We start from the raw sequence: 57,035 nt of genomic DNA, 5'->3' as shown, positions 1-57,035 counted from the left end.
GTGTCCGACGGCGCCGCCTACTTCGACCAGGTGATCGCGCGGCTCGCCGACGACCTCGGGTTCGCCGCCACGTTCTGACCCGGTCCTGCGGTCGCCCCGAGCCGTTGTCCACGACTCGCACTCGGGGCCTGACAGAGTGCTGGTCACTGCGGTAGACAGGTCCCTACGCCGAGGTCGTGCCCGACGACCGGAGCGGACGGCCGGCACGGTGCCCCCTGGGCAGCGGCCGGACGGCACCACACCCGGGCGTGCGCTGCGGCCGGGGCTCGCGCGGATCAGGAGGCACCCTTGCGACGCAGCTCGGCCGGCGACCCCGCAGACGGAGTGACCGGGTGACGGCGCTCGACGTCAGCCGCCAGGACCGCCGCCGGCTCACCACCGGCACGGCTCGCCGACGACTCGTCACGGTGCGCACGGTCGCACTCCTGGCGTCGATCGCCGGTGTGAACTACGTCGTCTGGCGCTGGGCCGCCTCGGTGAACTGGCACTCCTGGTGGATCGCCGTGCCGCTCATCCTGGCCGAGACCTACAGCGTCATCGACTCGCTCCTGTTCGCGTTCGGGGCGTGGCGGTTGCGCGAGCGTGGCGAGCCCCCGACGAAGCCGTCCTCCGACGTCACGGTCGACGTCTTCATCACCACCTACAACGAGCCCGTCGAGATGGTCGTGCGCACGGCCCGTGCGGCGCAGGCGATCACGCACCCGCACACGACGTGGATCCTCGACGACGGCAACCGCCCCGAGATGCGTGCGGCCGCCGAATCGCTCGGCATCGGTGTCATCACCCGCGGTGCCGACTGGATCGATCGTCCCCGGCACGCCAAGGCCGGCAACCTCAACAACGCCCTGCTCGCGACCCAGGGCGAGTTCCTGCTCATCCTCGACGCCGACCAGGTACCAGAGCCCGGCATCCTCGACCGCACGCTCGGCTACTTCAAGGACTCGCGGATGGCGCTCGTGCAGACGCCGCAGTGGTTCGAGAACGTTCCGGAGGCGGACCTGCTCGGCAGTCAGGCGCCGCTGTTCTACGGGCCGATCCAGCAGTCGAAGGACGGCTGGAACGCCGCCTTCTTCTGCGGGTCGAACGCGATCCTGCGGCGCGAGGCACTGATGCAGCTCGGCATCTCCCGCTACGTGGTCGAGGTCGAGGCCTCGGTGCAGCGCACGATCACGACGTCGCGGAAGCTGCTGGCCCGTGCCCGTGAGACCGAGACGGACCCGCGGGTGCTCGGCGCCCTGGACGAGGCCGAAGCCGTCGTCGACCGCGCCCGCGACCAGGCCCGGGCCGGCGAACCGCTCGGCGACGTCACCTACGCGTTCCAGCGGGGGATCGACACGATCGCCTTCCGGTTCGCCGCCGCCGACCTCGAGTCGGTGCGGAACGACCTGCAGGAACTCGCCGCGATGTCGACCGACGCGAACACCTTCGCCGGGCTCGACGACGCCGCGCTCGACGTGCTCGGGCGGCGCGACGCATCGCCCGTGGCGGCCATCGAGTCGATCGCGGTCCTCGCACGGGCACTCGACGTCAACCGCGACGACGAGGCGCAGCCGATCATGCCGCTGGCGACGATCTCGGTGACCGAGGACATGGCGACCGCCATGCGGCTGCACGGGCTCGGCTGGAAGTCGGCGTACCACGACGAGATCCTGGCGAAGGGCCTGGCGCCGGAGGACCTGCCGACCATGCTCGTGCAGCGGCTCCGCTGGGCGCAGGGCACCATGCAGGTGTTCTTCCGCGAGAACCCGCTGGTGCAGAAGGGCCTGTCCTGGGGCCAGCGCCTGATGTACTTCTCGACGATGTGGAGCTACCTGTCCGGGTTCGCCGCGATCGTCTACATCGCGGCCCCGGTGCTCTGCCTGTCGTTCGGCGTCGTCCCGGTGCAGGCCTACAGCGTCGACTTCTTCGCCCGGCTGATCCCGTTCCTCGTGCTCAACCAGCTGCTGTTCTGGGTGGTGGCCGCCGGCAGACCCACGTGGCGCGGGCAGCAGTACTCGCTCGCGCTGTTCCCGGTGTGGATCGAGGCGGTGACGAGTGCGTTCGAGAACGTGTTCCGCGGCAAGCCGCTCGGGTTCCGGGTCACGCCGAAGGTGCGCGACGAGACCGAGCAGAAGCCCCGGTGGGACCTCGTCAAGCCGCAGCTCATCGCGATGGGGGCGCTGGTCGCGGCACTGCTCCTGATCGGCATCCGCTACCTGACCGGGCAGGCGTCGGGCATCGCGCCGCTCGTCAACACCGCGTGGGTCGTCTTCGACCTGTTCATCTTCAGCATCGTGATCCGGGCCGTGCTCTACCGCGGCCCGGGCACGGGAGTCCAGTCAGAGCACGAGTCGAGCACCGCCGGAGGACCACTGTGAGCGCCGAGACCACCTTCGACGTCGCCGCGACGCCCGTGTCGCTCGACGAGGTCCAGGATCGCTTCGGCGCCTGGTGGGACGGGCTCGGCATCGACGATGCCCGGCTCCGCTTCGCGCTGGAGACCGCGCTGGCCGAGGTCGCCGCGAACATCGTCGAGCACACCGCGCGTTCCGACCAGGAGGCCGGTCGGCGCTACACCGTGCGACTCGAGTCGACCGACCGGGCGCTCACCGCGGAGCTCACCGACAACGGTCTGCCCGTGGACATCGACCTGAGCGCCGTCACGATGGCCGATGTCGAGCAGGAGAGCGGACGCGGCCTGGCGCTCGCGATCGCCGCCCTCGACCGGCTGGAGCACCGGCACGAGCACGGACACAACGTCTGGACGCTGGTGTGCGACCGGTGAGGCTGCTGGCGGCCCGCGTGGTCGCCGTCCTCGTCACGATCGCGACACTCCTGCTCGGCGGTGCACTGCCGGCGTCCGCGGTGACGGTGCACACGGCCGCGGCGACGGAGCCGGCGAGCGGGACGACCTGGTTCGGCCCGGACCTCGACTGGGGCGACGACTCCCCGGCGGGGTACGAGGGACGGCTCGGTGCGACGCCGTCGATGTACGGGGTGGAGGTCGACTACCCGCTCGACCGCTCGGCCCGGCGGGAGCTCCTCCGTGCGACGCGTGCCGCGGCGACGCAGGGCGCGGTCCTCGTCGTGAGCCTCGAGCCCGGGCTGTCGCTCCGGTCACTGGACGAGGCGGACGCCCGCGCCGGGAACACCGTGTTCCAGGAGATCCACGACCAGTACGACACCCAGGTGCTCGTGCGGTTCGCGCCGCAGATGAACGGCACGTGGGTGCGCTGGGGGCAGCAGCCGACCCAGTTCGTGCAGGCGTTCCGGACGCTCGCGACCGCGGTGCACGGCGGCGACTCCGACGCGCGCATGGTGTGGTCGCCGTCGTACGGCGCCGGGTACCCGTTCGGCGGGTCCGCGGGACGTCTGGCGGACCTCTCCGCGACCGACGTCGCGAAGCTCGACACCAACGGCGACGGCGAGCTGACCGCGGCCGACGACCCCTACGAGCCGTACTGGCCAGGCGACGCCTCGGTGGACTGGGTCGGCTTGTCGATGTACTACTTCGGCAAGGGCAAGTCGACCGAAGCCGCCGGTCGTGACGTCCCCCTCACCCGCAACGACGTGCCGGAGCGCGGCGAGGTCGAGTCCCGGTTCGACGAGACGTGGGGCTACGAGCAGCAGCAGGCGGACAGCTTCTACGACCGCTTCGCCGTCGACGGTGACCGGTCGATGCTGCTCGACACCGGTGCGCTGTACGACCACACCCGCCGGGGCGATGCGGAGCTCCCGGTCAAACAGGGCTGGTGGCGGCAGGTGATCACCTCGGTCCAGGACCGCCCGTTGATCCGGGGCGTGACCTTCCTCGAGACGAACCGCCGCGAGCCCGAGGCCGGCAACCGTGTCGCCGACTGGCGCGACACCGCGGTGCCGGGGATCGCCGGTTCGTTCCGCACCGACCTCGAGCGCGGCGACCACTTCGCCTTCGGGCCCGTCACCGACCGCATCACCACGCAGCAGGGCAACGCCGCGACCGACCAGCAGTACGACACCGGCGGCGACCAGATGGCGTGGATCGTCTGGGTCGCCGTGGGCCTGGCGGTGGTGTTCCTGCTGAGCGGGCTGTTCGGGCGGTTGCTGCCGAGCTGGCGCTATCCCGACGACGGGAAACCCGGGCGCGACCTGCGGCTCGACCTGTTCCGCGGGTTCATCATCCTGGCGGTGGTGATCACCCACATCGAGATCGGCGGGCCGTACTCGTACCTCACGCTGCACGCGGTCGGTGCGATCACCGGCGCCGAGATGTTCGTGTTCCTGTCCGGCATGGTCCTCGGCATGACGTACCCGTTCGCCATCAAGAAGTTCGGCGAGTGGGCGGCCGCGATCGGGGCGTGGAAGCGTGCCCGCAAGCAGTACCTCGTCACGCTCGTGGTGATCGCGGTCGTCTTCGCGCTGAGCTTCGTCCCGTTCCTGAACACCGACGCGATCACGACGTTCACCGACCGGGGGACCGGAACCGGGGGCGTCGGTGCCGAGGGCCGGGTGTACGACCTGTACCCGAACGCGATGCAGCTGCTCGGTTACCCGCCGCCGTGGTACGCCATCCGACAGTTCCTGCTGCTCGAGATGGGCCCGTGGCCGTTCAACATCATGGGTCTGTTCGTGGTGCTGAGCCTGTTCATCCCACCGCTGCTCTGGCTGATCCGCCGCGGCTTCTGGTGGGTGGTGTTGGTCGTGAGCTGGGTGCTGTACGTGTTCCAGGCCCTCAACCCGGAGTTCCGCCCGCTGAACTCGCAGTTCGAGGCGGTGTTCCCGCTGCTCACCTGGCAGGTCGTGTTCACCCACGGCCTCGTGCTCGGGTACTACCGACGGCAGATCATCGGCGCGCTCACCGGGCGGCTCGGCAAGATCCTGGTCGGCATCGGTGTCGGCGGCTACGCGGCGTTCCTGGTGTACGTCTGGGCGGCGAACCACGCCGGCTTCACACCGGTGCCGTTCCCGGCGTCGATGTACGAGGACCTGTACAACACGGCGTACCAGCGGGTGGACCTGCAGTGGGGCCGACTGGTCGACATCGCGTTCTTCGCGATCGTGTCGTACGCGATCCTGACGGTGTTCTGGAAGCCGATCTCGGCGGCGATCGGGTGGCTCTGGATCCCGATCGGGCAGGCGAGTCTCTACGTCTTCGTGTGGCAGGTCTTCTTCGCGCTGGCGATCGCGTCGATCCCGGGCGTCCCGTGGGGCGACTTCTGGATCGGCTTCGTGGTGCACTCGGCGTTGATCCTGCTGGCCTGGTACATGGTCCGCAAGAAGTTCCTGTTCTCGGTCATCCCGCGCTGACGCGACCGCGGGACGGACGGGAGGCCCGTGGCGGCGTCGCCACGGGCCTCCTGTCCCGCTCCGGGTCGCGTCAGCGGACCGCGACCACCAGCGGCGTCGGGTCCACCGGGTCCGGCGGCACCGGCAGGGAGCCACGGATCTGGTTCTGCGCCTGGCACTGGCTCGTGCAGTTGGTGGCACCCTGCGACAGCTCGACGGCGTCCTCGCCGAGCACGCCTCCGAGCCGACCACCGGGCTGGACGGTCCACGTGGTGGTCGTCGCGGTCTGCGACGTCTTCGTGGCGACCTGCGGGCTGTCCTTGCCGAGGAGCATCTGGTGCGAACCACTGCCGGACGCCACGGCCGCGACGCCGTCGCCGAAGTTGATCTTGCCCGTGTACGGGTTCGTGAAGTAGACGAGTCCCGCACCGAGCGTGTGCGTGAACGTCACCGGGCCGGCGAACTCGGTCTCCATCTGGAAAACGCCGCCCTGGGCGCCGTCCTTCGCCTGGACCTTGAGCTTGCCGGCGGCGGTGGCGAAGATCGCGACGAGGGTGTCGTCCTTGACGTCGAGCGAGGACAGCTTGGTGCTGGCGAGCTGCGCGGCGGTGAGCGAGGGGACCTTCGACGCGAACACGACGGTGGGCTTCGTCACCATCCGCTGCGTGTCGGGCGCGCCGGTGAGCGTGTAGTCGTACACACCGAGGTCGGCGATGCGGATGTCGAAGCCGTTGTGCTTGCCACGGACCTTGATCGAGCCCGAGACGGCGACGTCCTTGACCTTGAAGTCCTTGCCCACTGCGGGGTTCGTCGTGGTCCCGTTCACCGTGACGGCGTAGTCGCCACCGGTCGAGGTCTTGCCGGACGCGTTCGCGGGGGAGACCCCGACGAGGGCGGCTGCGGCCACGGCGCCGAGGGAGACCGCGGCGGCGATGCCGGTGAGTCGGCGGCGGGAACGCCGGGTGGTGGGGGATGCCGTGTGCATGGGTGCCTCCTGGGGAGGGGCCGGGGTGGCCCGTACACGTCGATCGTCGCCGGACCCGGTCGTCGGCACCATCGGACCTTGGTACTAGTACCCGGTCACCAGCCGTGGTCGCGGGCCCAGAGCGCGGCGCTCGTCCGGTCGGCGACCCCGATCCGCCGGAACAACGAACCGACGTGCACCTTCACCGTCCGTTCGGCGATCCCGAGCTCCGTGGCGATCTGCCGGTTCGACAGCCCGCGAGCGAGCCGCACCAGGACGTCACGCTCGCGTGGGGGCAGGTCCGGTCCTGGGTCGACGTGCACGGCCCCGGGCAGGAGCGCACGGGCCACCCGCGGGTCGATGGGCGTCTCGTCCCGGGCAGCGGCGCGGACCGCGGCGACGACCTCGTCGGGGGAGGCGTCCTTGAGCAGGTAGCCGGTCGCTCCCGCGGCGAGCGCGGCTCGGACGCGGTGGTCGTCGGAGAACGTCGTGAGGACGAGCACCCGGACAGCGGGCAGCAGGGCGCGCACCTGCCGGGTTGCCTCGACCCCGCCGGCGCCCGGCATCGACAGGTCCATCACCACGACGTCGGGTCGGAGCCCGGGGGCGAGCGCCACCGCGTCCTCGCCCGTCGACGCTTCGCCGACGACCGCGCAGTCGTCGGTCGTCGCGAGGACGGCGCGCAGGCCGCCCCGGACGAGGGCGTGGTCGTCGACCAGGAGCACCCTCACCGCAGGTCCTCGGTGTCCGCGGGGACCTCGAGCTCCCAGGTGGTGCCGGTGCCGGACCCGGTGCGGAGGCTCAGGGACCCGCCGGTGTCCTCGGCGACCTCGCGCAGCAGCGTCGTCCCGAGGTGCCCGGCGCGGATCGAGCCGACGACGACCGCCGGGTCGAACCCGGTGCCGTCGTCGGCCACGACCACCCGCACGACGGCTCCGGACCGGTCCACCGTGACCTCGACGCGGTTCGCTCCGGCGTGCTTGACGGCGTTCCAGACGGCCTCGCGGACGAAGCGCACGACCGCGAGGAGCGCCGCCGGCGAGGCGTCGACGACGTCGGGCGAGCGGACGACCGTGGTCAGTCCGGCGGCGCGGGCCCGTGCGCAGGCGTCCTCGAGCGCGGGACCGAGTCCGTCGGGCGTCGGGGCCGCTGGACGGATCGTCGACATCGACGTCCGGAGCGAGGACACCGCCGACCGGAGCACGACCGCGGCGTCGCGCGTGGCGGGGTCGGCGCCCAGGGACAGGGCGAGGCCGGCGACGTCCTGCACCGGGCCGTCGTGCAGTTCCGCGGCCATCCGGCGACGTTCGGCGGCCTCGGCGTCGAGCGCGCGGCCGAGCAGCCGTTCGCGCAGCCGCTGGCCGGAACGGATGCGGACGAGCAGCCAGAGCAGCAACGGGACGAGCAGTGCGAGCACGACGGCGACGACGCCGAACGCCAGGGCGGCGAACGACCCGCGCAGGTCCGCAGCTCGGGCGAGCACGTCGTCGTAGGGCTGGTACGCCTCGAACAGCAGCGCTTCCCCCGAGGGTGTGTGCACCGCCTGGTACGCCTCGAGCAGCGGCCCGTGTCCGCGTTCGTAGCGGTTCTCGGGCTCGTCGAGGTCGGACACCTCGGCGTCCGACCGGTCGGACGCCAGCGCCTCGAGGTCCTCGGCGGACAGCGGGAACCGCTCGCCGACCAGCCGCCGTTCATCGGACCACAGGACGGTCCCGTCCGCCGCCCAGAGCTTCATGCGCACGGCCGATCCGGCCCGGAGCTCGCCGGCGACCGCGTCGTCGAGTCGCGTTCGGGCGGCGGCGTGATCGGCGTCCGTCGCGGCCGGGTCGGCGATCACGTCGAGCAGCGCCGGCTCGACCACGACCCGTGCCAACGCCGCGGTGTCGGTGGTCGCGTCGCGGACGGCGAACGACTCGGCGATGCGCTGGGAGACGAGTGCCCCGGCGGTCGCGACGGCGGCGCCGCCGACCACTGCGGCGAGCACGACCCCGACGAGGACACGGCCCCACGGAGTCCGCCCCGTCCGTCGCCGCGGGTCGGCGGCCACCACCACGACCGGCTGCGCGGTCGTGCCACTGTCCGACGACCGTTGTCCGTGCACAGGGACACCGTAACCGGCGCGCCCTGGTCGTGGGGGAAGGCGGACGGGAGGCCCGTGGCGGCGTCGCCACGGGCCTCCCGTCCGTCCTCGGTCACGTTCACCGCACGCGTCGCGCCCGACGGGAGCGGTCGCGGTCCCGCGACTCGCCGCTCACGTCCGCCGAGGTTCCGATCGGGGGCCTGACGGACGCCGACATGCCGAGATCTCGGAACCTCGGGGGAACACGCGCGGGCGTGCCGGGCGGGTGTGCCGGCGCGCTACGGCGCGGGCACGGACGCACTCAGCGCTTCGCGCACCGAGCCCCACGCGGCCAGGCGGTCGCGGACCGCGTCGTGCCGCTCGGCGGCGAGTGCCTCGGCGTGTGCGCGCTCGAGCACCGCGTCGATGACGATGCGCTGCCCGGTGCGGGTCGAGGCGATCGCCGCCTCGACCATCGCGAGGCTCATGACGTTGCCGTGCACCTCGCCGTCCGGGGTCTCGCCGGAGCGCACGGCGTGCACGAAGGACGTCAGCGCCCCGGCGATCTCGTGTCCCACGCTGGCAGCGGGCGACGGCGCACCGGCGGTGCCGTCGAGGTCGCTGGAGGGGTCGTGGTCGCCGTCCCACAGCGCGGTGCCGGCAGCACCCGAGGCCCGCCAGTCGCCGTTCCACGAGGTCTCGGCGCCCGGCGCGCACCACGAGCCGTCGTACACGTACCGGACGTCGTCCTCGAAGGCGAAGACCGCTGCCGCCGCCGCGTCGCCGCGGTACCAGGACCACGACGGGTTCCACGACTCGCAGTACACCGACACCGGATCCCGTTCGAGCACGTAGCGGGCGGAGTCGAACGCGTGGATCGCCATGTCGAGCAGCAGGACGTCGTCCATCTGCTCGCGGAAGCCACCGAAGTGCGGGGCCTTGGCGAACCGGGTGCCCAGGCCGCCGATCGCGCCCAGGCCGCGCACGTGCTGGCGGAACGCGACGAGCTGGTCGTTGTAGCGCCGCGACTGCGACACCATGAACAGCTTGCCGGTGGCCTCGGCTGCCGCGGCGAGCGACAGTGCTTCGGCGACGGTCTGCGCTGCGGGCTTCTCGCCGAGCACGGGGAGCCCGGCGTGCAGGGCCTGCAGCGTGACGGGGTGGTGCGCGACCGGGACGGTGATGTCGAGCACCGCCTGTGCACCGGCCTCGGCGGCGAGCACGGTCAGGTCGGTGCCGACGGGGATGCTCGGATCGCCGGCGTGTTCGGCACCGGCCCGCGCGACGTCGAGGTCGAGGTCGACGATGCCGACCAGCTCGACGTCGGGGTCGGCGGCGACGGTGCTGAGCCAGGCCCGACCCATGCCGCCGGCGCCGACCTGCAGGACGCGGAGCGCGGTCACGCCTGCGCTCCGGCGTGGTCGTCGACGGGCGCGTCGTCGACAGAGGCGTCGTCGACGGGCGCGTCGTCGAACGGGCCGCGGTAGTGCTGGCCCTCGAAGTACTCGCCCAGGTCGTAGCGGCGGAGCGTCGGGATCTCACGCTCGCGCTCCGGCCGCGCCCACTCGGTCGCGTTCGCGATCACACGGCGCACGTCCTTGTGGTGGTACACGGGGAAGTCCTGGTCGCCGGGCGAGAAGTAGAAGATCTTCCCCAGGCCGCGGCGGTACGTCATGCCGCTCCGGAACACCTCGCCGCCGGTGAAGCCCGAGATGAAGACGAGCTCGTCGGGGGTCGGCACGTCGAAGTACTCGCCGTACATCTCCTGCTCGGGGATGACGATCGGGTTCGGGACGCCGCGGGTGATCGGGTGCTGCGGGTTGACGGTCCAGACGAGTTCCTGGTCGTGCTCGCTCCGCCAGCGCAGGGTGCACGTGGTGCCCATCAGCTTGCCGAAGATCTTCGACCAGTGGCCGGAGTGCAGCACGACCAGCCCCATGCCGGACAGGACGTGCTTGTGCACCCGGTCGACCACGGCGTCGTCGACGTCCTGGTGCGCGGCGTGCCCCCACCACGTCAGGACGTCCGTCGCGGCCAGGACCTCGTCGGTCAGGCCGTGCTCGGGTTCCTGCATGGTGGCGGTCCGGACGACGGCCTCGGGCAGGTTCTCGCGGATGCCGTCGGCGATCGCGCCGTGCATGCCGTCGGGGTACCGCTCGGCGACGTGCTGCTCGACCTGCTCGTGGACGTTCTCGCCCCAGACGGTGATGCGCAGCGGGGAGGTGGTCATGGTGTGCCTTTCTGGCTGGGTTGCGTGGTGGCGTCGGTCCGGGGCCGTCACTTGACGGCTCCGCCGAGGGCACCAGCGGAGATGTACTTCTGCGCGAAGATCAGCAGGACGGCAGCGGGCAGAGACGCCAGCACCGAGGTCGCCATGACGGGCCCCCAGTCGGTGACGTTCGTCCCGATGTAGTTGTAGATGCCGAGCGTGATCGGTCGGACCGCGGTCGTCGACGTCAGGGTCAGTGCGATGAGGAAGTCACCCCACGCGCCGAGGAACGTGAAGAGCGCCGCGGTGACGATGGCGTTCCGGCTGATCGGCACGACGATCGACACGAAGGCGCGGAAGTCGCTGGCGCCGTCGACCAGTGCGGCCTCGACCAGGCTCGGCGGGATCGACTCCATGAACGCCCGCATGAGCAGGATGGCGAACGGCACCTGGACCGCGCTGTCGGCCAGGATCAGCCCGACGTAGCTGTTGAGCAGCCCGATGTTGTTGAACAGCGTGTACAGCGCGTTCGCGATGACGATCGCCGGGATCATCTGGGTGATCAGCAGCACGAGCAGGAACACCCGGCCGCCGCGCATCCGGAACCGGGCCAGCCCGTAGGCGGCGGGCGTCGCGATGGCCAGTGTCAGCAGGACGGTACCGAGCCCGATGATCATGCTCGACAGGAAGTTCTGCCCCTGCTGGGCGAACGCGGCCTGGTACCCGGCGAAGGTGGGGGAGAACGGGAACCACGTCGCCGTGGCGGCCCCGGACGTCGCCTGCAGGCTGGTGTTCACCATCCAGTAGACGGGGAACACCATGATCGCGAGGAACACGCACCCGAGGATCGTGAACGGGATGCCCTTGGCGGAACCGCGCGGGCGGGGTGCCCGGGTGGTCCGCTTCGTCGTGATCGCGCGGGTGGCGGTGACGGTCTGGTTCGCGAGTCCGACGCTCATTCGTCGACCGCCTTCCGGGAGATCGCGATGTAGACCATCGCGAAGACGAACGAGACGACGATGAGCACGTTGCTCACCGCGGCTCCGATGCCGAACTGGAAGTTGATGAACGACTGGTGGTACGCGTTCGTGGCGAGGGTCTGGGTCGAGTTCGCCGGCCCGCCGCCGGTCAGGCCGAGGATGATGTCCACGACCTTCAACGTGTAGACGACCCCGAGCACGACCACGACGCTGACCACCGACCGGATGCTCGGCCACGTGATGTACCAGAACGCCTTGAACCCGGTGGCGCCGTCGAGCGACCCGGCCTCGTACAGCTCCGGCGGCACGGACTGCAGACCGCTGTACAGGATCGTCGTGTTGAACGGGATGCCGAGCCAGACGTTGACGCCGATCACGGCGATGAGCGCGAGGCTCGGGCTGACCAGCCACGGCACGGGGGCGATGCCCACCACACCGAGGAGCTGGTTGAGTGCGCCGCTGTCCTGGTCGAGCAGCCACTTCCACACCGCGCTCGAGGCGATGAGCGGCAGGAGCCACGGCAGGAGCAGGAGCCCCCGCAGGAAGCCGGACAGCGGGAAGTGCCGACGGAAGAACAGCGCGAGGCTCAGCCCGATGACGAACTGCAGGATGATCGAGCCGGCCGTGAACAGGGCGGTGTTCACGAGGCTCGTCGTGAAGACCGAGCTCTGGAACACCGAGATGTAGTTGCCGAGTCCCACCCAGGGGGCTTCGCCGGTGAAGAAGGTCGCCGTCGTGTAGTCCTGGAAGGACATGATGATGTTCTTCACCACGGGGTAGCCGAAGAAGACGGCCACGAAGACCGCCGCTGGCACCACGAAGAGCCATCGGGTCACGCCGGATCGGAACCGGGCTCGTCGCTGCCCGGGTCGGGGGGTCACCACGGGCGGGATCGTCCGTGGTCGTGTCTGTGTCGAGGCGCTCACGCCGGGGTCCTTTCCTGCACGCCGGAGGGAGCCGACCGGTCGGCCGGCTCCCCGTGGACTACTGCTCTTGCGACTGCGCCTGCTTGAGCGCTGCCTCGGGGCTGGCCTTGCCGGTGAGGGCGAGCTGGACGGCGGTGTAGATCTTCGTGGCGGCCTTGGGCCAGTCGGGTCCGAGTTCACCGGTGCGCGCGCGGGCGGTCTGCACCGTGGTGACGAAGGACGCGACCTGCGGGTGGTCCTTCGCCCAGGCGGCGCCGGCCTCGAGGTTGGTCGGCACGTTGCCGCTCACCTCGGACAGGGTCTTCTGCGTCTTCTGCGAGTGGAGGCAGCCGACGAACTTGCCGGCGAGCTGCATCTTGTCCTTGTCGCCGGTCTGCGGGACGGTGAACGCCTCGCCGCCGAGCGGTGCGACCGTGGCGTCGCCGGTGCGCGTCGGGATCGGGACGCTGTCGAACTCGAGGCTCTTCTTCTCGTTGAGCGCCGGCAGCTGCCAGGGGCCGTTGATCATCATCGCGGCCTTGCCGGCCAGGAACTGGTTGTTGACGTCCGCCTGGGCCCAGTTGATCGAGCTCTTCGACATCGAGCCGTCGTCCTGCAGGTCCTCGACGAGCTGCAGCGCCTGGGTGGCGTCCGCGGTGGCGATGTCCTTCTCGTCACCGCCGTTCGACCAGAAGAACGGCAGGAACTGCCAGGTGCCCTCGTACGTGTTGATGTTGCTCATCGCGAAGCCGTAGGTCGAGCCCTTGGTGAGCTTCTTCGCCGCGGCCTTGAGCTCGTCCCACGTCTTGGGCGGCTGGACGCCGGCGTCCGCCAGGAGCTTCTTGTTGTAGTAGAGCGCGATGGAGTTCGTGTTCGACTGCAGGCCGTAGAGCTTGCCCTTGTAGGTGCTCGCCGCCTTCACGCCGGGGACGTCGCCGTCGGCGTCCAGACCGTAGTCCGACAGGTCGGACAGGGCGCCGGACGAGGCGATCTGCTGGACGTCGGGGTTGTCGAGCATGAGGACGTCGGGCAGCGTCTTCGACGATGCCTGCTGCAGCACCTTCGCGATCAGACCGGCGCCGGCGACGTGGTTGATCGTGACCGTCGCGCCGACCTCCTTCGCGCACTGCTTGTAGACCGGGTTGTAGTTCGCGTCGTAGTAGTCCTCGATCGTCAGGGCCTTGCTGCCGCCGGATGAGGCCGATCCGGAGCCGGAGCACCCGGACAGGACCAGGGGGATCGTGGCGACGACGGCGACTGCGCCGACGAGGGCGCGCGTCCGGCGGGACATGGAGGGGAATCTTTGCTTCATTGCAGAGCTCTTCTCTTGACGGATGCTGGGGCAGGCACGCATCGACGAGGCCGCTGACGTCATCGTCGCTGTGCTCCTGGGGCGAGAAGCTAACAGATAAGCGCTTCACCTGTAAAGCGCTTTTCTGACTTCCCGCGCGCTAGGATCAGCGCCATGGCCACGATGCAGCAGGTCGCCGATCGGGCGGGGGTCTCGATCGCCACCGTGTCCTTCGTGGTGAACGGGACGAAGTACGTGACCCCCGGCACCACCGCGCGGGTGAAGACCGCGATGCGCGAGCTGAAGTTCCGCGGCAACGTCGTCGCCCGGGCCCTGGCGAGTCGGCGGACCCGCATCATCGCGCTGCTGTTCCCGACCACCGGCAACCGCTTCAGCCCGACCACCTCGCAGTTCTTCATGAGTGCGGCGGAACGGGCGTCCGAGCGGGGCTACCACCTGGTGCTCTGGCCGGTGGACCCCGCTGGAGACGACCTCGACGACCTCGTGTCGGGTGGGCTCGTGGACGGCGTGATCCTGATGGAGGTGCGGATGGACGACCCCCGCGTCGCCGTCCTCACCGACCTCGGCGTGCCGTTCACCCTGATCGGCCGGACCCGCGACAGCAGCGGCCTGCCCTTCGTCGACATCGACTTCGAGACGACCATCGAGGACAGCCTCGACCACCTCGAGACGCTCGGACACCGCCGGTTCGGACTCGTGCTCGAGGACCTCGAGGGCACCCCGATGGCCGGCTACGCGCCGCACCTGCGGGTCGAGGCGACCTTCCGGCGCGCGATCGCCGAGCGCGGGCTGGCCGGGACGGTCGTCACCGCCGGGCCGGGCAGCGACGGCGGACGGCAGGCCACGAGCGACCTGCTCGCGGCGGACCCCGACGTGACGGCGCTGCTCGTGATGAAGGACGACTCGTCCGCCGGTGTCCTGGTCGGCCTCTACACCGCCGGGCGGCGGGTCCCCGAGGACGTCTCCGTGCTCAGCATCGCGTCGTCCGAGGCCAACGCTGACCAGCACTACCCGCGGCTGTCGACCATGGTCGCGCCGGGTCAGGAGCTCGGGATCCGGGCCGCCGACGCCCTCATCGAGCAGCTCGACGGCACGTCCGACGACCTGCCGCACTTCCTGCTGCCGTGCACGCTCCGCACCGCGGAGTCCACGGCCCCCGCCCCCGCCTGACCACCTGCCGGACGGGAGGCGCGGTCCGGCGCCGCCACGGGCCTCCCGTCCGCCCGTTCCCACGTTTCGGGCTGAGCGACAGTTCGCGGGGCCGCGAACCCGTGAACTGTCGCCCAGCGCGAAAGCTCGGCACCGCGTCCCGCCCGCGCCCGCGCCCCGCCCGCGCCCGCCGCGCCGCCCGCGCCCGCCGCGCGCGCCCACCGGGCGCTCAGGGTCCGTTGGTTGTGTGGACGCACAGGTTCGCAGCACCACACGTCGAGGAGGACGGATGGCCATCGACCGCAGGATGTTCCTGCTCGGGGGAGCGGGGGTGCTGCTCCTCGCGGGTTGCTCCACGCGCCCCGAGCGCACGCTGGTCCAGGACTGGCCCACCGACCCGCCAGAGGGCGAGGCGACGATCAGCTGGTGGGCGGGCCAGGTCGCCTCGAAGGACGGCGGTGACCTGCGGCGCCGGCTCATCGCCGAGTTCCAGAAGGAGCACCCGAACATCCGGGTGCGGATCGTGAGCGCCCCGAGCGACACGGACACGAACCGGACGAGCCTGACGACGCAGATCGCGGCCGGCAGCAGCACGCCGGACGTCTACCTCGGCGACGTCGCGTGGCCCGGGCAGTTCGCGAAGAACAAGCTCGCCACCCCGGTGAACCAGCTCGTGGGCGAGGACTTCTTCGACCAGTTCCCCGAGGGCCTGCGGCAGGCGGCGAGCGTCGACGGGACGTACTACATGTTCCCGCTCTACATCGACGAGTCGTTCTTCCTGTACCGGAAGGACCTGCTCGCGAAGCACTCCCTGCAGGTACCGGGGTCGTGGGAGGAAGTGCGCGAGACGGCCGCGAAGCTCGTCGACACCGGTGACGTCAGCTACGGGTTCGCGTTCCAGGGCGACGTGTACGAGGGCCTCACCTGCAACGTCACCGAGTTCGTCGCGGACGCCGGCGGCTCGCTGCTCAACGACGACCTGACGAAGCCCGAGACGACGAGCTCGGAGACGAAGCGCGCCTTCGAGTTCATGCGGTCCCTGATCACGGACGGCGCGAGCCCCCGGGCCACCCTGACGTACCAGGAGCAGGACACGAACGACGCCTTCTCGGGCGGCCGGGCGGCGTTCCTGCGCAACTGGTCGTACGCGTGGGGCATCGCGAACGGGCCGGACAGCCAGGTCGCGGGCAAGGTCGGGCTCGCCGCCCGTCCCACGTTCGACGGGCAGGACGAGCACCACTCGACCATCGGTGGGTGGGGGAACTACATCAACCCGCACACGCAGCAGCCCGCGGCGGCACTGACGTTCGCACGCTGGATGTCGAGCGAGACGGCGCAGCAGTTCCTGACCCGCGAGGGCGGCGTGCTGCCGGCCCGCAGCGCGTCGCTCGTCAGCGAGGACGCGAAGCGGCAGAAGCGCCCGACGTACGACACCGCGGCCGGCATCACGCTCGTGCCCCGTCCGACGTCGACGGCGTACTACCCGAAGGTCTCGCAGGGCGTGTACCAGAACGGCAACAGCATCCTCGGCGGACAGGCGTCCGTCGACGGCGGCACGAGCACGATGGCCTCGGCCATCGCGCTCGCCCTGCAGGGGGAAGCGCTGTGAGCGCCGGCACGGCCACACGGTCGGGCACCAGGCCGGGAGGCACAGATCGCCAAGACCCGCCGCCCCGCCTGAGCGGACGGTCGCGTCTCGACCGCATCCGCGCGCGGGGCGCGTGGGGCTTCGCGGCCCCGGCGCTCCTGGTCGTCGCGGCGGTGACGATCTTCCCGGTGGTCTACTCGATCGTCCTGAGCTTCGCGGACGTCGAGGTCGGCTACGAGGGGTTCACGATCCAGTCGTTCGGACTCGGCAACTACGCGGCCCTGCTGCAGAGCGCGGACTGGTACCGAGCCCTCGGGTTCACAGTGCTGTACACGGTCGTGACCGTCTCGGTGGAGCTCGTGCTCGGCATGCTCGTCGCCCTCGTGCTCGAGCGGCTCGGGGCCACGCGCGGCTGGATGCTCGCGCTCATGCTCATCCCGTGGTCGCTCGTCACCATCGTCAACGCGCAGCTGTGGAAGTACATCTACGACAGCACCTACGGCGTCGCGACGTGGTTCTTCGGCCTGTTCGGGGACGCCCCGGTGATCCTCGGTGAACCGGTGCCCGCGATCACGGGCCTGATGGTCGCGGACATCTGGAAGACGACGCCGTTCGTGGCGATCATCCTGCTCGCCGGGCTCGTGCAGATCTCCGAGGACCACTACGAGGCCGCTGAGCTCGACGGCGCCAGCACCTGGCAGACGTTCTGGCGGGTGGTACTGCCGCAGCTCACCCCGACGCTGACGATCGCGGTGCTGTTCCGCATCCTGCAGGCGTTCGGCGTCTTCGACCTGCCGTTCGTGCTGACGAACGGCGGACCGGGCACCGCCACCCAGTCGCTCGCGATCATGGGCTACAAGGTCCTGTTCCAGGACATCAACATCGGCCCGGGCGCGGCGATCGCGACGTCCACCGCGATCATCGTCGCGGCCGGGTGTCTGCTGTTCCTCCGGGCGTTCCGGAACCAGGCGAAGGGAGGGGATGCCTGATGCCCCGTCAACGTGTGCGCAAGGGCTGGCGCAGGTGGGTCAACACCGTCAACGTCAGCGGCGTCGTCATCGCGGTGCTCACGGCGCTGCCGCTGTACTGGCTGGTGTCGACGTCGCTCAAGCCGGCGTCCGAGATCGGGCAGTCGCCGCCCACCGCGTTCCCCCAGTCGTTCACCCTCGACAACTTCGTGGTGGCCTTCCGCGACAACGCCCTCGGGCAGTACATGGTGAACAGCGTCATCGTGTCGGTGTCGACGACGGTGATCGTGCTCGCGCTGGCGTTCCTGGCGGGCTACGCGCTCGCCGGCCGGTGGATCAAGGGCCGCACGGCGATCATGACGTCGCTGCTCATGCTCTCGGTGTTCCCGGCGATCGCGGTGCTCACGCCGCTGTACCTGCTCGAGCGCAACCTCGGGCTGCTCAACTCGTACCCGGGCCTGATCGTGCCGTACGTCGCGTTCAACCTGCCGTTCGCCATCTGGATCATGCGGAACTACCTCGTCGGGATCCCCTCGACGATCGAGGAAGCGTCCGAGATCGACGGGGCGGGGGCGTGGCGCACCGTGCTCAGCGTGATCCTGCCGATGGCGAAGCCGGGCCTGTTCACGGTCGGCGTCTTCACGTTCACGGCGTCGTGGAGCGAGTTCCTGATGGCGCTGACGTTCAACAGCGAGAACTCGTTCCGGACGATCCCGGTCGGCATCGCGCTGTTCGGCACGCAGTTCACGGTGCCCTTCGCGCAGATCTTCGCGGCGAGCGTCGCGGCGACGGTGCCGATCGTGATCCTGGTGCTCGTGTTCCGCCGCTCGATCGTGTCGGGGCTCACCTCCGGTGCCGTCAAGGGGTGACGCGTCCATTGATTCCTGAGGGATAGTCCGCCAGGATCGGAGCAGACGTCGACGGCGACGGCCAGGACCAACCACCCCGGCCGTCGCCGCCACCGATCGGCGTCACGGATCAGGAGACACGTCATGGCTGACAGCACTGCGCCCCCGCGCGCCCGGAACCGCGGCCGTCGCGCCGCGGACGACACCGCCCGCCGCTCCCGGCGTCGCAACCGGGTGTTCGCGCTCGCTGCCGGCGGGGTCCTCGTCATCGGTGGCGCGGGCTACACGCTCGCGTCGTGGACGGACACCGAGTGGGTGTTCGGCGGCAACGGCTCGGGTGGGCCGGGCGTGGGGACGTCCGGGTTCGAGGTCGAGCAGAACGTCACGGCGCCGTTCGCCGCGGCGGGCTTCACCTCGGACGAGACGAACCCGGGCCAGGCGCTCCGGTTCACCGTCGACGCGCTCGCCCTGTCGCCGGGCAGCGCGACCTACGCCCCCGTCGCGCTCCGGACCACCGCCGACTCGATCGCCGGCGACCTGGTGCTCCGGGCAGCGGTCCCGGCGTCCGGTGTCACGGTCTCCGACGCCGACGACCTGCTGTGGAACGCCCTGCAGGTCCGGGTCGCCGCGATCACGGACACCACCGCAGTGTGCGACGCCACCGCGTTCGACGTGCCGTGGACGAGCGTCGCGTCCGGGCCGCTCGGCACGGCTGCCGCGACGATCGCGCGGCCCCTCGCCGCGGCCAGCGGGTCGACGCAGGTGTACTGCTTCGAGGTCTCGCTGCCCGCGTCGCCGACCCTGCCCGCCGGCACGTCGGTCGACGCGCTCCAGGGGCGGACGGCCGCGCCCGCGTGGCAGTTCGCCGCCGAGTCCGACTGAGCGCGGCCGTGCGCGGCTCCACCGCGCCGACGTCCTCCGACGAGGGCGCGGCGCCGCCCCGTCGTCCCGCCGACCGCGTCCGCTCCGTCGTCCTGACGGTCGCCGGCGCGATCGGACTCACGTGCCTGCTCGCCTGGGCCGCCGTGGCGTTCACCGGACTGTCGTTCGTCGTCGTCACCACCGGGTCGATGGCCCCGACGATCCCTGCGGGTGGGCTCGCCATCACGCACCGCGTCCCCGCGGCCGAGATCGCCGACGGGGACGTCGTCACGGTCCCGCGCGCTGGGTCGACCCTGCCCGTCACCCACCGGGTGGTCGCGGTGGACCGGGTCCCGGGGGACACCGCGGCGCGGTCGCTGACCCTGCGGGGCGACGACAACGCCTCCGACGACCGCGACCCGTACGTCGTCCGGCACGCCGGACTCGTGCTGGCGCACGCCCTCGGCCTGGGCTCGGTGCTCGTCGTGGTCACGAGTGCCCCGGCCCGTGGGCTGGCGGTCGCGCTCGTCGGCGTGCTCGTCGCGTGGGCGTTCTGGCCGGCCCGGCGGGAGGACTCGTGACCCGCGTCCTCGCCACCTCCGCGGCGGTCGCCGCGGTGCTCGTCGGTGCGACCGGGATCGGCACGACGGCGGTGGCGGTCGCCTCGACGGACTGGAGGCCCGTGGCCGAGACCGGCACGCCCGGCCGGCTGGTACTGCACACCGGTCCGGAGCCCCTCGTGCTGCCCGGGGCGGGGAACGACGCGGACGTCACGTGGCAGGTGCGGACGAGCGTCGACGAGCCCGGCCCGGTCACCCTCGACCTGCAGCTCACGGGGCGGGGCGGCCTGCCGGGCGGGACCGACGGCGTGCTCGTGACGGTCGCGACGTGCGACCAGCCGTGGGAGGACCCGTCGGGAGCCCCCACGTGCGGCGGACAGACCGCCGCCCTCGTCGACGCCGTCCCCCTCGTCGACTGGGCGACGACCGCGCCGTCGGTCCGTGTGCCCGACCCGGACGGCGACGGGTCGGCGTACCTGCTCGTCCGGTTGTCCCTCGGTGACGCCGCGACCACGGTGCCCCGGACCGCCGAGGTCGGCGTCGGCGTGACCGCGCGCGGCGGGGACCCCGTCGTGCCCGGACGCCCGACGCACGGCGACGGCGACGGCGACGGCAGTGGCGACGGCGGGGGCGACGACGTCGGTCCGGTCGTCCTCGCGATGACGGGTGGCGGGTTCGCGGGGCCGGTGCTCGTCGCGGTCGCGGCCGTCCTCGCCGGCGTCGCTCTCCGACTCCGGCGCCCCAGGAGCCGGTCGTGAGCCGGCGTCCGCTGCACCTGCGCCGTGGCCGGATCGCGGTCGTCACCGGCATCGTCGTCGCAGCAGCCCTGGTCACGCCCACCGCCGTCCCGAGCACCGCGTCGTGGTCGGACCGCGAGTGGGCGCACGGAGCCGTGGGGACGTCGTCGTTCGACTGCGGCACCGACGCGGACTACACGTCGACGGCCTCGAGCCGGTTCCTGGGCGGGAGCATCGCCGGCATCGACCTCGACGACGTCGCGACGGTGCGCGGGGTCGACGTCGCGAAGACCGGAGCCGCACCGGCATCGGTCGAGCCGGCCACCGCGCCCGAGCTCGGCACCGGCGGCCGCCCGTTCACGCAGGCGTTCGGCAACCCGCTCGACGTCGGGCTGCTCGGCGACGTGGCGGGCATCGACCTCACCGGTCTCGGCCTCGGACTGCCGGCCGGTTCGGCGGGCGCGGTGAACCAGGTCGCGACGGCGTCGGGCACCGGTGACGCGGTGGCGGCATCCGGGCTCGTCGCGGACTCCGGTGGCGTGCTCGTCACGCCGACGACCCCGTCCGGGGACCTGCCCGACCCGGCGTCGATCACGCTCGGCCGCGCACTGCCGGGCATCGCGGACGTCACCGACGTGGGGCTCGACGTCGGTGCCGTCGGTGCGAGTGCGCAGCTCGCCGGGTGCGACGCGATCAGCGACGACGTGTGGGGCGGGGTCGTCCAGCGCACGCTCGCGACGAACCTGCGGGCCGCGGTGCAGCAGGTGGCAGCCGACAGCGGGCCCGCCGGGCTCGAGCGCGACTACGGGATCGCGAGCCTCGACCTCCGTGTGGACAGCCCGCTCGTCGGTGCGCTCGTCACGGCCGTGAACGACACCGTGGTGCAGCTCGACGCCACGGTCGACGCACTCGGTGGCACGGACGGGGTGCTCGCACGGACGATCAACCAGGGCGTGCTCGGGGTACTCGGCGGGCTCACCGGCAGCCTCGGGCTCGGCACCATCGGGGGCACCGTCGAGATCACCGGACCGGACCTGGCGGGCGCGGTCGCGCCGCTGCTCGCCGAACCCGTGCAGGACGCCGGCGGAACGTTGTCGCTCGACCTGTCGGCCGGATCCGTCCGGGTCGACCTCGCGCACCTGCTCGGCGACGACGAGCACGGGCTCAACGACCTGCCGCCGAACCACGAGGTGGTGCTCGACGCCGTCACCCTCGGTGCGCTGGCCGACCGGTTCGGGCAGGTGGTGGACGCCTGGGCGGGGAAGATCACGACCGCCCTGACGACCGCGCTCGGGTCCCTGCACGTCCGGATCGCGCTCGCCGCCGACCTCAGCGCGCCCCTGGTCCTCGGCATCCGCGTGAAGATCGCCACGCTGTCGATCAACGTCGACACCGGGGTCGCGGCGCTCATGGCGGGGCAGACGAAGCTGTCGGTCGGGGTCGCGCTGCTCGGACTCGACCTGGGTGGCCTGCTCGGCATCGTGACCGGCCTCGCCACGTCGCTCGTGAACCCGTTGACCCAGGCGGTGGTGGGGACGCTCACGACCCGGTTGTTCGCACTCGTCGGGACGCTCGGCACGACGCTGACGACGACGATCGGCGGCCCGGTCGTCCGCGCGCTCGGGACGGTCCTCGCGCGGCTGCCCGGGGTGCTCTCGCTCCGGGTGAACGTGCAGCAGGACCGCACGGCCGCCCCGACCCCGGCCGGCCGTGCGACGACCGGGCAGTACACGCAGACCGCACTCCGCCTGTCGATCGCGGACGCCCTGGTGCCCGGGGGACTGGCCCGCGTCGACCTGGCCAGCGCCGTGGTGGGGCCGAACTCGGTGTCGCTCGTCGGAACGGCCCGGCCCCGAGATAGGTAGCATCGTTACCTAGCTGCGCATGGTGGACAATCACCGGAGCCGCATGCTGACCGCCCGTACCCTGCCGTCAGGGGCTCGGGGCGCCGAGGTCGACGGCCGCGATGATGCGGTCGACGATCCGGACGAACCGGACCCTGTCCCGTTCCGAGAAGGAGGCCAAGAGCTCGTGCAGGTGCTTGTTCGTGCCGTCCATGGCGATCGAGTAGTCGCGTCTGGCGGTCTCGGTCAGCTCGATGTGGCGACTCCGTCCGTCGGCCGGGTTCGGCACACGGCTGAGGTGTCCGCTCTGCTCGAGTCGGTCCACCATGCCGGTCACCGCCGGTCCGGTCAGGCCGAGGTGCTTCGCGAGGTCCTTCACGCGGACGGTCCGGTCGGCCGCTTCGGCGCGGGACACGAACTGCAGCACGGTCAGGTCGCTGCCCGAGACGTCGAGCTGGTCGCGCAGCCGCGCCCGCAGCGCGGACACTGCTGCTTCGAGTCGGGTCAGCGCCGCCACGAGGTCGAGATCGCTCACGAGCGCGCCCCCTTCGGACCGATCGGATCCGCGCCACCGTACGCCGTGCTCACCGGGTCAGCGTATCCACATAACGAGTCGCACGGTCAGGTTCGGGTGTCCGGCACGGGGGCGATGCACCGTGACTGACACGTACGAGGCCCCACCTGCCGGCGGACGCGCGAGCGAGTCGGTGCGCTTCGAGGTGTCCGGCACCGATCCGGAGTCGGCGGCGCGTGACCTGGCCACGGTGCACGGCGCCGACCAGTGGTCCGCCCAGCAGACCGGCAGCGAGTTCCTCTACCGCTACACCGCGGTCGGCGACACCGAGATCAGCATCCGTCGGTCCCAGATGCGCGGCGTCCTGCGCGGTGCGATGCCGATCAGCACCGACTACATCGTCGCGTGGATGACGAGCGGCAGCGCCCACCTCGACGTCGGCGGGCAGCGGGTGGACCTGCACCGGAACGTGCCGACGCTGCTGCCCTGCGACACCGCGTTCGTCTTCGCGGCCGAGGACCACGACCAGCGTCTGGTGCACCTCGACCGGGAGCTCGTGCACCGGGTCGCCGGCGAACAGCTCGACCTGGGCGACCGCCCGCTGCGCTTCGACCACACGCGCGAACCGGACAACGCGATGTACGGTCGGTGGCAGGGTGCCCTCGCCGCGCTGTCCCGCGCGCTCCGTGTCGGCGGTCCGGACTCCGACACCTGGGTCGCGGCGAAGTCGCTCGCGATCGCCGCGTTCCTCGAGACCTTCCCGCCGCAGCTCGACGACCTGCCGGCGGAACTGGCCCTGCCGCGGAACGCCCGCTTGCGCGCCGCTGTCGAGTACATCCACGCGCACGCGTCCGAGACCGTGACCATCGCCGACCTCGCCGCGGTGGCCGGCCTGAGCGTGCGGTCGGTGCAGGAGTCGTTCCGTCGGGTGTTCGACGTGTCGCCGCTCACCTACCTGCGGGACGTCCGTCTGGACCGCGTGCGCAGCGAACTCCTCGCACTCGACCCGCAGGTCGGAGCGATCGGCGACGTCGCCCGACGCTGGGGGTTCGCGCACCTCGGCCGGTTCTCGGCGTCGTACGCAGCCAGGTTCGGCGAGTACCCGAAGCAGACCCTGCGCCGCTAGCCGGGGGTCAGGCCCGCGGTGCGGGGCCGGTGCTGGAACGCACCCGCAGCGTGGTCGACAGACGGACGTGGTCCGACGCGGCCTCGCCACGGAGCATCGTCAGCAGCATCTCGACCGCACGGGACCCGAGTTCGGCCAGCGGCTGCGACACGGTGGTGAGCGGCGGGGTGGTGATCGACGCCTGGGGGACGTCGTCGAACCCGACGACGGACAGGTCCTCCGGCACCCGCAGGCCGAGCTCCGCCGCGGCTCGCAGCACACCGACGGCCGACGAGTCGTTCGCGGCGAACACCGCGGTCGGTCGCTCGTCCATCGTGAGCAGGTCGCGCGCGACAGCCGCGGACTGCTCCTCTTGGTAGTCGCCGTCGCGGACGAGCCGCTCGTCGATCGGGAGTCCGGCGGCGGTCAGTGCGGAGCGGTACCCGGCCTCGCGCAGCTGGGCGGACGCCAGATCGACGCGGCCGCGCAGGTGCGCGATCCGGGTGTGCCCGAGCGCGAGCAGGTGCTCGACGGCCTGGACCGCCCCGCCCTCGTTGTCGGCGTCGACCGTCGCGTGGCCCTCGGGCCCGGTGTGCGGGTCGATCGCGACGACCGGGATCGACGAGCTCGACAGGGCCGTGGTCGGGGTGACGACGATGGCGCCGTCGATGAGGGTGCCGGACAGGCGGGACAGCGACCGGCGTTCCCAGCCCGGGCGGTCGGCGCCGGTCATCAGGCCGGCGTAGGCGAGCAGCTCGTAGCCGGTGCCGGTCGTCGCGCTCGAGATGCCGCGCAGGAGCTCGGTCGAGAAGGGCTCGAACTCGGGCACCAGGATCCCGACGACCCCGGTGCGGGAGCTCCGCAGACTGCGGGCGACCAGGGACGTCTCGTAGCCGAGGTCGGCGACGACCTGCTGCACGCGGATCATCGTGGCCGCGGCGACGCCGTCGCGCTGGTTGATGACCTTCGACACGGTGGGGATCGAGACCCCCGCGACCCGTGCGACGTCGCCGATCGTCACCCGGCCGGCACCGGGACGCGCGCCGAGTGCCGAGTCCATGTGCTCACCGTACCGCTGATGGCATGTCGAAACGGCGTAGAAAACGTTATCGATATCGATTGACAAGCGGCAGGAGCAGCTGGCACGCTCTCCGCAGCGGCAGTGGATGTCGCTGCATGTCAACGACGACACGAGGAGTTCCACGATGACGAGGAAGATCCGTGCCGCGGCAGCCATCGCGCTGATCGGGGCGACAGCACTGGTGGCCACGGGCTGCTCGGCAGGCGGCAACGCGGCCGACGACGGCAACGGGAAGGTCACGATGACCTTCTGGCACAACTCCACCACCGGACCGGGCAAGGCCTACTGGGCCTCGACGGTCAAGGCGTTCGAGGCGAAGTACCCGAACGTCACCATCAAGACCCAGGCGATCCAGAACGAGGACCTGGACGGCAAGCTGCAGACCGCGCTCAACTCGGGCGACGGACCGGACGTCTTCCTGCAGCGCGGCGGCGGCAAGATGGACGCGATGATCGCCGCCGGGCAGCTCATGGACATCTCCGACTCCATCAGCGCCGACGCGAAGAAGTCGATCAGCGCCGGGACGTTCGCGGGCTACGAGAAGGACGGTGCCACCTACGCCATGCCCGGCGCGGTGCTCCCCGAGGGCATCTGGTACTCGAAGGACCTGTTCCAGAAGGCCGGCATCGACCGTACCCCGACGACGATGGACGAGCTGAACGACGACATCGCGAAGCTCAAGGCCGCCGACATCGACCCCGTCGCCGTCGGTGCGAAGGACGCCTGGCCCGCCGCCCACTGGTACTACAACTTCGCGCTGCGCGAGTGCAGCCAGAAGACGCTCGAGGGCGCGGCGAAGTCGCTGAAGTTCGACAACGCCTGCTGGACGAAGGCCGGCGAGCAGCTCGAGGACTTCAACGCCACCGAGCCGTTCAACAACGGCTTCCTGACCACCGCTGCCCAGCAGGGTGCCGGCAGCTCCGCCGGTCTCCTGGCGAACCACAAGGCCGCCATGGAGCTCATGGGGGCCTGGGACCCGGGCGTGATCAGCTCGCTCACCCCGGACGGCAAGCCGCTGGCCGACCTCGGCTGGTTCCCGTTCCCGACCATCGACGGTGGCAAGGGTGACCCGAAGTCGATGATGGGCGGCGTCGACGGCAACTCCTGCTCGGCGAAGGCCCCGAAGAAGGCCTGCACCGACTTCCTGAACTTCATCGTGCAGAAGGACAACCAGGAGGCGTACTACACGGCGTTCCAGGCCATCCCGGTCAACCAGGAGGCCCAGTCGGTCGTCGACGCGGACTACCTGAAGTCGGCGCTCGCCGCCTACCAGGACGCGCCGTTCGTCTCGCAGTACCTGGACACCCTGTACGGCCAGAACGTCGGCAACGCGCTGAACACCAGCGTCGTCGACCTGCTCGCCGGCAAGGGCAGCGCGAAGGACATCGTGGACACCACCAACCAGGCTGCGGCCAAGGGCTGACCATGACCCTCGACACCTCGCTCGGCACGACCCCGGCCATCGGGTCGGACACGGCCGCGGGGACGTCCCCGGCGGGGAGCGGTACGCCGCTCCCCGCCGGACGGCGGTCCACGCGCCGCATCGCGGACTGGCGGAAGCGCGTCGAGATCGCGGTGCTCGCCGGCCCCGCGGTCATCGTCTTCGTCACCTTCGTGATCCTGCCCGTGGTGCTCGCCGCCTACTACGGGTTCTTCAAGTGGCAGGGCTACGGCCCGCCCACCGACTTCGTGGGGCTGCAGAACTACCTGATCATCTTCCAGGACAAGGCGTTCCACGCGGTCCTGATGCACAACGGCTTCATCGTCGTGCTGTCCCTCGTGCTGCAGGGGCCGATCGCCATCGTGCTCGCGCTCCTGCTCAACCAGAAGATGCACGGCCGCGGGCTCGTCCGCGTGCTCGTGTTCGTGCCGTACGTCATCTCCGAGGTGATCGTCGGCACCGGCTGGAGCCTGATGCTCCAGTCGAACGGCGCGGTGAACGACCTGCTCCAGGGCATGGGCCTCGGCGGGCTGCGGGCCGACTGGCTGTCCAACCCGGACATCGCGATCTGGACCCTGCTCGTGATCATCTCGTGGAAGTACATCGGCTTCGCGGTGATCCTGTTCCTGGCCGGCCTGCAGAGCATCCCCGAGGAGCTGTTCGAGGCCGCGGCCATCGACGGCGCCGGTTACTGGCAGATCCAGCGGCGGATCACCCTGCCGCTGCTCGGCCCCACCATCCGGATCTGGGCGTTCCTGTCGATCATCGGCTCACTGCAGCTGTTCGACCTCGTCTACATCATCTGGGGGCAGTACATCTCGTCGACCGCCGGCACCTCGACGATGGCGACGTACATGGTCGCCAACGGTCGCACGTCCGGCAACTTCGGTTTCGGCAGCGCCGTCGCTGTGGTCATGTTCGTGATCTCGCTCGCCGTCGCTCTGATCTACCAGCGCTTCGTGCTCCGCCGCGACACCGCGGGTGCACTCACCGAGAGGAAGAACTGATGGCCACCACGAGCATCGTCGCCCCCGGGCGGCGGGCCACGCGGGAGCGGCGGTCCAGCGCGGCCATCGGTCGCGCGAACCCGCTCACCTACCTGGTGGCGATCCTGTTCGTCGCCGCGAACCTCGCCCCGGTGCTGTACATCGTGCTGGGCGGCTTCCGGACGAACTCGCAGATCACCACGAGCCCGGCCGGGCTGCCAGCGCCGTTCGAACTCGGCAACTACGGATCCGTGCTGTCCAGCGGCATCTTCTGGCAGCAGCTCGCGAACTCGACGATCAGCGCCGTGACCACCACCGCGGGCGTCGTCGTGCTCGGACTGATGGTGAGCTTCGTGCTCGCCCGCTACCGGTTCGCCGGCCGCGGCGCGCTGTACGCGCTGTTCGCCGCCGGTCTGATGTTCCCGATCACCGTCGCCATCACGCCGCTGTACCTGCTCGTGAAGGACCTCGGGCTGACGAACAGCCTGGCCGGCGTGATCCTGCCGCAGATCGCCTTCGACCTGCCGACCACGGTCATCATCCTGGTGCCGTTCCTGCGGGCGATCCCGGACGAGCTCGAAGAGGCAGCGTCGATCGACGGCGCCAGCCGCCTCGGGTTCTTCTTCCGCATGGTCGTGCCGCTGTCGCTGCCGGGCGTCGTCACGGTCGGCATCCTGGCGTTCATCGCGAGCTGGAACAGCTACATCCTGCCGCTGTTCATCCTGAACAACGAGGGCAGCTACACCCTGCCGCTCGGCGTGCAGGCGTTCTCGTCGCAGTACTCGGTCGACACGGCCAAGGTGCTGGCGTTCACGTCGATGTCGATGATCCCGGCACTGGTGTTCTTCACCATCTTCCAGCGCCGCATCGTCGGCGGCCTGACCGGGGCGGTGAAGGGGTGACGACGACGGACGCGACCCGGGACACCGGACGCCAGCCGCGCCTCCAGGACGACAACGACGCACCCGACGCACACGACGCACCCGACGCGACCGGACCCGACCGCGCCACCGCCCTGCTCGCCGCCATGACGCTCGACGAGAAGGCGGCGCAGCTCGTCGGCTACTGGCTCGACCAGACCGGCGTCGTCGCGCCCATGCAGGGTGAGATGGCGGCGGCCGCCGACGGCCGCACCCTGGCGGACATCACCCGCGACGGCATCGGCCAGTTCACCCGCGTCTACGGCACCCGGCCGGTCGATCCCGACGACCGCGCGGCCTGGCTGTGGGCGGAACAGCGGCGACTCAAGCGCGAGACCCGGCTCGGGATCCCCGCGCTCGTGCACGAGGAGTGCCTGACCGGGCTCGCCGCGTGGAAGGCCGCGACGTTCCCCACCCCGCTGGCGTGGGGTGCGGCCTTCGACCCGGAGCTGGTCGAGCAGGTCGGCGCCGCCATCGGCGCGTCGATGCGGCAGCTCGGCGTGCACCAGGGCCTGGCGCCGGTCCTCGACGTGGTCCGCGACCCGCGATGGGGGCGGGTCGACGAGTGCATCGGCGAGGACCCGTACCTGGTCGGCACGGTGGGGACCGCCTACGTGCGCGGCCTGCAGTCGGCCGGCGTCGACGCGACCCTCAAGCACTTCCTCGGGTACTCGGCGTCGCAGGCGGGGCGGAACCACGCGCCCGTGCACGCTGGGCCGCGCGAGGTCGCCGACGTGTACCTGCCGCCGTTCGTGATGGCCCTGCGCGACGGGGGCGCCCGGAGCGTCATGAACTCGTACGCCGAGATCGACGGCGTGCCCGTCGCGGCGAACGGCGAACTGCTGACCGGCCTGCTGCGTGACGAGCTCGGCTTCGACGGCACCGTCGTGGCGGACTACTTCTCGGTCGCCTTCCTCGAGGTCATGCACGGCATCGCCGCCGATCGTGGTGAAGCCGCGGCGCTCGCGCTCGAGGCGGGCATCGACGTCGAGCTGCCCACCGGGGACGCGTACCTCGCGCCGCTCGTCGAGCGGGTGCGGGCCGGTCTGCTCGACGAGGCCCTCGTCGACCGTGCCGTCCTGCGGGTGCTGCGGCAGAAGGAACGACTGGGGCTGCTCGACCCGCAGGCGTTCGAGGACGAACCGCCGACGGGCATCGACCTGGACACCCCGCTGCACCGGTCGTTGGCGAAGCAGTTGGCGGCGCGGTCGCTGGTGCTGCTGTCGAACGACGAGGTGGTCGCTGGCGCTGGCGCTGGCGCTGGCGCTGGTGCTGGCTTGCCGGCGGCCGCGCCCGTGCTCCCGCTGCGCGTCGGGGCGTCCGTGGCCGTCATCGGCCCGAACGCCGACCGTGCCGAGGCCCTGCAGGGCTGCTACTCGTTCGCCAACCACGTGCTCGCGTCGCACCCCGACCTGCCGCTCGGCTTCGCCATCCCGACCGTGCGCGAGGCGCTGGTCGACGCCCTCGGCGACGACGCCGTGCGCTTCGCCGCGGGCTGCGCCGTCACCGGGTCCGACCGTGCCGGGTTCGCGGACGCCGTCGCCGTGGCCGCTGCCTCCGACGTCGCGGTCGTCGTCGTCGGCGACCAGGCCGGCCTGTTCGGCCGCGGCACCGTCGGCGAGGGGAACGACACCGAGTCGCTCGACCTGCCGGGCGTGCAACGCTCGCTCGTCGAGGCGGTCGTCGCCACCGGCACGCCGACCGTGATGGTGCTGCTCACAGGGCGGCCGTACGCCATCGGGTGGGCGCTCGACGGCGGCGGCGACGGCGTCGTCGCCGCCGGCCCGGCCGGCGCGGGACGTCCGGCCGCCGTCGTGCAGGCCTTCTTCCCCGGCGAGGAGGGCGGCACCGCCATCGCCGACCTGCTCACCGGCGCCGCATCGCCGTCCGGTCGCCTGCCCGTCTCGCTGCCCCGTGCCGCCGGCGCCCAGCCGTACACGTACCTGCACCCGCGGCTCGGGGGGCCCTCGGACGTCACCGCCGCCGACTCGACGCCGGTCCGCCCGTTCGGCTTCGGCCTCGGCTACACGACGTTCACGTACGACGACCTGGTCGTCGACGCGTCCGTCCGCTCCGACGCCGTGTTCGAGGCATCCGTGACCGTCCGCAACACGGGCGCACACGCGGGCGAGGACGTCGTCCAGCTCTACGGCCACGACGTGCACGGCAGCGTCACCCGACCCGAGGTCCAGCTGCTCGGCTACGCGCGCGTCGCGCTCGCCGCGGGGGAGTCCACCCGGGTCCGCTTCCGCGTCCCCGTCCAGCGGTTCGCGTTCACCGACCGTCGCATGCGCCGGGTCGTCGAACCCGGTGCCGTGCAGGTCTGGGTCGCGTCCCACGCGGCGGCGTCACGACCGGGAGGCCCGGTGCCGGCAGGCGGGATCGTCGCGTCCGGCGACGGGCCGGTCCGACACCCCGTCCCCGGCTCCGCGACGGAGCGCGCCGCGGTCGACGTGACGGGGCCGGTGCACGAGGTGACGCTGGACGACCCGCGGGTCGTCGAGTGGACGGTGGCCTGAACCGGGGCTGCGCCGACGGGGCGGGCCGTGCGGACGGATCAGGACGCACGGCCCGCCCCGGCAGCGCTACCGCGAACCCTGCTGCAGGGTCTCGGGCAGTGGCGGCAGGGGGCGATCGCTGTCGGCGACCCGGGTCAGCCGTGCTGCCAGTGGTCGGAAGAGCGCCGACAGCAGCACCTTGTCCGCCACACCCCGGGCGGCGAGCCCGAGCCGGGTCTGCGGGTACGCGAAGTGCACGATGCCCTTCGGGATGCCCTGGATCTTGTCGACCAGGGGGCGCATCCACGTGTCGAAGGCGTCGAGCGCGCGGTCGAGGTCCTCGTCCGCCGTGACCGATGCCGCCAGCACGTACCCGCTCGTCAGGGCGAGCGAAGCGCCACCGCCACCCATCGGTGTCACGCACCAGGCCGCATCGCCGATCACGCACACGCGGCCGCGGTGCCAGCGCGGCATCCGGATCTGGGTCAGCTCGTCCAGGTAGACGTCGTCCGAGCCGTCGAACCCGTCGAGCACGCGCTCGGTCTGCCAGCCGGCGTCGGCGTAGCGGGTCCGCAGTGTCGCCAGGGCCTCCGACCGCGAGCGGCCGACCAGGTCGTCGCCGCCGGCGTAGGCCAGGATCGCCCGCGTCGTGCCGTACGGGTCCGGGCGCAGGTGGACCTGACGCCCGCCGACAGCGTTGTACCAGCGCCAGCGGTCGTCGTCGGACGGCGTGCGCGGGATCGTCCCGAAGACCATGGTCACCCCGAGGTCCCGCTCGTCGACCTCGCCCTCCGCGGCGAAGAGCCGGTCGCGGGTCCGGGAGCGGACGCCCTCGGCGATGACCACGAGGTCGGCGTCGAGCACCCGTCCGGCGTCGGTGGTCACGGTCGCCCGGCGTCCGCCGGCCTGGTCGTCGACGTCCTGGATCGTCTCGCCGTAGACGATGCTGACGCCGTCGGGCAGGTCGTCGAGGATCACCCGGGCGAAGTCGCCGCGCAGGACCTCAAGTTCTGCGGTGGCACCGTCCGGGCCGTCGGAGGGCAGCTCGGACCGGACCTTGCCGTCACGATCGACGATCACCGTCCCGGTCTCGGTCGTGTTGCGTGCGCGGACGGCGTCGACCAGGCCCATGCGCTCGAGCACCTCGCGAGCGACCCCGCGGACGTCGACGTTCTGCCCGCCGTCGCGGAAGGACGGCGCACGTTCGATCACCGTCACCTGCCACCCGACGTGGCGCAACCACCAGGCGGCGGACAGGCCTGCGATGCTGGCTCCGGAGATCACTGCGTGCTGTGAGGTCATACTTTACAGTAAAGCAACTGCACAGTAAAGGAACCTGGATGCCCGACATCGACCCCCTCATCACGGTGTGGTCCGACGACGAGGTGGCCGTCATGCACGCGCTGCGCGACTGGGCCGTCACCTTCGACGAACTCCAGCGCCACCTGTCGTCGTGGATCGGTCTGCCCGGTTCCGACGCGAACGCCCTCGGGCAGATCGTGTGGGCGGACCAAGCCGGCGAGCCACTCTCCCCGGCGAAGTTGGCCCGGCGGATCGGCATGACGTCGGGCGCCACGTCGGTACTGCTCGACCGCCTCGAAGGGGCCGGGCACGTCACCCGGCACCGCGAGAGCGCCGACCGACGGCGGGTCACCCTGCGGCCGACCGAGTCCGCGCGAGCCGAGAGCGGGCGGTTCCTCGCGTTCTCCGGTGCCGAGATCGCCGCCACGGTGCGGGACACCGATCCTGAGGAGACGCGGGTCGTCCTGGCGTTCCTGCGACGCATGACCGACGCCGCCGCGTCGGCGAACGGTCGCCTGCAGGCACGCTGAGGGAACCGACGGGCGGCGTCGCCGCGCTCAGTGCTCCTTGACGAGCGCCTCGACGTTGTTGCCGTCGGGGTCGCTCACGAACGCCGTGTAGGCGCGGTACTCGGGCCAGTACCGAGGCTCGTGGCGCGAGAGCCCGCCGGACGCGACGGCCGCCCGGTGGAACGCATCGACCTCGGTGCGGCTCGCCGCCTCGAACGCCAGGTGCAGACCACGGGTCACCGTCGTCGTCGTGGGTGCGGTCTCGAGCGAGACGCTCGGGGTGTCCCGGCCGGTGGTCCAGTACTCCGCGATGGACTCGGTGCGGTAGCCCGCCTCGACTCCCAGCGGCGCGAGTGCCGCCGTGTAGAAGGCCTCGCTCGCGGCGAAGTCGCTGGCGAAGACCCCGAGGTGGTGGATGAGGCGACGGCTCGGCACGGCTCGAACCTAGCCGCCCGGTCGAGCCGTTCGCACGTGCCAGACTGGCCACGTGACGACGGGGACCGACGACCTGCCGGAGCGGCGCCCCACCGGCGGCCGCCTGCCGACGATGCGCGACGTCGCCGAGCACGTCGGGATGTCCCGGCAGCTCGTCTCGCTCGTGCTCCGCGGTGCGCCCGGACCCAGCGCGGAGTCCCGCGACCGGATCCTCGCGGCGGCGGCCGAGCTCGGCTACCGCCCGCACACCTCGGCCCGGCTGCTCCGCGAGGGCCGCACGCGGCTCATCGGCGCGGTCTTCAGCATGCGCAACCCGTTCCAGGTCCGGTTCGTCGAACGGCTCTTCGCCCGTGCCGCCGAGCAGGGCTTCGGCGTCGCCCTCGGTCCCGCCGGTGCCGAGCGCTCCACGGACCAGGTGGTGGCCGACCTGCTCGGCGAACGGGTCGAGGCCCTCGTCGTGTTCAACCCCGACCCCGGCGCGACCGCGCTCGAGGAGGCGAGCCGCCTCGTCCCGGTCGTGCTCCTCGGCGAGTGGACGGACGCCCCGTACGCCGACAACGTGCACGTGGACGAGGTCGGTGGGCTCCGCGCGGCGGTCGACCACCTGGTCGACCTGGGCCACCAACTCATCGCGTACGTCGGTGGCGAGGACGGACTCGTCGGCCTCGATCGCGCGACCGCCTACCGCGACGCGATGCAGGGCGCCGGACTCGCAGCCGAGACCGACGTCGTCCCCAGCGGCTTCAGCGAAGAGGATGGCGCCGCGGCTGCTCGCATGCTCGTCGCCCGCGACGACCTGCCCACCGCCGTGGTCTGTTGCGGTGACCAGTGCGCCACCGGCCTGCTCGCCGTCTTCGCGCAGCACGGGGTCGACGTGCCGGGGCGGGTGTCGGTGGTCGGCTTCGACGACAGTTACCTCGCGTCGCTCAGCTACCACCGCCTGACGTCGGTGCACCAGGACGTCGAGGCGACGGTCGATGCGGCGCTCGCTGCGGTCCTCGACCGCACCTCGGGAAACGGTGGGGAGCGACGTCGGGTCGCGACACCGACCGGCCTCGTGGTGCGCGAGTCGACGGGGTCCGTCGCGCGCTGACGCGGAACGACATCGTGGTCGTCGCACGACGTCGACCATGTCGTCCTCATCGATCACAGGTCGATTTGGCTCGTGCTAACCTCGCCACCATGATCCCGAGCGCCCTGCCTGAGCCCGACGTCTTCACCGCCGACTCCGGCGAGCCCGCCCTGCGTTGGGGCATCGTCGGTCCCGGCTGGATCGCCGGTGAGTTCGCCGACGCCCTCGGTGCCCACACCGCCCAACGCGTCGTCGCGGTGGCCTCACGTTCGCTCGACCGGGCCGAACGGTTCGCCGCGGAGCGGGGGATCGAGACGGCGCTCGGCAGCGTCGACGCACTGCTGGCGCGATCCGATGTCGACGTCGTGTACATCGCGACGCCGCAGAGCGACCACGCGCCGACTGCCCTCGCCGCGATCGCCGCCGGCAAGCACGTCCTGGTCGAGAAGCCCTTCACGGTGACCGCTGCCGAAGCGCGTGCGGTCGCCGATGCCGCCCGCGCAGCCGGCGTGTTCGCCATGGAGGCGATGTGGAGCCGCTACCTGCCGCAGGCCTCGGTGCTCCGGACCCTGCTGGCGGACGGAGCGCTCGGCGAGGTGCGCAGCGTGCTCGCCGACCACGGCCAGGCGATCGCGTTCGGCCCGGACCACCGGCTGTTCCGTCCGGAGCTCGGCGGGGGAGCGCTGCTCGACCTCGGCATCTACGCCGTGCAGTTCGCCTCGATGGTGCTGGGGTCCCCGGACCGCGTCACGGCACGGGGCTGGATGACCGAGTCCGGCGTCGACGCCTCCGGCTCGCTCGTCCTCGAACACGGCGCCGCCCAGGCCGTCCTGCACACGACCATCGCCGCGCGGACGCCCACGACCGCGTCGATCGCCGGCACCGAGGGCACGATCGACTTCGCCGGACCGTTCTACAACCCGACGACCTTCACGATCTCGGCAGCAGCGCACGGTTCGCCCGTCCTGCACTGGCAGGACCCGACACCGCTGCGGGGCTTCGCTGCCCTGGCCTGGGAGGCCACCGCCCTGGCACGCTTCGTCGGCGAGGGGCGGACGGAGTCCCCGCTGCACACCCCCGACGAGACGATCTCGATCCTCGAGACCATCGACACCGCCCGCGCGCAGATCGCCGCGGGTTGAGCAGGAGACGACGATGTCCGACCTCATCACCACCCTCGAACAGCAGGAGCGCGACCTCGTGCTCGACGCCTTCACCCACGACGACGCCTGGGAGCTGGGCTCCCTGATCCGCGGCATCGCCCACGAGGCCGGCCACGCCGTCGGCATCGACATCCGGCGTCCCGGCCTCGGGCTGTTCCGTGCGGCGACCCCGGGTATCACCCCGGACCAGCACGTCTGGATCGACCGCAAGGCCGCGGTCGTGCTCCGGATGGAGCAGTCGAGTGCCCTCGTCGACGCTCGGTTGTCCGCCGCCGGGGTCGATCCGGCCGCGATCGGGTGGCTCGGCGCCGATTACGCCGTGACCGGAGGGTCGTTCCCGATCCGGGTTCGCGGCGCCGGGGTGGTCGCGGCCGCGACGGCCTCCGGCCTGTCCTCGATGGAGGACCACGACCTGGTCGTCGCTGGCCTGCGCGCGTTCATCGCCTCGCGTTCCTGACGCGACCGGGTGCGGACGGGAGGCCCGGTGCCAGCTGGCACCGCGCCTCCCGTCCGTCACCCGGTCACGTTCGCGGGCGTGAGGTTCCACGACTTGCCGCTCACGTTCCCCGAGGTTCCGTGGACGGCCCCTGGGAGCCCCGAGATGCGAGGATTTCGGAACCTGGGGCGCCCAGTGGACGCCCGCTCAGGCGGGCAGCGGCACGAAGTCGAACTCCTGGAACGATGCGACCTCGTCCGCCCAGCGGGTGGCGACGAAGCGCTGGTGCGCGGGGTGTGCGTCGTACGCCGAGTAGGTGTCCTGGTCGGCGAACGCCATCGAGAACTGGAACCGGAAGTCGCTCTGCGTGGACACCTGGCGGGACACCGTGAAGTCCTGCACGCCGGGGATCGCCGGCAGGGTGTCGCGGGCGGTCTCGAGGAACGCTGCCTCGTGCGGGGAGCCGGCGGCGTGGACGAGCGTGAAGCAGACGGTGTGGACGATCATGCGGGGTCTCCGGTGGGGTAGTCGACGAAGGCGAAGGCGGACCCGTCGGGAGCCCACCCGTTGACGTTGAGGGTGCCCTGCCCGCCGTCGAGCTCGACGATGGTCTCGGCTGCCTGCCAGACCTCGGGTCCCCAGACGCTGACGGATCCGTCACCGGTGACGAGGCGCAACCGCACGCGCTCGTCGGCCGGGTGCCCCTCGGTGCCGGGCGGGAACGACAGGTAGACGGCGGCGTCGTCGGTCGGGGCGGGGTGCGGGAACCAGTTGACGTGCTCGTCGACCGTGAGCTGCTCGATCCCGGTGCCGTCCGGTCGGACCCGGGCGATCTGCGCGTGCCCCGGTGCGGACTCGAACTGCTCGGTGTTGAACAGGATCCACGCGCCGTCCGGCGTCCACTCCGGGCCGTCGGCCGCGGAGGGGTCCGTCGTCACGGCGCGGTCCGAGCTGCCGTCGACGCCCATCACCCGGATCGTGCCCGAGGACCAGACGGCGTCACCGGACGGGTCGAGCCGGACGTAGGCGAGCTCGGAGCCGTCGGGGCTGACGCCGTGCAGGAAGTGCAGACCGCCGTCGTCCGCGGTGACCCGGGTCGCTGCGCCGCCGGCGAGCGGGGCGCTCCAGATGTGGAAGTCGTTCGCGCTGACATGCACGGTGACGCCGTCGGGATCGAGCACGTGGTCGTTGTTCAGGGGCGGGACGCCCTCGATCGCGACGTGCTCCGGAGCTGCGGCACCGTCGGACGGCATCGTCCAGAGGACCCCGTCGCCGTTCAGCACGAGACGGCCGTCGGTGGTCCAGTTCGGCGCTTCGTAGAGCCGCTCGGCGGACTCGTGCACGGTCGTCACGCTGCGGTCGGCTCGGTGCCAGATCCGGATCCGGCAGGTCTGGCCCGGTGCGAGCACGCGACCCGGGGCTTCATCGTCGAGGGGCATGGCACACCTTCCGCAGTGAATGTTGGCTCGTGACAACCCTAGCCGATGTGGATCGTGATCCACCCCCCGCGTTGGGGATGATGACATGTCCTCGCTTCCAATAAGGTGAGGGGGATCGTACCTAGACGAAAGCTCACGTTGCCGCACTCCCCGCGCCCTTCCCGCCTGCCCTTCATCGCCGCCACCACCTCGGTCGTCGTCATCGCCGGAGCATTGCTCGCCGCGATCCCGAACACCGCAACCGCTGTGGAAGCACCGATCGCGACGCCGACCGCCACGGCGACCGCGACGGACGTGCCGGCCCCGACCTCCGAGCCGACCGCCTCGACCCCGGTTCCCGTCACGCCGTCCGCGCCCGCGGTGCCAACGGCATCCCCGAAACCCACGGCTACTCCGAAGCCCACGGCGACTCCGAAGCCCAGCGCGACTCCGAAGCCCACGCCGTCGACGATCTCGGTCACCTACGCCGGGGACTCGCTGACCGCGATGGACGGCTCGTGGATGCGGCAGATGAACGACAAGTCGCTCACGAACATCGGCGGCACGGCCATCGGCGGTGCCACGACGCCGCGGATCCTGACCCGGTCGTCGGCGAAGGACGCTGACGTCCTGGTCGTGATGGCCGGCACGAACGACCTCCGGTACGCCTACAGCAGCAAGAGCATCCAGCAGAACATCGGCAAGATCGTGACGAAGATCGGCGCCCGGCACGTCGTCATCGCCGCGATCGCCCCGTCGAACATCACGAAGTACGGCAAGAAGCGCATCGACCGTCGCAAGCAGGGCGAGATCCTCAACCGTGACCTGCAGAACTACGCACTCACCCACGGCTACCTGTTCGTCGACCCGTGGGCGGCGGACCGGCAGCTCAACGGTGGATGGCCGTCGAGCCGGACCTACGACGGTGTCCACCCCACGGTCGCGATGTCGAAGAAGGTCGCGGTCCGCATGCAGCAGGCCATCCACATCGCGGTGGAGGGCGCGAAGGGCTAGCCTGATCGGACGGCGAACGTCCGACCATCACACCGGAGTCATGGCAACGCAGAACTGAGCCAGCGCACCCGCGCAGGCAATCGCATCGCGAGCGACCCGCTCGCGATCCTTCTGCACGCCCGCGACGGCTCTGCGTCGCGATGACTCCTGGGATCCTTCGTGTTCTTCGCCTCTGCCCGACTCCGGGCTGCACGCTCAGCACTCTCCGAACACCGCTTCGTCACGTTCGCGGTGCTCATCGACACTGTCGGCGCCGGCCTGACGCTGCCGCTGACGATCGTCTACTTCACCCTCACCACTGACCTACCGCTCGCGGTCATCGGTCTGCTGTCGACGGCGGCGTCCCTCGTCGCGCTGCCGATCGGTCTCCTGGGCGGGGTCGTGACTGATCGCCTCGGCGCGAAGGTGTCGATGATCGTCAACAACCTGATGTCCGCCGCGGGCTTCGCGGTCTACCTGATCGCGCACGACCCGGTCTTGGTGTTCGTCGCGATCTTCCTCGCCAACGCGTCCGAGCGCCTGTACTGGACGTCGTGGACTGCCTACGTCCACGACCTCGCGGACGGGCGACCGTTCGAACGGTGGTTCGCGTTCCTCGAAGCGATCAAGGCGGCAGCCCTCGGCTCAGGTGCGATCCTCGCGGCGGTCGCGCTCGCGCAGGGGCAGGACGGCCTCCGCTGGCTCATCCTCGCGAACGTGGTCACGAGTGTCGCGGCGGCGATCGTCTTCGCCACGCAGCGACCCGGCGAACGGGCACGTCACCCGCAGCCGCCACGCGGTGCGGACGAGTCGTCCGGCACGATCCGGGAGTTCTTCGCGGACCGCTCGATGCGGCTCATCACCCTCGGGCAGTTCCTCATCGGTCCGGCGATGGTCCTCCCGAACGTCGCCCTCAGTGTGCTGTTCGTCCAGCATTGGCACATGCCGCCGGCGGTGGCCCCCGTGCAGTTCGCCATCGCCACCGCGCTCTGTGCCGTCTTCCAGACCTCGGTCACGCGGTGGGTCGTCGGGCTCCGGCGCGGAACGTTGGTCGCGGTCGGCGCCCTGCTCACTTCGCTGACCGCGCTTCCGCTCATCGTCCTCCCGCCGCTGGACGGTGCCGCGGCCTGGTCCTACGTCGCCGTCGTTGGGGTACTGCTCGCAGCGGCGGACATGATCGCGCTGCCAGCCGCCAACGCCGTCATGGCCGAGGCCCCGCACCCGCGCGTGCGGGGTCGCGCGATCGGCGTCTTCCAGACCGCGAGCTCGATCGGGATGGCGCTCTTCCCGCTCGGTCTCGGACTGCTCGACACCGATGTGCCGTGGCTGCTCTGGGTGATGACGGTGCTGGTGTTCGCCGGGGCGGCGTGGAGCTGGCGCGCGGCCGTGAGCGGCCTGCCTGCCCGGGTGCAGATCGCCTCACCGGGTGATGCCGACAGCTGAGGGCCCGGAAGGACTTGTACCGAGCTGTTGACACACGTACACTCCGGCTTGTACCTTCTGGACAGTACATTGGAGGGGTCATGGAGTACGTCGTGGGATTCGCGGGAGTGCTGGTCGCAGCACTCGCCGTCGGTGGGCTGGCCGGATGGCTCCGGCTCCGTCGGTCCGTGTCGAGCGAACGAGGCGCAGCGGTGGTGGTGGCACAGCGGGCACTCCTGGTCCGGGTGGTCCTGAGCCTCGTCGTCGGCTTGGCCGTGTTCGTCGTCTGTGCGGTCGCGGGAACGAACGCGCGAGCGCTGCAGGGCGTGTCGTTCTTCGTGGGGCCCAGCGCCGGCGCAGGCGTCGCACTCCTCGTCTTCGCCGCGATCCCCGCCGTCGCGATCGACGGCGCGACGGCGCACCGCTCCGCGTCGTTGCAGGTGCGGTCCGCACGGAGCGCCCTGCTTCCGCAGCAGTGGCGGCGTCTCTGGTGGGCGGTCGGATGTGCCGTCGGCATCGTCCTGGTTGCGGGGCTCGGATCGGCTCCCGCGCCGGACGGGCGGTGGCTGTGCACGAGCGTGTTCCCGATGCAGTGCCCGGCCGGCGACGGGCCGTACCTCTTCCCCGGCTGGTACTTCGGCCTTCCGGCGCTCCTCGGCATGGCGCTGCTCTCGGCCGGGGTGTGGGCGTCGCTCTGGCGGATCGCAGTGACCCCGGCCGCGGCGTGGCCGGATCTCGACGCAGCGGACGGAGCGCTGCGACAGCGTGCGGGGCAGGTCGTCGCACTGGTCGGGACTGCCGCTGCACTCCTGACCGCGGCGGTCTTCCTCTCGGCGGCCGGTCTGCCGTTGATGAACGCGCTGCACCTCGACTCCGGTCTGGCCGGAGGGGCCGCAACGGTGGTGGCGCGGCTGGGGATGGTCGTGGTCCTGGCTGGAGTCGTCGTCGCGTTCGCGGGCGTCGTCACGGCCGTCGCGGCGGTCGTCCGAGCCGTGACGGCAGCCCGCCTGATCGCGACGGGGGCGGTCGCCGCGTGATCACCCTCAGCGCCGATGACCCGACGCCACCGTTCGAGCAGGTCCGCAAGCAGCTGGCCGACGCGATCCGGTCCGGTGAGCTCACGGCCCACGAGCGGCTCCCGTCGATCAGACAGCTCGCCGGCGACCTCCGCGTCGCCCCGGGGACGGTCGCGCGGGCCTACCAGCAGCTCGAGGCAGACGGCTTGATCGCCACCGGCCGCGGGCGCGGGACCACGGTCCGTGAGACGCAGGCAGTGTCCGATGCAGTCGTCGCGAGTGTCGCGCAGATGGTCGAATCGGTGCGGGGCGACGTCGGACTCGACGCGCTCCTGGCGACCGTCGCGTCGATGTGGGAAGGACGTCGGCGCTGACGGTGCCGACACGGTGCGCCGTGCCTCCAGGCTGATCCCTCGCCCGGGTCAGCTGACCCGGGCCACGCGCCGACGTGCCCACAGCACGACGACGGCGGCGAGTGCCCCACCGACCACGGCGCCGATGGTGTTCGTGATCCAGTCGCTCGTGTCGCACGCCCGACCGATCACGGGGACGACCGCCTGGACGACCTCGATGAGGACGGAGAACGCGCTGGCGCCGACGGCCGCGAGGACCGGGCGCCGCCACCGCACCCCGGCCAGGAACGCGATCGGCACGAACAACAGCACGTTGGCCGTCGACTCGACCGCGGTCGGCGCCAGGTACGGCAGCCCGACGTTGCAGGTGACGTCGGACCGGGGAGCGCCGTCGGGGGACAGGGTGAGCGCGAGCGTCACGACCACGGCGAGGCCGAACAGCACGGCGGTGAGCCGCGGCAGGCGCGCCAGCCAGACGCCCACGACGGGCGCGACGACGATGACCGCGATCAGCACGCCGAACGCGAGCCACGGTACTTCGATGAGCAGGGTCGAGAGCATGGATCTCCGGACGGGAGGCCCGGTGCCAGCTGGCACCAGGCCTCCCGTCCCTCAGGGGTGTCGGATCAGAGCACGGCGCGACGACGGCGCACTGCGCGTGCGCCGATCAGGCCGGCGCCGACCAGGACGAGGCCGAGCGCCCACGGCAGGGCGCCGGTGGCGTCCGAACCGGTGTAGGCGAGCTGCCCCGTGGTCGGGGTCGTCCCCCCGACGGCGACCGTCGGTTCGGTCGACACCGTCGGCACGGTGGGGCGCACGTCGACCGGGAACGAGGTGCTCTGCAGCCCCTCGCCGCCGACGGTCAGGGTGTGCGTCGAGGCGTGCGGGAAGGTGACGCCGACAGCGCTCTCGGCGTCGAACTCGGTGTACGGCGCGATCACGTCACTGGCGACGTCCGAGGTGACGATCGGCGTCCAGACGGGGTTGCCGTCCGCGTCGGCGGGGTCGATCGGGTTCCCGAAGCGGTCGACCAGGTTGCCGGAGACGACGAGTGTTCCGCCCTGCGCGACGGTCGGACGTCCACCGTCCACGACGTCGAGACCCCCGAAGGAGCCGTCTTCGTCGGTGGTGAGCTTCACGGTCAGGACGGTGCCGTCCGTGCCGATGATCCACATCGTCTTCTTCGGCGCGTCGATCGACGCCGCGTCGAGGGTGAAGACCTGGACGCCGAACGCGGCAGCGGGGTCGACGGTCAGCTCGACGTACTGCGTGACCGACTCGGTACCGCTCGTGGCCGTGATCGCGAACTGGTACCAGGACGCCGTCTTGGCGGTGCCGCTCAGCTCACCGGTGGCGGCGTCGAAGGTGATGCCGTCGGGCAGCTGGATGTCCGGACCGAACTCCTCGTCCGTGTCGTCCGGTTGGAACCCGAACCCGATCGTCCAGCCGGAGTCACCGGAGCCGCCGGAGGTGCCCGCGGAGAGCGCCGCTGCCTGTGACTTCGTCATGACGACGTCGCCGTCGTCGTCGCCGTCGTACCAGGCGAGCGCGTACGTCGGGGCGGGGGAGCCCTGCGCTCGGAAGGTGTACGAGAACGGGTCGCCAGCGGTCGTCTCGAGGGCGAGCGGGTCCCCGGCGTCTGCCCCTTCGGCGATCGGCGTGTCCGCGGCGTCGACGAACACCGGGTCCTGCGTGACGGGGGCCGAGGTCGCCGTCACGGTCGCCGTCGATCCGTCGGGCAGGGCACCGGTGACCTGGACCGACACCCGTTCCCCGGCCTGCGCCGCATCGATCGTGTACGAGCCGCTCGTCGCCAGGACCGTGGTGGAACCGGCCTGGGTCCAGACGTACCGGAATGCCCCGTCCTCGTCGAAGCCGACGGGGACGGCGGTGAGCACGGCGCCGACCTCCGTGTCGCCGGTGATGGTGACGGCGGGGTCGACGGCCTGCTGCGCGGTCGGCGCCGAGGTCGGTGACGGCGTGGCGGTGGGCACTGCGGCGGAGGGATCGGCGGCGGCTGTGGGGTCCGGTTCGGACGCCGTGGGCGTCGAGGCGTCGCTCGACGGCTCGGTGGTCGTCGGCGCAGCATCGGGCGACGGCGTCGCGGACGTCGGGGCGGACGGCTCCGCAGCGGCCGGCTCGGACGGGTCCGCCGTCGGCGAAGCGGCCGGCGCCGGGACGTCGGTCGCCGCGGGAGCGGACGTCGCGGTCGATGCCGCCGGGTCGCTCGCCGGCTCGGCGTGGGCGGCCGTCGCGGTCACGAGGCCGAGGCCCGTGGTCAGCGCGACGAGGGCTGCGGTGGTGCCGACGGCGCAGGCGCGTCGGACGGTGGAGGCGCTGTGGCGCACGGGTCCCCCTGGATCGTGTCCGGTCGGGTGCCGGATCGTGTGGATCAGCCGAGAAAGCTCAGGCGTCCTCGGATCGTAGGGCCTGGGACCGCTTCAGACCGACGGGGAGTCCGGATCGTGACCATGACTGGGGGCGGTCGTCGCGCGGAACCCCCGGTCGAGGAACGCGATGACCCACTCGAAGCTCGCGTCGACGTCGGTGCGCATCTGGAACCCACCGGACGTCTCGACGGTCGCGAAGCCGTGCAGGACACTGCGCAGCAGGCGGAGCGCGTGCACCTCGTCGGCGGGGTCGAGCCCGTAGCCGCGCAGCGCCGCTGCGAACGAGGCGAGGGTGCGCTCCAGGGCCACGGCCAACGGGTCGTCCGGCCCGGTGGGACGGATCCCGACCGTCGCCTCGTACCGGCCGGGGTGCCGCTGCACGTACCGGCGGACGGTCTGCGCGGCCGCCTCGACGGCGTCGCGCCCGGCGAGCCCCTGCATCGCGTCGCGCAGGTCGTCGCCGAGTTCGTTCGCGGCGAGGATCGCGATCCGGCGGGTCAGGTCGGTGAGTCCGTCGACGTGCTTGTACAGCGACGGCGACTTCACGCCGAGCCGTTCGGCGACGACGCTCATGCTCAGCCGTGCGAGCCCGATCTCGTCGGCCAGCCCCGCCGCGGCGGTGGTGACGGCGGCGGGGTCGAGTCCTGCCCTAGCCACGGTGGCCACCGACCGGCGCGAGCGTGCGGCCGAGGAAGGGGAGCACGAGCGTGAGGACCTCGGTCGGGGCCTCGGTGTGCGGGTAGTGGCCGGCACCGTCGATGACGGCCAGCTCGCCGAGTCCGTCGGGCAGGTCGGCCAGGACCCGCTCGCCCTCGGCACGCGGGACGGCCCAGTCCGGGTCGGCGCTGCCCTCGATCACCAGGACGGGGCACCGCACGTCCGCCAGCCGTGCACCGGCGTCGGCGGGCGAGGTCTTCGTCATCGCGCGCAGCACCGCCATCCGTTCCGGCTGCTGCAGCGTCGACTCGATGCGGCCCAGTTCCTCGGTCCAGTCGGTCGGCTTCGTCGGCACGGCGAGGTCCAGGTAGGCCAGCCAGCCGGCCAGGCTCCCGGTCGTCATCACCTTGGCGAGCTGGAACGTGCCGGCGCGGTGGTGGCGGTTCCGGAGCAGGCCGCCGAGGTCGAACGACTGCTTCCGCGTGAACGGTGCCAGCTCGACGATGCCGGTGACGACGTCGGGGGCATCGGCGGCGGCGATGGTGGCCGCCCCGCCGCTGATCGACTGCCCGACGATGACCGCGGGGCCGCCGAGGTGCCGGACGACGGCGATCAGGTCGCGAGCGATGTCGGCGCGCTGGTACGACGCCCATCCCGTGCTCGAGTCGCCACACCCGCGGATGTCGACGTTCGCCACCCGGTAGCCGGCGGCGACGAGTTCGGGGACCAGGAACCGGTAGGCGTGCCGGCTGTCGCCCATGCCGTGTGCGAGGACGACGAGCGGTCCGTCGCCGCTGACGTCGTACGCGATGGTGCCTTCGTCGGTGCGCAGGTGTTCGAGCATGACTGCCTCCATGGCTAAGTGTGTTAGCTAGAAGCTAAGACCATTAGCCGACGCTGTCAAGCCCGCCACGGCAGTTGCGTCGTGCGGCGGCGGACGGGAGGCCCGTGGCGGGCCCGCACCGGGCCTCCCGTCCGCTCGTCGGTCGCCGTCAGTGCACCGTGTCCAGCGCGTCCGACAGGTCCAGGGACCAGACGGCGACCCCGGTCAGGCCGAGCCGCTCGGCGAGTGCCACGCGCTCGCGCAGCGACCGCGCGTCGGACCACCAGAGCACCTCGTCGCTGGGCAGGGTCGCCGTCCACTCGCCCGCTGTCGCGTTCCAGGTCGGGGTGATGCCGGCCTTCCGGACGCGACGACGGGCCTGGTCGTCGCACAGCGGCCCCGCCGGTCGCGGCCCCTTCCAGTGGTAGCCGTACCCGGCGACGCCGAGCACGATCTGGTCGGCGGGCGCGAGGGTGGCGAGCGCCCTGGCGGACTTCGACGCCCAGGGCAACGACCCGACCGGCCCCGGTGCGTCCGGCTCCCACGGGCCGTGCTGGTCGTAGGCCATCAGTGTGAGGTGGTCCAGCGGAGCGCGGAGTGCCCGGACGTCGTACCCCATGCGCGCGTACCCGGCCGCGGTCGTCGACGCCGACAGGGCGATGTCGAGCCGGACGTCGTCGCCGACCGCCGCACGGAGCTCCCGCGCGAAGGCCGTCAACCCCGCCGTGTCGGCCGCGGTCAACGCCTCGAGGTCGATCATGACCGAGTCCCACCCGCCGGATCGCACGTCGGTCGCGAGCGCGCGGACGACGTGGGACCGGTTGGCGGGGGACCGGAGCATCCTCCGGGCGATCGGCTCGCTGAAGTCGCCGTCGGCGTAGTTGCTGACGAGCAGCTGCGCCTCGAGCCCGCGGGCGTGCGCCCGGTTGCGTTGTGTCCTCGCCTCGCGGGAGGGAGTGCTGACGCGCGTGCCGGTCCGGCTCAGCAGCAGCCCGTCGACGCCGACGACGTCCATCGCCGATGCGTTGGCGTCGATCAGCGCGGGGTCCGCCCCCTCTGGCTGGAAGCCCGTGACGTCGAACCAGTCGGGTGTGCCGGACTCGGCGTTCGCGGGGCCGGTGCAGCCGGTCAGGACGAGGCCCGCGGTCAGGACAGCGGCGAGGAGGACGGAACGCGGCCTGGTGATCACGCTCCGAGTGTGTCAGGCCGGAGCAGTCGCCGCGTCGACCGGTGTGCTGAACTGCTCGACCAGCGTCCGCTTCAGGACCTTGCCGCTCGGTCCGAGGGGCAGGGCGTCGACCACGTGCACGACCCGCGGGAACTTGTACGCCGCGATCTCGTCGGACACGAAGTGGACGAGCTCGTCCGGGCTGACGGTCGCGCCGGCGCGGAGCACCACGGCGGCCTCGATCTCCTGGCCGTGCAGCTCGTGCGGGACGCCGAAGACCGCCGCCATGGTGACGTCCGGGTGCGTCGCCAGCACCTCTTCGACCTGCCGCGGGTACACGTTGTAGCCGTTGCGGATGATCATGTCCTTCGTGCGGTCGACGATCGTCAGGAACCCGTCGTCGTCCTTCGTGCCGAGGTCGCCCGTGCGGAACCACCCGTCGACGATCGCCGCGTCGGTGTCCTCCGGCCGGTCCAGGTACCCGTTCATCAGGTTGTGCCCGCGGATGACGAGCTCGCCGATCTCGCCGTGCGGCAGCAGCACGATCGCGTCCGGCGTGGCCGGGTCGGCGATCTCGACGTCGACACCCCACACGGGCGTCCCGATCGTCCCCGGTCGCGGCGCGCGGCCGACGTGGTTGAAGGTGGCCACGGGCGACGTCTCGGTCAGGCCGTAGCCCTCGTGGATCGGCGCGTCGAACACCGTCTGGAACCGCTCGAGGACGGCCAACGGCAACGACGCCCCGCCCGAGATCGCGTAGCGCAGGTCCGGGCGGGCGTCGTTGCGGGTCGCGGCGTCGAGCAGTGCCATGTACATCGTCGGCACCCCCATGAAGATCTCGCAGCCGTGCTCGACCATCGCCGACAGGGCTGCGTCGCCGTCGAACTTCGGGAGCATCACGATGGTGGCGCCCGCGCGGAACCCAGTGTTCATCGTGCAGGTCTGACCGAACGTGTGGAACAGCGGGAGCGCCCCGAGCAGGACGTCGCCGCGGTGCATGTCGAAGGTGCTCATCAGGTTCGTGTTGACCTGTTCGAGCAGGGCGAAGTGCGAGCCCTCTGCACCCTTCGGCTTGCCGGTGGTCCCGCTCGTGTACAGGATCGTCGCGGTGTCGAAGGGGTCGCGGGGGACGTAGGTGTCCAGGGGTTCGGCTGCCGCGGCCAGGGCCTCGAGGCGGTCCGGGCCGTCGTGGTCGTCGCGGTCGTCGTGGTCGGCCGGTGCGAGCACGGTGATGACGTCGACGCCGGCGAGCTCGGCACCGGCTGCGCCCTCGGCGAGCAGCGGGGCAGCGCAGACGAGCAGCATGGCGCCGCTGTCCTGCAGCAGGTACTCGATCTCGCGCCGCTTGAGCAGCGCGTGGACGGGGACGACGACGGCGCCGAGAGCGAGGGTTGCGTAGTAGACGCGGGCGAAGTCCGCGACGTTCGGCACGAGCATCGCCACGCGCGATCCCTCGGTGACCCCGCGGGCCCGGAGCGCTCCGGCGTAGGCGAGGGTCTCGGACCACAGCTCGGCGTAGGTGGTGCGGTGGTCGCCGACGATCACGGCGACGTCGTCCGGGTACCGCGCGGCGGACTCGGCCAGGATCGCGGCGACCGAGGCGGTGGCTCGGGTCGGTCTGGGGGTGCCGTGGTGAGCGGCGGTGGTGGGCTCGGTGCGCGTCATTCCGGTCTCCGTCTTCGGTGACGAGTGGTTCCCCGGATCATACGTCCGGCCGCCGGTCAGAACGTCGTGCGCTCCTCGAACACCGACATGATCATGGCCGCACCGAGCCGCGCGCTCCGGGCGGGCTTCGCCGAGCCCTGCACGGCTGACTCCACTCGGGCTCCCTCGACCAGCAGCGACAGGGTCTCGGCGATGTGCGCCGGCATGTCCGCACGGGTGCACAGCAACGTGAGGTGGCTCTCGACGTCGCGGAAGTGCTCGGCTGCGAGCGCGGCGATCTCCGGGTCCTGCCGTCCGAGCTCGGCGTGTCCGTTGATGAACGCGCAGCCGCGCCACCCCTCGTCCGCGAAGCACTCCTCGAGGTAGCTGAAGATGCCGAGGATCTCGTCGCGGGGATCCGCCGAGGTGGTGGCGATGTGGTCCAGGGCCCGACGCCACGCGCCGTGCCAGCGTCGCAGGACCGCCACCACGAGCGCCTGCTTGGACGGGTAGGCCGCCGTCAGCTCGTCCACGCTCATGCCTGCGTGTGCGGCGACGTCCTCGAAACGCACCGGGATCACGCCGTGCGCCGTGAAGAGGTCGTCGGCGGCCTTGGATGCGGTGCGCTGCGCGGTCGTCTCGACGGCCGGGGGCGTGAGTGTGAGGAGCGTCATGGGGAAGTGTGGATCACCCTATCGATCGGTTCGGACGGCGGTCGAGAGCTCAGGATGCGAAGAAGTCCGCGTAGCTCGGATCGGCGTGGCCCATGTGCGCACTGAGGCGGGCCTGGACGATCTCGTCGAGGTCGGCGGGCGGGGTCAAGCCCCGTCGGCGCCACTCGACCGGGTTGCTACGCAGCTGCTCGAGCGTGCTCTGGTCAAGCATCGTGGCGTTCCTGTTCTGCGAAGAGTGCGGTCATGTCGATGGCCTGGGTGCGGACGTCCTCGAACGTGGATCCCTCGCGGATCACGCGGAGAGTCCGAGCACGGCGGCGGCGGACGCGAGGACGCTCACCGAGACGATGCCGGTGCTCACCGCGGCGATCTGCAGCGTGCGCTGTCGCTGGGCGTCCCGCAGTTCGCTGAAGCCGCCGCGGTGGCGGTTGCGTCGGCCGGACACCGACGTCGCTTCGAATGCCTGCTTGGGTGCGCTGATCGGTTGGACCGGAGTTGCGGTCACGGCGGTCATGTCGTCCTCGTGTTCTCCTGAGCAGCCCGTTGCCGCCGGATGAGTCGACCGTACGAGCAGCGGGGTCGTCGGTGCGCGCCAGGACCGGAGACTCGACGGATCGCGGATGTCGTGAGCGGCCCGGCGGTCGAAATCCGGACATCGTCCCGTCGCCACGAGCATCCGGTCCACGCGCCGACGATCGTCGGTAGCGCTTCTCGGACAGCGACACGGACGACGCGCGTCCGTTCGGTCACACTGCTCTCGGTGAACCGATGACAGACGAACGAGCTCGCGTGCAGGACGACGTCCGGTCCGCCGACGTCGACGAAGCACGCGACTTCCTGGTCGGGGCGTACGACGCCTCCGAGTGGCGCGCCGAGACGACCGCGCAGCCCTTCACCTTCCGGTACTCAGCTGTCGGCGACTCGACGATGACGTTGCGCGCGATCCGGTTCGACGGGCACCTCGACGGCGTCATGACGCCGTCGGACGACTTCGTCGTGCAGTGGATCACCCGGGGTACCGGCTTCATCGGCGAGGGTGACGACCGCCTCGTGAGCGCCGTGGGCCGGCCGCAGCTGTGGCCGCAGGACGGCGCCGCGTTCACGTACCAGGACTACGACCAGCGTCTCGTCCAGATCAACCGGGCATCGCTCGAGGAGGTCGCCGGCGAGCGCGGTGCGGCGTCGGGCGGCGTGCAGCTCGACCACACCGTGCAACCCGACGACCGGGCCGTGACGATGTGGCGGAACACCGTCAAGCTCATCTCGCACACGGTGCTCGACCGGCAGGTCTCACCGCTGCTGCAGGCCGAGATGGGCCGGCTGGGGGCACTGGCGCTGCTCGAGCTGTACCCGGTCGTCTCGGCCACGTTGCCGGACGAACTCCTGCTCCCGCGCAACGCGCACATCCGCCGGGCCGTCGAGTACGTGCACGAGCACGCCCACCTGCCGATCACGAGCACCGACCTGGCCGAGGTGGCTTCCCTGAGCCTGCGTGCCCTGCAGCAGGCGTTCCAGCGGCAGCTCGGGGTGAGCCCGAACGGCTACCTGCGCGGGGTCCGTCTCGACCGGGTGCGCGACGAGCTCGTTCACGCTGACCCGGCGGGGACGAGCATCGCCGACGTCGCCCGGCAGTGGGGGTTCGCCCACGCTGGTCGGTTCTCTGCCGCCTACCTCGAGCGCCACGGCGAGTACCCCCGGGACACGATGCGGCGGGCGTGACACCCCGACGGCTCTCGCGGATGCGTCCCTGAGAGCACCGACACACGATCCGCGGGTGTTCTGTCACCCCGACACGGCACCGTGGGGCGGTGCTGACCCGCCGAGCCGTCGCGTCCACCGTCGTCGTCTCCGTGGTGGTGGTGCTCGGCGGCGCGTTCGTCTCCGCCCCGTGGCTCGGGATCGCCCGGGCGCCGGTGCTCGCCGCGGTGCTGCCCGCGCGCGCGGTGGTGTCGGTCGGCTGCGTCGTCGTGGCCGTGGCGCTGATCGTCCTCGGCATCGTGCGGCGCCGGGTGCGGGTCGTCGCGTTCGCGGTCGGTGCTGTGCTCGTCGCCCTCGCGGGAACGAACGGCGTGGTCCTCGAGGCGAGGGGCTTCGACGTCGAGCCACCGCGCGCGGCGGGCCTCCGTGTGTTCGAGTGGAACACGAACGGCGGTCTGGTCGCGCCCACGACGATCGGGCGCGCTGCCTCGGCTGCCCGCGCCGACGTGGTCGTGCTGCCCGACGCCGGCTCGCTCGCCGCTGCCGAGGACGTCGCCGACGCCATGCGACAGGGCGGCCGACCGGTGCACGTGTTCGCCGAGCCCGGTGCGCAGGTCGCCGTGCTCGTCCGGGACGACCTCGCCGCGCACGCCACGAGGCGCCCGGGCATCGACCCCGTGAAGACCCTGGTCGTGTCGGTTCCGGGTGCCCCGACGATCGTCGCGGTGCATGCGCCGCAGCCCCTCCTGCGCGGACTCGCGGGCTGGCGCGCTGACCTCGACTGGGTGCGCCGGACCTGCGCGGACGATGCCGAGGTCGTCGTCGCAGGGGACTTCAACGCATCGGTGGACGCATTCGGGGGCGGCGGACTCGGAGCGTGTCAGGACGCCGCGTCGACCGTGCACGCCGCGAGCCTCGGGACCTGGCCGACCTCGGTCGCCCCGGCACTCGCCATGCCGCTCGACCACACCCTGGTGAGCCCGGCGGTGGGCGTGATCAGGTCGTGGACGGTCGTCAGGGCCGAGGACGGGTCCGGAGCTCGGCACCGACCGACCATCACGGTCATCGGCGCGCGGCGCTGATCGTCCCCGGCTCCGGACGACGGCTGCGGGACGGCCGCCGCCGTCCCGCAGCGACGACTCACTGCAGCGCGAACCCACCGTCGCTCGTGAGCACCTGGCCGACGACCCAGCTCCCCGCCGCAGTCGACAGCCACCCGATGAGCTCCGCCGGGTCCGTCGACCGGCCGACGCGACCGAACGGCGTGCTGGCGAGGTACTCGTCGAGGCCCTCGAGCGAACGATCCGTGGTCTCCGGGTCCATGTAGCCGGTGTTGACCGGTCCGGGGTTGATCGTGTTGAGCACGATGCCGAGCTCGAGCAGTTCCGCTGCGACGGTGGCGGTGACGCCCGCCAGGGCCGCCTTGCTGGCCGCGTACGCGACCTCGCCGCGCATCGCACCGTGGATCTGACCCGACGTCATCCAGAACACGTGGCCCTGCGCCTCGGCGTACGGCCCGTCGCCGGTGATGCGGTCTCCGGGTCGCCGTGGTTCGTCGGACTGCGGTGCACGCAGCCGGGCGAACTCCGCCGTGAGGAGCAGCGTCGCGCGGGTGTTGACCTCCCAGAACGCGCTGAGCCGCTCGGGGGTCATGTCGAGGATGCTGCCGTCGTCCCCACTCTTCGCCTGGTTGCACACGAGCACGTCGAGTCGTCCGGTGTGCTCGACGGCGGCGCCGATGACGTCCGGGATCGTGGCCGGGTCGGAGAGGTCGGCGGCGACGTCGGCGAACACCGCACCGTCCGCCAGGTGGGCACGGAGCCCGTCACGCACCGCGTCGAGGTCGTCGCCGCCCCAGGGGAGCTCGAGGTCGTGCGGCCGGTGGTGGTGGATGACGATGTTCGCCCCGAGCGAGGCGAGCTTTCCGGCGACGGCGAACCCGATGCCTCGTCGACGCGAGACGCCCGTGACCAGTGCGGTCTTGCCGAGCAGGGGAAGGTGTGCGGACATGGTGAACCTCTCGATCGCGCCGCGGTCGGGCGCACAGATGGAATCGGAGACGGTTCAGGAGCACTGCACGGAACCGACCGTACCTCGTGATCGCAGGAACGCCACCTGCCGTTCCCAGTGTCGGAAGCCGCCACCCTCGTGCCCGTTGTACGGGTAGACCTCGATCTGACGGTCCGCCGACGCGAGCACGTCGGTCGAGCCCAGTGCGTTGAAGGCGGCGAAGGTCGTGCGCGGCGGCACGACGTCGTCCATCAGGGCCACGGAGAACAGCGCCGGGGCGGTGATGCCGGCGGCGTGGTTCACCCCGTCGAAGTACGCCGCGGTGTCCCACACCGTGTCGGCTGCGTCGCGGTGCACGGACAGGTAGGTCGCGAGCTCCAGGTACGGGCCCCCGACGGCGATGTCGGTGCCGCCCTCCCAGTCGCACAGGAACGCGACGTCGGGCAGCACCGCGGTGATCGGTCCGACGTGGGCCTCGGCCAGGGCAGCTGCGGCGATGGCGATGCCCCCGCCCTGGCTGCCGCCGGTCAGGGCGATGCGTGACGGGTCGACACCGGGCAGCGTCCGCACGGCATCCACCAGGCGGACGGCGTCGGTGTACACCCGGCGGTAGTAGTGGTCCGCGGGGGAGCCGATGCCGCTCGTCATCCACCCGCTCGCGTGCGGTCCGGAGCCGTGCGGGTCGGGGGTGTCGCCGCCGGCCCACCCGCTGCCCTGGCCACGGGTGTCCATGACGACGTGCACGTACCCGGCGAGGGCCCAGTGCACGCGTTCGCCGGGGCGCCCGCGGCCGCCGCCGTAGCCGAGGAACTCGACCACGACGGGCAGCGCCGTGTCACGACCGGCCAGCGGTCGCGAGACCCAGGCGCGCACCGGATCGCCGGCGAACCCCGGGAACGTCAGGTCCTCGACGACGAGTCCGGTCACGGGGGTGTCGGCCGGAGCGAGGGCGGGAGCCGTCCCCGCTCCGGCTGCCCGGGCCGCGGTGATCGTGTCCGCCCAGAACGCGTCGAAGTCGGCCGGTCGCCGGACCTCGGATCGGTGTCGACGGAGTTCGTCGAGCGGGAGGTCGGTGCGTGCCATGGGTCTCCTCGGTCAGCGCGCCGCGGCGCGGTACTGCTCCAGCACCTCGGGGTGCGGGTCCGCCGGCACGGTCGTCGTCGCGATGTCCCACGACGGCAGCGCGCCGGTCAACGCCCAGGCTGCCTGACGCGCGGCCCCGGACGCCACGTACTCGCCGGGTTCCGGGATGAGCACGTCGCGCCCGAAGACCTGCGCGGCGACGGTCCGGACGGCCTCGTTCCGCGCGGCCCCGCCGATGAGCAGCAGTCGCGACACGGTCACACCGGTGCCCTCGACCGCGGCGAGCCCGTCAGCCAGGGCACAGAGCATGCCCTCCACCGCGGCGCGCGCCAGGTGAGGTCGGTCGGTCGTGCCCGGGGTCATCCCGAGCAGTGACGCGGTCGCGTCCGGCCGGTTGGGCGTGCGCTCGCCGACGAAGTACGGCACCAGCACGAGGCCGTCGGCCCCGGCCGGCGCCTGCAGCGCCAGCTCGCCGAGCGCGTCGTGGTCCACGCCGAGCAGGCCGCCGATCACCTCGAGCACGCGGGCTGCGTTGAGCGTCGTGACGATCGGGAGGCGCGACCCGGTCCCGTCGGCGAAGCCCGCCACGGTCCCGCTCGGGTCCAGGACCTCGGTCGCGGTGACGCCGAAGACGGTCCCGCTGGTCCCCAGGGACACCGCGATGTCCCCGGGAGCGAGTCCGAGTCCGAGCGCCGCACCGGCGTTGTCGCCGAGTCCGGCGGCCACGACCAGTCCGGACGGTGCGACCGCGCCGTTCGGCAGTGCCACGTCGACGTCGAGCGTCCCCATCGCCTCGTCGTGGGCGACCACGCGCGGCACGACGACCGTGTCCGCGGTCGGCTCGGAGCCGGCGACGCGCATCGGGCGACCGAGCGCGAGTTCGAACAGCTCCGGGTCGTACTCCCGGCGCACCGGGTCCCAATAGGCCGTGCCGCTGGCGTCCGAGGCGTCGGTGGCGAGTGCGTCGAGGTCGGGGCCGAGCGGACTCTCGTCGGCCGGGCCGTACCCGCGCAGCCGCCACGACAACCAGTCGTGGGGGAGCGCGACGGCTGCGACGCGGCCGGCGTTGTCCGGCTCGGCGTCGCGGAGCCACCGCAGCTTGGTACCCGTGAACGATGCCACCGGGACCAGTCCCGTCCGGGCGACCCACGAATCCCGTCCGATCTCCTCGACCATCTGCGCGGCCGCATCCGCACTGCGCACGTCGTTCCAGAGCAGGGCGTCGCGGACCACGTGACCGTCGGCGTCGAGCGCGACCATGCCGTGCTGCTGCCCGGCGATCGCGACGGCGCCGACGTCGGTGAGTCCGCCGGCGTCCGCGACCGCGGCGCCGAGGGCGTCCCACCAGTGGCGGGGATCGACGGACGTGCCGTCCGGGTGGGCGGCACGTCCCTCACGGACGACGGCACCCGTCGCCGCGTCGCGGATCGTGACCTTGCAGGACTGGGTCGACGAGTCGACTCCGGCGACGAGCTGTGTCATCCCCGCAGCCTGTCAGCGCGCGCCGAGCAGGTGCTCGATGGCGAGCTGCTGCAACCGGACGAAGCCGAAGCCCTTGCCGCCGAAGTACGCGTCGGCGTCGAAGTCCTCGTAGGCCGAGCGGTCGGACAGGAAGGCGTCGTAGGACTCGCCGTCGTTCAGGGTCGGCGTGCTGAGCTCCCCGACCTTCGAGGCCTCGAGCGCGGCCTGCACCTCGGGGTCGGCGCGGAAGGCCTGCGCGCGCTCCTTGAGGAGCAGGTACATGCGCATGTTCGCGGCCGCCGAGTCCCAGACGCCCGTGATGTCCTCGGTGCGGCTCGGCTTGTAGTCGAAGTGGCGCGGGCCGTCGTAGGCCTGGCCGCCCTGCGGCGAACCGTGCTCGAGCAGGTCGACGAGCGAGAACGCGTTCTGCAGGTCGCCGTGACCGAACACCAGGTCTTGGTCGTACTTGATGCCACGCTGACCGTTGAGGTCGATGTGGAAGAGCTTGCCCTGGTAGAGCGCCTGGGCGATGCCGGCCGTGAAGTTCAGGCCCGCCATCTGCTCGTGGCCGACCTCGGGGTTGATGCCGAACAGCTCGGGGCGCTCGAGGGTCTCGGTGAACGCGATCGCGTGGCCGAGGGTCGGCAGCAGGATGTCGCCGCGGGGCTCGTTCGGCTTCGGCTCGATGGCGAAGCGGATGCCGTAGCCCTTGTCGGTGACGTAGTCGGCGAGCAGGTTGACGGCCTCGCGGTAGCGCTCGAGCGCGGCCTGCACGTCCTTCGCGCTGTCGTACTCGGAGCCTTCGCGGCCGCCCCACATCACGAACGTCGACGCACCGAGCTCGGCGGCGAGGTCGATGTTGCGCAGGACCTTGCGGAGCGCGAAGCGGCGGACCTGCCGGTCGTTCGAGGTGAAGCCGCCGTCCTTGAACACGGGTGCGGAGAACAGGTTCGTCGTCACCATCGGCACGATGAGGCCGGTGGAGTCGAGCGCACCCTTGAGGCGGTCGATCTGCGTCTGCCGCTCGGCGTCGGTCGAGCCGAACGCGAACAGGTCGTCGTCGTGGAAGGTCAGGCCGTAGGCGCCGAGTTCGTCGAGCTTCTCGACTGCCTCGACCACGTCGAGGGCCGGACGGGTCGGCCCGCCGAAGGGGTCGGAGCCGTTGTAGCCGATGGTCCAGAGACCGAAGGAGAACTTGTCTGCACGGGTGGGCGTCGTTGCCATGGTGGTCACCGTTCGTCGTCGAAACAAAATGTTGCCGCGCCCAACATAAGCGGTAGTGTTGGCTGTGGCAAGGACGTGATCGCAAAGGAGCGAGCGGATGGCAAGTGTTTCGACGGCGCAGCAACGACTGCGGATCGCCATGGTGGGGCACGGCTTCATGGGAGCCGCACACTCACAGGCGTGGCGGACCGCCCCCAGGTTCTTCGACCTCGGGGTCGAGCCGGAGATGGCGGTGATCGTCGGGCGCGACCCGGCACGCACCGAGGCGGCTCGCGTGCAGTACGGCTGGCAGTCGGCATCCACCGACTGGCGCGCCGTCGTGGCCGACCCGGACATCGACGTCGTCGACATCGTGTCGCCCGGGTCGTCGCACGTCGAGATCGCGATCGCCGCGCTCGAGGCCGGCAAGCACGTCCTGTGCGAGAAGCCGCTCGCGAACACCGTCGAACAGGCCGAGGCGATGACCGCCGCTGCCGCAGCCGCCCGGGCGCACGGGGTCCGCGCCATGGTCGGGTTCAGCTACCGCCGGGTGCCGGCCATCGCCTTCGCCCGACAGCTCGTGCAGGACGGCCGGATCGGCACCGTGCGCCAGGTCCGCGCGCTCTACCTGCAGGACTGGCTCGCCGACGAGGACGGCCCGATGACCTGGCGCCTCGACAAGGAGCTCGCCGGTTCGGGGGCGCTCGGCGACATCGGCGCGCACGCGATCGACCTCGTCGAGCACGTCACCGGCGCCGAGCTCACCCGGGTGTTGGGTCTGCTCGAGACCTTCGTGACCGAGCGCCCCCTGCTCGCCGACGGCGTCGGACTCTCCGGCACGGCGTCGAGCGAGCGCGGGCAGGTCACCGTCGACGATGCCGCGTTCTTCACCGCCCGACTCGGCGGCGGTGCGGCCGACGGCGCGATCGGTACGTTCGAGGCCACGCGCTACGCCACCGGCCGGAAGAACGGCCTGACGCTCGAGATCAGCGGGTCCGAGGGCGCGATCCAGTTCGACCTCGAGTCCATGAACGAACTGCGGTTGTACGAGTCGTCGGCACCCGCGGGGGAGCAGGGCTTCCGCCGCATCCTGGTCACCGAACCCGAGCACCCCTACATGGCGGCGTGGTGGCCGACCGGACACCTCATCGGGTACGAGCACACCTTCAGCCACCAGGTGAAGGACTTCGTCGAATCAATCGTCGCCGGCACCGACCCGTCGCCCTCGTTCGAGGACGGCCTGCACGTGCAGCGGGTGCTCGACGCCGTCGAACGCAGTGCCGCCGACGGCAGCAGCTGGACGGTGACCGCGTGACCGCCGCCGACGGCACA

General features: G+C 71.6%; 57 protein-coding genes (2 of these 57 running past the window's edge). 29 read left to right on the top strand and 28 right to left on the bottom strand.

Annotation, left to right across the window (positions count from 1 at the left end):
* The 4 genes from M4960_RS11490 to opgC form a co-directional block, all read left to right on the top strand.
* Nucleotides 1-78 carry the 3' portion of a TetR/AcrR family transcriptional regulator gene (locus M4960_RS11490; RefSeq protein ID WP_248704290.1) on the top strand. 663 nt of this gene lie to the left of the window's left edge, so 78 of the gene's 741 nt are visible here — the last part of the coding sequence; its start codon lies off the left edge, out of view; its stop codon occupies nt 76-78.
* A 254-nt stretch (nt 79-332) separates the two neighbouring features.
* On the top strand, nt 333-2,357 hold the full coding sequence (locus tag M4960_RS11485; protein ID WP_374202958.1) for a glycosyltransferase: 2,025 nt from the start codon (nt 333-335) through the stop codon (nt 2,355-2,357).
* The gene (locus tag M4960_RS11480; protein ID WP_111084901.1) at nt 2,354-2,764 is read left to right on the top strand and encodes an ATP-binding protein; all 411 of its coding nucleotides are present in this window, start codon (nt 2,354-2,356) and stop codon (nt 2,762-2,764) included. Before M4960_RS11485 ends, M4960_RS11480 begins: the two co-directional genes overlap by 4 nt.
* The gene (opgC, locus tag M4960_RS11475) at nt 2,761-5,265 is read left to right on the top strand and encodes an OpgC domain-containing protein (protein WP_248704289.1); all 2,505 of its coding nucleotides are present in this window, start codon (nt 2,761-2,763) and stop codon (nt 5,263-5,265) included. The genes M4960_RS11480 and opgC overlap by 4 nt, the downstream gene beginning before the upstream one ends.
* A 70-nt stretch (nt 5,266-5,335) precedes the next feature.
* Here opgC and M4960_RS11470 read toward each other — a convergent pair whose 3' ends face one another.
* The 8 genes from M4960_RS11470 to M4960_RS11435 all read right to left on the bottom strand — a co-directional run bounded on the left by M4960_RS11470 (nt 5,336) and on the right by M4960_RS11435 (nt 13,652).
* Nucleotides 5,336-6,229: a hypothetical protein gene (locus M4960_RS11470; RefSeq protein ID WP_173170638.1), complete on the bottom strand. Its 894-nt coding sequence runs from the start codon at nt 6,227-6,229 to the stop codon at nt 5,336-5,338.
* Between the two features lie 95 nt (nt 6,230-6,324).
* The gene (locus tag M4960_RS11465; protein ID WP_248704288.1) at nt 6,325-6,939 is read right to left on the bottom strand and encodes a response regulator transcription factor; all 615 of its coding nucleotides are present in this window, start codon (nt 6,937-6,939) and stop codon (nt 6,325-6,327) included.
* Entirely contained in the window at nt 6,936-8,309 is a 1,374-nt protein-coding gene (locus M4960_RS19765; protein ID WP_123294664.1) for a sensor histidine kinase, read from the bottom strand. The genes M4960_RS11465 and M4960_RS19765 overlap by 4 nt, the downstream gene beginning before the upstream one ends.
* 257 nt (nt 8,310-8,566) lie before the next feature.
* Entirely contained in the window at nt 8,567-9,670 is a 1,104-nt protein-coding gene (locus M4960_RS11455) for a Gfo/Idh/MocA family oxidoreductase (RefSeq protein WP_308222010.1), read from the bottom strand.
* Nucleotides 9,667-10,497: a ThuA domain-containing protein gene (locus tag M4960_RS11450; protein WP_248704287.1), complete on the bottom strand. Its 831-nt coding sequence runs from the start codon at nt 10,495-10,497 to the stop codon at nt 9,667-9,669. Before M4960_RS11450 ends, M4960_RS11455 begins: the two co-directional genes overlap by 4 nt.
* A 47-nt stretch (nt 10,498-10,544) precedes the next feature.
* A complete protein-coding gene (locus tag M4960_RS11445; protein ID WP_248704286.1) occupies nt 10,545-11,435 on the bottom strand; it encodes a carbohydrate ABC transporter permease in 891 nt (296 codons plus the stop codon).
* A complete protein-coding gene (locus M4960_RS11440) occupies nt 11,432-12,292 on the bottom strand; it encodes a carbohydrate ABC transporter permease (protein WP_123939110.1) in 861 nt (286 codons plus the stop codon). The genes M4960_RS11445 and M4960_RS11440 overlap by 4 nt, the downstream gene beginning before the upstream one ends.
* Before the next feature lie 148 nt (nt 12,293-12,440).
* Nucleotides 12,441-13,652: a sugar ABC transporter substrate-binding protein gene (locus M4960_RS11435; RefSeq protein ID WP_248704285.1), complete on the bottom strand. Its 1,212-nt coding sequence runs from the start codon at nt 13,650-13,652 to the stop codon at nt 12,441-12,443.
* Nucleotides 13,653-13,826: 174 nt separating this feature from the next.
* Between M4960_RS11435 and M4960_RS11430 the strand changes: the two genes are divergently transcribed.
* From M4960_RS11430 to M4960_RS11395, 8 genes are all read left to right on the top strand, one after another.
* Entirely contained in the window at nt 13,827-14,843 is a 1,017-nt protein-coding gene (locus M4960_RS11430; protein WP_173170643.1) for a LacI family DNA-binding transcriptional regulator, read from the top strand.
* A gap of 268 nt (nt 14,844-15,111) precedes the next feature.
* Nucleotides 15,112-16,431 (top strand): ABC transporter substrate-binding protein, encoded by a 1,320-nt coding sequence (locus tag M4960_RS11425; protein WP_123294667.1) that lies wholly within the window; start codon nt 15,112-15,114, stop codon nt 16,429-16,431.
* Nucleotides 16,428-17,399, top strand: a complete 972-nt coding sequence (locus M4960_RS19760; protein ID WP_248704284.1) for a carbohydrate ABC transporter permease — start codon at nt 16,428-16,430, stop codon at nt 17,397-17,399. The genes M4960_RS11425 and M4960_RS19760 overlap by 4 nt, the downstream gene beginning before the upstream one ends.
* Nucleotides 17,399-18,247: a carbohydrate ABC transporter permease gene (locus tag M4960_RS11415; protein WP_228510603.1), complete on the top strand. Its 849-nt coding sequence runs from the start codon at nt 17,399-17,401 to the stop codon at nt 18,245-18,247. Before M4960_RS19760 ends, M4960_RS11415 begins: the two co-directional genes overlap by 1 nt.
* A gap of 123 nt (nt 18,248-18,370) precedes the next feature.
* A complete protein-coding gene (locus M4960_RS11410; RefSeq protein ID WP_235035962.1) occupies nt 18,371-19,108 on the top strand; it encodes an acyl-CoA dehydrogenase in 738 nt (245 codons plus the stop codon).
* Nucleotides 19,109-19,116: 8 nt separating this feature from the next.
* Nucleotides 19,117-19,668 (top strand): signal peptidase I, encoded by a 552-nt coding sequence (locus M4960_RS11405; RefSeq protein WP_248704283.1) that lies wholly within the window; start codon nt 19,117-19,119, stop codon nt 19,666-19,668.
* Nucleotides 19,665-20,405, top strand: a complete 741-nt coding sequence (locus M4960_RS11400; protein WP_248704282.1) for a hypothetical protein — start codon at nt 19,665-19,667, stop codon at nt 20,403-20,405. The genes M4960_RS11405 and M4960_RS11400 overlap by 4 nt, the downstream gene beginning before the upstream one ends.
* Entirely contained in the window at nt 20,402-22,249 is a 1,848-nt protein-coding gene (locus tag M4960_RS11395; RefSeq protein WP_248704281.1) for a choice-of-anchor G family protein, read from the top strand. Before M4960_RS11400 ends, M4960_RS11395 begins: the two co-directional genes overlap by 4 nt.
* Before the next feature lie 67 nt (nt 22,250-22,316).
* On the opposite strand, the gene M4960_RS11390 is transcribed toward M4960_RS11395, so the two are convergent.
* Complete coding sequence (locus M4960_RS11390) at nt 22,317-22,763, bottom strand: MarR family winged helix-turn-helix transcriptional regulator (protein WP_123294672.1); 447 nt, start codon at nt 22,761-22,763, stop codon at nt 22,317-22,319.
* A gap of 121 nt (nt 22,764-22,884) precedes the next feature.
* Between M4960_RS11390 and M4960_RS19755 the strand changes: the two genes are divergently transcribed.
* Nucleotides 22,885-23,868 (top strand): AraC family transcriptional regulator, encoded by a 984-nt coding sequence (locus M4960_RS19755; protein WP_123294673.1) that lies wholly within the window; start codon nt 22,885-22,887, stop codon nt 23,866-23,868.
* A gap of 7 nt (nt 23,869-23,875) precedes the next feature.
* On the opposite strand, the gene M4960_RS11380 is transcribed toward M4960_RS19755, so the two are convergent.
* On the bottom strand, nt 23,876-24,907 hold the full coding sequence (locus M4960_RS11380) for a LacI family DNA-binding transcriptional regulator (protein ID WP_123294674.1): 1,032 nt from the start codon (nt 24,905-24,907) through the stop codon (nt 23,876-23,878).
* A gap of 145 nt (nt 24,908-25,052) precedes the next feature.
* Between M4960_RS11380 and M4960_RS11375 the strand changes: the two genes are divergently transcribed.
* The 4 genes from M4960_RS11375 (at nt 25,053) to M4960_RS11360 (ending at nt 30,794) form a co-directional block, all read left to right on the top strand.
* Nucleotides 25,053-26,351: an ABC transporter substrate-binding protein gene (locus M4960_RS11375; protein WP_131845233.1), complete on the top strand. Its 1,299-nt coding sequence runs from the start codon at nt 25,053-25,055 to the stop codon at nt 26,349-26,351.
* 2 nt (nt 26,352-26,353) lie between these two features.
* Nucleotides 26,354-27,376 carry a carbohydrate ABC transporter permease gene (locus M4960_RS11370; RefSeq protein WP_248704280.1) on the top strand — a complete coding sequence of 341 codons (1,023 nt, stop codon included), beginning with the start codon at nt 26,354-26,356 and terminating at the stop codon, nt 27,374-27,376.
* Complete coding sequence (locus tag M4960_RS11365) at nt 27,376-28,257, top strand: carbohydrate ABC transporter permease (RefSeq protein WP_248704279.1); 882 nt, start codon at nt 27,376-27,378, stop codon at nt 28,255-28,257. The genes M4960_RS11370 and M4960_RS11365 overlap by 1 nt, the downstream gene beginning before the upstream one ends.
* A 125-nt stretch (nt 28,258-28,382) precedes the next feature.
* Nucleotides 28,383-30,794 (top strand): beta-glucosidase, encoded by a 2,412-nt coding sequence (locus M4960_RS11360; RefSeq protein WP_248704316.1) that lies wholly within the window; start codon nt 28,383-28,385, stop codon nt 30,792-30,794.
* A 66-nt stretch (nt 30,795-30,860) separates the two neighbouring features.
* Here M4960_RS11360 and M4960_RS11355 read toward each other — a convergent pair whose 3' ends face one another.
* A complete protein-coding gene (locus M4960_RS11355; RefSeq protein ID WP_123340593.1) occupies nt 30,861-32,075 on the bottom strand; it encodes an FAD-dependent monooxygenase in 1,215 nt (404 codons plus the stop codon).
* A gap of 38 nt (nt 32,076-32,113) precedes the next feature.
* On the opposite strand from M4960_RS11355, the gene M4960_RS11350 reads away from it, so the two are divergent.
* Nucleotides 32,114-32,605 (top strand): MarR family winged helix-turn-helix transcriptional regulator, encoded by a 492-nt coding sequence (locus M4960_RS11350; protein ID WP_248704278.1) that lies wholly within the window; start codon nt 32,114-32,116, stop codon nt 32,603-32,605.
* A 27-nt stretch (nt 32,606-32,632) separates the two neighbouring features.
* Here the strand turns inward: M4960_RS11350 and M4960_RS11345 are convergent, their stop codons facing one another.
* The gene (locus M4960_RS11345; RefSeq protein WP_173170657.1) at nt 32,633-33,019 is read right to left on the bottom strand and encodes a VOC family protein; all 387 of its coding nucleotides are present in this window, start codon (nt 33,017-33,019) and stop codon (nt 32,633-32,635) included.
* 52 nt (nt 33,020-33,071) lie between these two features.
* On the opposite strand from M4960_RS11345, the gene M4960_RS11340 reads away from it, so the two are divergent.
* The 3 genes from M4960_RS11340 (at nt 33,072) to M4960_RS11330 (ending at nt 35,711) form a co-directional block, all read left to right on the top strand.
* Entirely contained in the window at nt 33,072-34,112 is a 1,041-nt protein-coding gene (locus M4960_RS11340; RefSeq protein WP_216835061.1) for a LacI family DNA-binding transcriptional regulator, read from the top strand.
* A gap of 89 nt (nt 34,113-34,201) precedes the next feature.
* Entirely contained in the window at nt 34,202-35,233 is a 1,032-nt protein-coding gene (locus M4960_RS11335; protein WP_248704277.1) for a Gfo/Idh/MocA family protein, read from the top strand.
* A 13-nt stretch (nt 35,234-35,246) separates the two neighbouring features.
* On the top strand, nt 35,247-35,711 hold the full coding sequence (locus M4960_RS11330) for a heme-degrading domain-containing protein (protein WP_248704276.1): 465 nt from the start codon (nt 35,247-35,249) through the stop codon (nt 35,709-35,711).
* Between the two features lie 186 nt (nt 35,712-35,897).
* Here M4960_RS11330 and M4960_RS11325 read toward each other — a convergent pair whose 3' ends face one another.
* From M4960_RS11325 to M4960_RS19750, 3 genes are read right to left on the bottom strand one after another with little or no spacing between them, the layout of a single operon-like run.
* Nucleotides 35,898-36,197 carry a Dabb family protein gene (locus M4960_RS11325; RefSeq protein ID WP_123294686.1) on the bottom strand — a complete coding sequence of 100 codons (300 nt, stop codon included), beginning with the start codon at nt 36,195-36,197 and terminating at the stop codon, nt 35,898-35,900.
* Nucleotides 36,194-37,129 (bottom strand): hypothetical protein, encoded by a 936-nt coding sequence (locus tag M4960_RS11320; RefSeq protein ID WP_248704275.1) that lies wholly within the window; start codon nt 37,127-37,129, stop codon nt 36,194-36,196. Before M4960_RS11320 ends, M4960_RS11325 begins: the two co-directional genes overlap by 4 nt.
* 38 nt (nt 37,130-37,167) lie before the next feature.
* The gene (locus tag M4960_RS19750; protein ID WP_131922274.1) at nt 37,168-37,590 is read right to left on the bottom strand and encodes a hypothetical protein; all 423 of its coding nucleotides are present in this window, start codon (nt 37,588-37,590) and stop codon (nt 37,168-37,170) included.
* Between M4960_RS19750 and M4960_RS19385 the strand changes: the two genes are divergently transcribed.
* The 4 genes from M4960_RS19385 (at nt 37,490) to M4960_RS11295 (ending at nt 40,913) form a co-directional block, all read left to right on the top strand.
* A complete protein-coding gene (locus M4960_RS19385) occupies nt 37,490-38,122 on the top strand; it encodes an SGNH/GDSL hydrolase family protein (protein ID WP_308222012.1) in 633 nt (210 codons plus the stop codon). The two genes, M4960_RS19750 and M4960_RS19385, sit on opposite strands and share 101 nt — an antisense overlap.
* A gap of 159 nt (nt 38,123-38,281) precedes the next feature.
* Nucleotides 38,282-39,544: an MFS transporter gene (locus M4960_RS11305; RefSeq protein WP_248704273.1), complete on the top strand. Its 1,263-nt coding sequence runs from the start codon at nt 38,282-38,284 to the stop codon at nt 39,542-39,544.
* Nucleotides 39,545-39,624: 80 nt separating this feature from the next.
* Complete coding sequence (locus tag M4960_RS11300; RefSeq protein WP_248704272.1) at nt 39,625-40,560, top strand: hypothetical protein; 936 nt, start codon at nt 39,625-39,627, stop codon at nt 40,558-40,560.
* Nucleotides 40,557-40,913, top strand: a complete 357-nt coding sequence (locus tag M4960_RS11295) for a GntR family transcriptional regulator (RefSeq protein ID WP_243649836.1) — start codon at nt 40,557-40,559, stop codon at nt 40,911-40,913. Before M4960_RS11300 ends, M4960_RS11295 begins: the two co-directional genes overlap by 4 nt.
* Nucleotides 40,914-40,961: 48 nt before the next feature.
* Here the strand turns inward: M4960_RS11295 and M4960_RS11290 are convergent, their stop codons facing one another.
* The 9 genes from M4960_RS11290 to M4960_RS11250 all read right to left on the bottom strand — a co-directional run bounded on the left by M4960_RS11290 (nt 40,962) and on the right by M4960_RS11250 (nt 48,762).
* Entirely contained in the window at nt 40,962-41,453 is a 492-nt protein-coding gene (locus M4960_RS11290; protein WP_248704271.1) for a VanZ family protein, read from the bottom strand.
* 65 nt (nt 41,454-41,518) lie between these two features.
* Nucleotides 41,519-43,240 (bottom strand): putative Ig domain-containing protein, encoded by a 1,722-nt coding sequence (locus M4960_RS11285; RefSeq protein ID WP_248704270.1) that lies wholly within the window; start codon nt 43,238-43,240, stop codon nt 41,519-41,521.
* A gap of 93 nt (nt 43,241-43,333) precedes the next feature.
* Nucleotides 43,334-43,939, bottom strand: coding sequence for a TetR/AcrR family transcriptional regulator (locus M4960_RS11280; protein ID WP_123294760.1), 606 nt, complete (start codon nt 43,937-43,939; stop codon nt 43,334-43,336).
* Nucleotides 43,932-44,783 (bottom strand): alpha/beta fold hydrolase, encoded by an 852-nt coding sequence (locus tag M4960_RS11275; protein WP_123294761.1) that lies wholly within the window; start codon nt 44,781-44,783, stop codon nt 43,932-43,934. Before M4960_RS11275 ends, M4960_RS11280 begins: the two co-directional genes overlap by 8 nt.
* A gap of 148 nt (nt 44,784-44,931) precedes the next feature.
* Nucleotides 44,932-45,951, bottom strand: coding sequence for a glycosyl hydrolase family 18 protein (locus M4960_RS11270; protein ID WP_248704269.1), 1,020 nt, complete (start codon nt 45,949-45,951; stop codon nt 44,932-44,934).
* 12 nt (nt 45,952-45,963) lie between these two features.
* The gene (locus M4960_RS11265) at nt 45,964-47,595 is read right to left on the bottom strand and encodes a long-chain fatty acid--CoA ligase (protein ID WP_248704268.1); all 1,632 of its coding nucleotides are present in this window, start codon (nt 47,593-47,595) and stop codon (nt 45,964-45,966) included.
* A 56-nt stretch (nt 47,596-47,651) separates the two neighbouring features.
* The gene (locus M4960_RS11260; protein WP_222659790.1) at nt 47,652-48,248 is read right to left on the bottom strand and encodes a TetR/AcrR family transcriptional regulator; all 597 of its coding nucleotides are present in this window, start codon (nt 48,246-48,248) and stop codon (nt 47,652-47,654) included.
* Between the two features lie 49 nt (nt 48,249-48,297).
* Nucleotides 48,298-48,459, bottom strand: a complete 162-nt coding sequence (locus M4960_RS11255) for a hypothetical protein (RefSeq protein ID WP_159573320.1) — start codon at nt 48,457-48,459, stop codon at nt 48,298-48,300.
* 81 nt (nt 48,460-48,540) lie between these two features.
* Nucleotides 48,541-48,762, bottom strand: a complete 222-nt coding sequence (locus tag M4960_RS11250) for a hypothetical protein (protein WP_248704267.1) — start codon at nt 48,760-48,762, stop codon at nt 48,541-48,543.
* 254 nt (nt 48,763-49,016) lie between these two features.
* Between M4960_RS11250 and M4960_RS11245 the strand changes: the two genes are divergently transcribed.
* The gene (locus M4960_RS11245; RefSeq protein WP_111084859.1) at nt 49,017-49,967 is read left to right on the top strand and encodes a helix-turn-helix domain-containing protein; all 951 of its coding nucleotides are present in this window, start codon (nt 49,017-49,019) and stop codon (nt 49,965-49,967) included.
* Between the two features lie 89 nt (nt 49,968-50,056).
* Nucleotides 50,057-51,028 (top strand): endonuclease/exonuclease/phosphatase family protein, encoded by a 972-nt coding sequence (locus M4960_RS11240; protein WP_248704266.1) that lies wholly within the window; start codon nt 50,057-50,059, stop codon nt 51,026-51,028.
* A gap of 58 nt (nt 51,029-51,086) precedes the next feature.
* On the opposite strand, the gene M4960_RS11235 is transcribed toward M4960_RS11240, so the two are convergent.
* From M4960_RS11235 to xylA, 4 genes are read right to left on the bottom strand one after another with little or no spacing between them, the layout of a single operon-like run.
* Complete coding sequence (locus M4960_RS11235; protein ID WP_248704265.1) at nt 51,087-51,956, bottom strand: SDR family oxidoreductase; 870 nt, start codon at nt 51,954-51,956, stop codon at nt 51,087-51,089.
* 54 nt (nt 51,957-52,010) lie between these two features.
* Nucleotides 52,011-53,039, bottom strand: a complete 1,029-nt coding sequence (locus tag M4960_RS11230) for an acetylxylan esterase (RefSeq protein ID WP_248704264.1) — start codon at nt 53,037-53,039, stop codon at nt 52,011-52,013.
* Nucleotides 53,040-53,051: 12 nt separating this feature from the next.
* A complete protein-coding gene (locus tag M4960_RS11225) occupies nt 53,052-54,521 on the bottom strand; it encodes a xylulokinase (protein ID WP_248704263.1) in 1,470 nt (489 codons plus the stop codon).
* A 12-nt stretch (nt 54,522-54,533) separates the two neighbouring features.
* Nucleotides 54,534-55,724 carry a xylose isomerase gene (xylA, locus tag M4960_RS11220; protein WP_111084913.1) on the bottom strand — a complete coding sequence of 397 codons (1,191 nt, stop codon included), beginning with the start codon at nt 55,722-55,724 and terminating at the stop codon, nt 54,534-54,536.
* Between the two features lie 97 nt (nt 55,725-55,821).
* Between xylA and M4960_RS11215 the strand changes: the two genes are divergently transcribed.
* Both M4960_RS11215 and M4960_RS11210 read left to right on the top strand, forming a co-directional pair.
* Nucleotides 55,822-57,018, top strand: a complete 1,197-nt coding sequence (locus M4960_RS11215; RefSeq protein WP_248704262.1) for a Gfo/Idh/MocA family protein — start codon at nt 55,822-55,824, stop codon at nt 57,016-57,018.
* Nucleotides 57,015-57,035 carry the 5' portion of a ThuA domain-containing protein gene (locus tag M4960_RS11210; protein ID WP_248704261.1) on the top strand. Its footprint extends 687 nt past the window's final position, so the window shows 21 of its 708 coding nt (coding positions 1-21); its start codon is at nt 57,015-57,017; the stop codon falls past the right edge of the window. Before M4960_RS11215 ends, M4960_RS11210 begins: the two co-directional genes overlap by 4 nt.

It is taken from the genome of Curtobacterium sp. MWU13-2055, from assembly GCF_023242305.1.
GTDB lineage: Bacteria > Actinomycetota > Actinomycetes > Actinomycetales > Microbacteriaceae > Curtobacterium.
This window is presented reverse-complemented; position numbering and strand designations above follow the sequence as displayed.

Coding starts and splice junctions, on each gene's coding strand:
- M4960_RS11450 (WP_248704287.1), bottom strand. CDS start 10,497: ATGACCACCTCCCCGCTGCGCATCACCGTCTGGGGCGAGAACGTCCAC.
- M4960_RS11445 (WP_248704286.1), bottom strand. CDS start 11,435: ATGAGCGTCGGACTCGCGAACCAGACCGTCACCGCCACCCGCGCGATC.
- M4960_RS11380 (WP_123294674.1), bottom strand. CDS start 24,907: ATGGACTCGGCACTCGGCGCGCGTCCCGGTGCCGGCCGGGTGACGATC.
- M4960_RS11320 (WP_248704275.1), bottom strand. CDS start 37,129: ATGCCCCTCGACGATGAAGCCCCGGGTCGCGTGCTCGCACCGGGCCAG.
- M4960_RS11355 (WP_123340593.1), bottom strand. CDS start 32,075: ATGACCTCACAGCACGCAGTGATCTCCGGAGCCAGCATCGCAGGCCTG.
- M4960_RS11235 (WP_248704265.1), bottom strand. CDS start 51,956: ATGTCCGCACACCTTCCCCTGCTCGGCAAGACCGCACTGGTCACGGGC.
- M4960_RS11260 (WP_222659790.1), bottom strand. CDS start 48,248: ATGACGCTCCTCACACTCACGCCCCCGGCCGTCGAGACGACCGCGCAG.
- M4960_RS11225 (WP_248704263.1), bottom strand. CDS start 54,521: ATGACACAGCTCGTCGCCGGAGTCGACTCGTCGACCCAGTCCTGCAAG.
- M4960_RS11430 (WP_173170643.1), top strand. CDS start 13,827: ATGGCCACGATGCAGCAGGTCGCCGATCGGGCGGGGGTCTCGATCGCC.
- M4960_RS11370 (WP_248704280.1), top strand. CDS start 26,354: ATGACCCTCGACACCTCGCTCGGCACGACCCCGGCCATCGGGTCGGAC.
- M4960_RS11275 (WP_123294761.1), bottom strand. CDS start 44,783: ATGCTCGAACACCTGCGCACCGACGAAGGCACCATCGCGTACGACGTC.
- M4960_RS11325 (WP_123294686.1), bottom strand. CDS start 36,197: ATGATCGTCCACACCGTCTGCTTCACGCTCGTCCACGCCGCCGGCTCC.
- M4960_RS11410 (WP_235035962.1), top strand. CDS start 18,371: ATGGCTGACAGCACTGCGCCCCCGCGCGCCCGGAACCGCGGCCGTCGC.
- M4960_RS11425 (WP_123294667.1), top strand. CDS start 15,112: ATGGCCATCGACCGCAGGATGTTCCTGCTCGGGGGAGCGGGGGTGCTG.
- M4960_RS11350 (WP_248704278.1), top strand. CDS start 32,114: ATGCCCGACATCGACCCCCTCATCACGGTGTGGTCCGACGACGAGGTG.
- M4960_RS11330 (WP_248704276.1), top strand. CDS start 35,247: ATGTCCGACCTCATCACCACCCTCGAACAGCAGGAGCGCGACCTCGTG.
- M4960_RS11470 (WP_173170638.1), bottom strand. CDS start 6,229: ATGCACACGGCATCCCCCACCACCCGGCGTTCCCGCCGCCGACTCACC.
- M4960_RS11215 (WP_248704262.1), top strand. CDS start 55,822: ATGGCAAGTGTTTCGACGGCGCAGCAACGACTGCGGATCGCCATGGTG.
- M4960_RS11230 (WP_248704264.1), bottom strand. CDS start 53,039: ATGGCACGCACCGACCTCCCGCTCGACGAACTCCGTCGACACCGATCC.
- M4960_RS11365 (WP_248704279.1), top strand. CDS start 27,376: ATGGCCACCACGAGCATCGTCGCCCCCGGGCGGCGGGCCACGCGGGAG.
- M4960_RS11255 (WP_159573320.1), bottom strand. CDS start 48,459: ATGCTTGACCAGAGCACGCTCGAGCAGCTGCGTAGCAACCCGGTCGAG.
- M4960_RS11245 (WP_111084859.1), top strand. CDS start 49,017: ATGACAGACGAACGAGCTCGCGTGCAGGACGACGTCCGGTCCGCCGAC.
- xylA (WP_111084913.1), bottom strand. CDS start 55,724: ATGGCAACGACGCCCACCCGTGCAGACAAGTTCTCCTTCGGTCTCTGG.
- M4960_RS11265 (WP_248704268.1), bottom strand. CDS start 47,595: ATGACGCGCACCGAGCCCACCACCGCCGCTCACCACGGCACCCCCAGA.
- M4960_RS11290 (WP_248704271.1), bottom strand. CDS start 41,453: ATGCTCTCGACCCTGCTCATCGAAGTACCGTGGCTCGCGTTCGGCGTG.
- M4960_RS11435 (WP_248704285.1), bottom strand. CDS start 13,652: ATGTCCCGCCGGACGCGCGCCCTCGTCGGCGCAGTCGCCGTCGTCGCC.
- M4960_RS11415 (WP_228510603.1), top strand. CDS start 17,399: ATGCCCCGTCAACGTGTGCGCAAGGGCTGGCGCAGGTGGGTCAACACC.
- M4960_RS11360 (WP_248704316.1), top strand. CDS start 28,383: ATGACGCTCGACGAGAAGGCGGCGCAGCTCGTCGGCTACTGGCTCGAC.
- M4960_RS11300 (WP_248704272.1), top strand. CDS start 39,625: ATGGAGTACGTCGTGGGATTCGCGGGAGTGCTGGTCGCAGCACTCGCC.
- M4960_RS11250 (WP_248704267.1), bottom strand. CDS start 48,762: ATGACCGCCGTGACCGCAACTCCGGTCCAACCGATCAGCGCACCCAAG.
- M4960_RS11375 (WP_131845233.1), top strand. CDS start 25,053: ATGACGAGGAAGATCCGTGCCGCGGCAGCCATCGCGCTGATCGGGGCG.
- M4960_RS11335 (WP_248704277.1), top strand. CDS start 34,202: ATGATCCCGAGCGCCCTGCCTGAGCCCGACGTCTTCACCGCCGACTCC.